This is a genomic window from Limnoglobus sp. (assembly GCF_059499385.1).
In genome coordinates, this window is record NZ_JCABYM010000051.1 from 1 (window position 1) to 57,671 (window position 57,671).

Below are 57,671 nucleotides of genomic sequence, written 5' to 3' on the forward strand. Positions count from 1 at the left end.
GTTGCACCCGCCGACCCCCCTCCCCGGCCCTCCCCCCCAAGGGGGGAGGGAGAAAGAGTTGAACCCCCGCGACCTCCGGTCCACTCCCGCAGCTTCCCCATCACCCGCTTCGCCGTGCCCCAGTCGAGCCGCGGCGGGCGGGTTCCAATCGTGTTCACCCAAACCACCTCGCGGCGGCCGAGCAGCTTCCGCACGAGGTGCTGGCAGCTCGACGGGTGACGGCCCCAATCGTCGGCGAACACGACCAGCGGGCGGGCGGCGGTTTGTGACATAGAGTCATTATGGAACACGAACCCGCCGCGAGGCCGCTTCATGCCGTTGTCCTGCCCGCTGTTCTTCCACACGCTCGAACCGTGCGCCCGCCGCGGCGAGCCAGTGACCGTCGGCCTGCCGTGGCCCCGCGGGGCGGTCGCGGACGACCGGCTGTTCCAACTGATCGGCCCGGACGGGTCGCCGCAGGTGCTGCAAACGCGGGTGCTCGACCGCTGGCCGGACGGCAGCGTGCGGTGGTGCCTGTTCGACTTCCTCGCGACGTGGGACGGCGTGACCCGCGAGAGCGGGTATCGGGTGGAAATGACGGATCGACCGCGGGCGTCCGAGACCTTTCCGGTGGTCGGGCCGCCGCCATTCGTATTGTCTGCCAAGTTCGACCTCAATCGTAACGACTGGCCGGTCGCGGCGACTGAAGTAGTGGAGGAAGGTTCCATCCGCCGCCGGTGGGAGTTGACCGAAACCCGCGTCGGTCCGTGCCGGGTGTTCGGTCATGCGGACACGTTTCCCAACAGCAAGACGGTGAGACTACAACTCACGATTCAGAACCCGCAGCCGGCGGCCCACCCTGGAGGGAATTGGGACCTCGGCAACGACGGTTCCTTTCTGTTCACATGGCTCTACTGCTCCTTCGTCATCGCCCCATCCTCGTCAGCAGTCGCCCGGTTGTCGGCCGAGGCCAACACCGAGTTCATCGAATACGAGAACCACGTGGAGATCCATCAGGAATCGAGCGGAGGACCGAACTGGCAATCCACAAACCACGTCACTCGCGACCGTGTCGTCCCGCTGCGGTATTCCGGGTACGAGATCGAGGCCAACAAGGGCCATCGAACCAGGGGCGGCCGCGCAACGCCCATCCTTACCGTTCAGAATGAGTCGCATTTCCTCGGCGTGGCTGTGCCCCGGTTCTGGGAAAACTTTCCCAAGCGTATCTCCGCTTTCGACGAGGTTGTCTTCGTTGAGTTGTTCCCGAACAAAGTCCACTGGGACGATCTCAAGGAGAATGGTTCCCCTTACGAAACCCCCAAGCACGAACTCCAGGGCGGCGAGCAGAAGACGCACGCGTTCTACGTCGCGTTCGGCAAGGACGCGATCACCGACGACCCGATGGTCTGGTGCCGCTCGCCGATCGTCTGCCACGCGGCCCCGACGTGGTACGCGGACAGCGGCGCGATACCGTACCTGACGCCGAAGGCCGGCGACCCGCACGCGAAGTACCTCGCACTCGTCGATCAGGCGCTCGACGGGCCGGACACGTTCGTTCACAAGCGGGAGAAGATCGACGAGTACGGCTGGCGGAACTTCGGCGACGTGTACGGCGACCACGAGGCCGTCTACCACAAGGTCGAGACGCCGCTCGTCTCGCATTACAACAACCAGTACGACTGCGTCGCCGGGTTCCTGTGGCAATTCCTCCGCAGCGGCGACGTGCGGTGGCTCGCGCACGGGCTGGAGTGCGCCGACCACACCTGCGACATCGACATCTACCACACCGACGGCGACAAGGCGGCGTACAACCGCGGGCTGTTCTGGCACACGTACCACTACGCCGACGCCGACACCGGCACGCACCGCAGCTACCCGAAGGCCATCACCCGCGGGCCGGTCGAGAGCCTGACGACGAAGATGGACGCCCTCGGCGCGACGGCCGCGTCGTTGAAGAAGACGTACCAGGTCGGCGGCGGCCCGGCGTCCTCGAACAACTACAACCACGGACTAATGCTCGCGTACTTCCTGACCGGCAACCCACTCTACCGGGACGGCGCGCTCGACCTGGCCGGGTACGTGCTGGGCATCGAGGACCCGTCGAAGACGCCGTTCCGGTTCCTGTCCCGCGAGTTCACCGGCCTCGCGTCCGAGAGCAACCCCGGCTACCACGGCCCCGGCCGCGGGTCCGCGAACTCCATCAACGCCACGCTCGTCGGCCACCAGCTGACCGGCGACGCGAAGTACCTGGCGAAGGCCGAACAAATCATCCGCCGCGTCGTCCACCCCAGGCAGAACCTCGAACGGCTGGACCTGCTGAACGCCGAGCTGCGGTGGTACTACACGATGACGCTGCAAGCCGTCGGCCGCTACCTCGACTACAAGGCCGACCTCGGCCAGCTCGACGAGACCTACGCCTACGCGCGGTTGGCGATGTTGCACTACGCCCGGTGGATGGCGGCGAACGAGCGGCCGATCCTCGACACGCCGGAAAAATTGCAGTACCCGACGGAGACGTGGGCCGCGCAAGACATGCGGAAGGTCGAAGTCTTCCAGTACGCCGCGAAGCACGCGGCCGGCGACGAGCGGGCGAAGTTCCTCGAACGGGCCGCGTGGTTCTTCGACTACGTGCAGAACAAGTTAAGCGAGTTCGAGACGAAGTCGCTGTGCCGGCCGGTGATCCTGATGCTAACGAACGGCTGGTCCCGCAACTGGTGGCGACTGAACCCGGACGCAACCGCGCCGGAACCGGCGGTGACGAAGTCGCCGGACGACTTCGGCGAGTGGCGGATGTTCGTGCCGCAGAAGGCGAAGGCGATCAAGCGGGCGAAGATGATCGTCGCCGTCGGCGGGATACTTGCCGGGGGGATGTTCGTCGTGCTCCTTGTCTATCTTTTCAAGTGACCCCGACCCGTCGGGGTCCAGGAGAACGCCCGTCATGGTCAAAAATGATGTCCATGAGTAATCACGGCGATTTCCAGCCGCGAGGAGCTTGCGGGCCGCGGAGCGGGTGTCCGAATCGGGGTGGATTTAGTGGACGGGCGTTTACAGAAATGGGGCGATTCGCCGGCCGGCGCGGACCTTCGACGCGGCCGGTCGCAGACGGCCAGGAACGACTTGGCTTGCTCTTGCGGCGGTCAGGCCGCGGCGCGGTGGTAGTGCCGGAGCAGCCCGCCCAACCGCTTCTTGCACCGCACGCGGCCGGCCGAGAACTTGAGGATCGCTTGCGGCTCGCCGCCGAGTGGGGCGTTCCCGATCCCTTGGTGGGGACGCTCGCCGCTGTAGTGGGTCAAAAACTCCGCCAGCAAGTGCCGCAGGTGCTTCTCGCCGAAGATCACGAAATGGTCGAGCAGCTTCTGTCGCAGGGTCTGCGCGAACAGCTCGGCGTGGGCGTTCAGGTTCGGGGCGTTCGGGCCCACCCGCTGAACGGTCGCCCCCTCGGCCGCGAACACCGCGTCGAACGCCTTCGTGTACTTCCCGTCGTGCTCGATGATGAGATACCGCGGCGGTAGCCCCATCTCCTCCACCCGCATCGTCGCGTTCCGCGCCTGCTGCTTCACCCACTCCGGGGTCGAGCTGGCACTGACGCCCGCGACGAACGCCTTCCGTGATCCCGGGTGCAGGAAGAACAGCACGAACACGTCCACGATCCCTCGCGTGGTCCGCGTCTTGACCGTGAGGAAGTCGCTGGCCCACAGCGTGGCCGCGTGGCGGGAGAGGAAGGCCGTCCACGTGCCGACGCCCCGTTTCGGCCCGGGGTCCAGACCGGCCTCGCGAAGGATGTTGATGACCGTGGACCGGCTCACCGCCCGGACGCCGAGCATCCTCAGCTCGCCGAGGATGCGGGAGTAGCCCCACACGGTCTCGCGGGCCAAGCGAAGGACCAGGTCCCGCAGTCGGCGTCCGTCCGCGGGCGGGGCATCCTCCGCGTCGGCTTCTCGCCCTTGCCCACCGGGCGAACGTCCGCGGGGACACGATCGTGATGACGCCCGCGATCGCCGTCCCGAGCCGCCGCCCGTACTTGACCAGCCGGGCCCGCTCCCGCGGCGTCACCGTGATCCGGTCGGGGAGTTTGTCCCGCAGAATCCCGTTCTCCTCCCGGAGGTACTCGACGGTTTGCGCGAGCTTCCGCTCGCGGAGGGTGACGAGGATGAGCCACAATGGCTCCAACAGGCGGGGCATCGGGAACCCGTCGATTCGTTGGAGAATTGCAGGGATGGACATGGTTTTTGTACACCGCCGAAGGGCCGAGGAATCGTCGGCCCGATGCCGCCGCCGGCCATACCCCGCAACCGAGGGCGCGATCCTGCCGGTCGTGCCGCCGGAGGCGCGAAGGCCGCAGGGAGGAGAAACTGGCGCGCGGCTGTTAACCCGCCGGTCGTTGAATTTTGGCCTGAACCCATTTCGACCCGCCGGTTAACATAAGTCGAGAGTTTGAAGTTCGAAACTGTTCCACTCGGACACCGAGTAGGATTCGGAATGGAATAGCTTTTCAGACGTATTTCATCCGTCGCCTCGATTAAATCACCTGCAAAATCAATGAACACCGCATCTGTCGGGGGCGATCTCGCGCCGACGGTCGCGCGAGGAGTTTGAAATCTGTTCTCCTCGGGACGGCCCCGATCGAGGCTCACGACGAGAGGTTCAAGGCCGCGTTGTGCGTCATCTCCGTCCGCGAGACGTGGCGGACCTTCGCGATGTTCGCGTCGGCCGTGTGGGTCGCGTTGTCCACGTCCCACGAGACCCGCAGGGTCCACGCCCCCGGCTCGACGCCGTGCAGCAGCTGGACCGGCAAGCCTGGCGGGGCGGACGGGAAAAGCGCCCCATACCCGTCCGGGTCGGCGGCGACGGCGAGGGCCACGGACGCGTCGAGGTAGTGCCTCGGGTCGTCGGCCAGGACGTTGCGGTACACGGCAGCTCCTCCGGTAGGGCCACTACTCGGGAGCAACGAGGGGCCGGACCCGGAGGCGCGAAGGGGAATGGGGATTGCCCCGACAGCCGGCGGTCAGTGCGAGACGGGGATGCGGACGAACACGGCCGTGCCGCCGCCGGGCCGGGACTCGATCTCCAGCGTGCCGCCGACGAGCGACACCCGCTCCCGCATGCCGACGATGCCGAGCCGCTCGGTCGCCGCGTCCGGGTCGAACCCGCCGCCGTCGTCCTCGACGACGGCCAGGACGTGCCCCTCGTGCCGGGTAAGGGTCACCGTCGCCCGGCCGGCCCGCGCGTGGCGGGCCACGTTCGTCAGCGCCTCCTGAACGACACGGTACAGGGTCGTTTCCACCTCCGGCGGCAGCCGGGCCGCGGACAGGTCCGGGACCGCCGACTCGACGCGGACGCCGGTGCGGGCCGACCAGTCGGCGAGCAGTTGCCCCACGGCCGCGTACAGGCCGATGTCGTCCAGGGCCGTCGGCCGCAGGCGGACGGCGAGGTCGTGCAGCTGGCGGCCGAGGTCGTCGGTCAGTTTCTGCACGCCGGCCAGCCGGTCGGTGGCGGCCGGGGGCAGCGGCCCGGCCGCCCGGACGGCCCCCAGGCCCAGGGCGATCGCGGTGAGCGTCTGCCCGACCTGGTCGTGCAGGTCGCGGGCCAGCCGCTGCCGCTCGTCCTCCTGGACGGTCGCCAGCCGCCGGCTCAGCTCCTGCCGCTGGGTCATTTCTTCCTGCAGGTCGGCGGTGCGGGTGGCGACCCGCTCCTCCAACTCGTCCCGCACCCGCCGCAGGGCTTCCTCCGTCTCCTTCAAGCCGGTGATGTCCATGCACGCCCCGGACAGCCGCGGCGACCCGGCGGTGTGGAACACGTCCCCCTGGTCCCGCAGCCACCGGACCGCGCCGTCCGGCCAGACGACGCGGAACTCGACGTTCAACGGCCGGGCGTGCTTCACCGACCGGTCGAACGCGGCCGCCACCGCGGGGCGGTCGTCCGGGTGGACGTGCGCCAGGAAGTCGGCGAACGGCCGCCGCGTCCGCTCCGGCGGCAACCCGAGCAGCCGGTTCAGGTTCTCGTCGCGGGCGTGCTCGTCGGCCATCACGTCCCACTGCCAAATCCCCATCCGCGCGGCCGTCAGCGCCAGCCGGAGTTGTTCCTCGGCCCGCGCCTGGGCGGCCTCGGCGCGCTTCCGGTCGGTGATGTCGTAGGACACGGCCAGCGCCGCCGTCACCCGCCCGTCGGCGTCCCGCAGCGGGACGCCGTGGGTGACGTAGTGCCGGCCGTGGGCGGCGTGTTCCGCCTGGAACGCCTCCCCGGCCAGCACCCGCCGGTAGTTGGCGGCGTACTCCCGCTCCAGGTCCGGGGGCAGAACCTCCGCGAGCGCCTTCCCCTCCAGGTCGGCCGGCGTCAGCCCGGCCGGGGCGAGCGCCTCGCCGGCGGCCAGCTCGTACCGCAGGTCGTGGCCGAGGACGAACACCGCCCCGTTCGGCAGGTTGGCCGCCACCGCCCGCAGCCGGTCCGCGCTCGTCCGCGCGGCGTCCCGCGCCTGAAGGGCGTCCTCCATGACGTTCAGCGCGGCCCGCCGGCCGGCCGCGAGTTCGGCGTTGGCCCGGCGGAGGACGGCCAGCGGGTCAGCCATCGCCCGCCTCGTTCTCGAAGTCGAGCGGGTACGGCTCGGCCTCGCCCAGCCGCCGGCACAGCGCGTTGATCTCCTTCTTCAACTCGACCATCCGGGACTCGCGGGCGACCATCGCCCGGTTGAACCGGGTCAGCTCGTCCAGGCTCGCCCGCAGGTCCCCCTCGGCCGCCTTCCGGTCGGTCACGTCGGCGGCCACGCCGGCCACCCGGACGGCCCGCCGCGGGTCGCCGGCGAACTCCGTCCGGGCGGTGACGGTCAGCCACCGCTCCGCCCCGTCCGGGTGGACGACGCGGACGTCCTGCCGCAGCGCGCCGTCCCCGGCCGGGTCGGTCGCCCGCGCGAGGGCGGCGGCGTACCGGTCGCGGTCGTCCGGGTGAATTAGCGGCGCGAGGCCGGCCACCAGGCTGAGGTTGCCGCCGACCGGCAGGCCGAACAGGGCGACCGTGGCCGCGTCCGGGTCGCCCCGGTCCTCCGCCGGGTACCACACGAACGACCCCATCGCGGCCGCGTCCAGGGCCAGCCGCTCCCGCCCCTCGGACGCCAGCAGGGCGGCGTCCGCCTTCCGCTGGTCCGTCACGTCCACGAACGTCACCACCACGCCGTCGATCCGGTTGTCCGCCGTCCGGTACGGCAGCACCCGCCGCAGGTACGCCCGGCCGCTCTCGCTCTTGACCTCGCGGACGACCGGGACGAGCTTGTCCAGCACGGCCTGCGCGTCCGGGATGAGGTTCAGGTCGGCGAACTTCCGCCGCAGGTCGGACAGCGGCCGGCCGGCGTCCGACGGGATCAGGTCGAACAGGTCCTTCGTCGCCGGGGTGAACCGGCGGATGCGGAACCGCTGGTCGAGGAACAGCACGGCGATGTCCGTGCTCGTCAGCAGGCTGGACAGGTCGTTGGTGGTGCTCTCCAGCTCGGCCATCTTGGCCTCCAGCTGGGCGTTCACCGTCGTCAGCTCCTCGTTGAGGCTCTGCAGCTCCTCCTTGCTGGTCTCCAGCTCCTCGTTCGTGCTCTGCAGCTCCTCGTTGATGCTCGTCACCTCCTCGTGGGAGGCCTTCATCTCCTCGCTGGACGTCTGCATCTCCTCCAGGGCGCTCTGCAGCTCGTCGCGGGTCCGCTGGAGTTCCTCGACGAGCCGGGCCTCGGCCGTCGGGTCGCCGGGCGGGAGTTGGGGCGGGGGCGGCAGCTCCGGGTAGTTGCGGAACGTGACGAGCCAGTACGCGTCCCCGGCCCGGCGGTCGAGCGGGGAGACGCCGACCTCGACCCGGCGGCGGCCGGCCGGCGTGTCGATCAGCCCGTCCCGGACGGCGACCGCCTGCCGCTGCTCGCCCGCCCGGTGCAGGGCGGTCCGGACGGCCCCGCGGACCTGGTCGTTGGCCAGGGTCAGCAGGTCCCGGCTCGGCTCCCCCCGCGGCTGGTTCAGGTACGGGCCGGTCTCCCCGTGGAAGTAGACGATCTGCCCCTGGGCGTCCACGACCACGGCCGGCGGGGTGTGGGCGTCGAGCAGCATCCGGGCCGCCGTCTGGGCGACCGACGCCCGCGGCACCTTGGCCGCCGGGATCGTTCGCCCCTCGTTTTCCGTCGCGACCATCGTGGGGAAGTCGAGCGTCCCGTGCCGGGTCGGGCCGACCCGGCGGAACAGCCGGTGCTTCTTGTCGATCGGCTGGAAGTCGTCCTCCAGCCCGCCGACGGACTCGCTGTTGCCGAGCATCAGCGCCCCGCCCTCCCGCAGCCCGAAGTGCAGCAGGTTCAGCACCCGCCGCTGGACCTCCGGCTCCAGGTAGATGAGCAGGTTGCGGCAGGTGACGATGTCCAGCCGGCTGAACGGCGGGTCCTGGAGGACGTTCTGCGGGGCGAAAATGACCAGCTCCCGCAGCCCCCGCTTGACCCGGTAGTTGCTGTCGTCCTTGTCGAAGAACCGCTCCAGCCGCTCCGGGGTGACCTCGCTCTCGATCCCGCCGGGGAACACGCCGGCGCGGGCGTGGCCGAGCGCCCGCTCGGCCATGTCGGTGGCGAACACCTTGATGTCCAGCGCCTTGCCGCGGGCCTCCGCCTCCTCGACCAGAAGGATGGCGAGCGAGTACGCCTCCTCGCCGGTGGCGCACGCCGCCACCCACGCCCGGACCGGGGACCCGTCCGGCCGGTCCTCGACGAGCGGGGCGATGACCTTCTCCCGGAGCACGTCCCACGCCTCCGGGTCGCGGAAGAACCCGGTGACGTGGATAAGCAGGTCGTCGGCCAGGGCGGTGACCTCGCTGGCGCTCTGCCGGAGGCCCTTGACGTACTCGCTGAGGGAGGCGACCTGTCCCAACCCCATCCGCCGCTGGACGCGGCGGAGGATGGTCGGCTTGCGGTACCCGGTGAAGTCGTGCCGGGTGCGGGCGCGGAGGACGCTGAGGACTTCGGCCAGCGCCTGCTCCTCCCGCCGGGGGACGACCTCGGCCGGGCCGGCGGCGACGTACGGGTGGCCGGCGTACCGGACCACGACCTCCGGCATCTCGGTCGGCCGGAGGATGAAGTCCGCGAGGCCGGCGTCGATCAGGCTGCGGGGCATCGGCGGGTACTTGGCCGACTCCGGGTCCTGGGCGAGGACGAGGCCGCCGACGGCCTCGACGGCTTCGGCCCCGGCCGTCCCGTTCGACCCCATGCCGGACAGGACGACGGCGATGGCCCGCTGCTGCTGCTCCTCGGCCAGCGACCGGAAGAAGTCGTCGATCGGCCGGCCGTGCCCGCGGGCGGCGAGCGGCTCGCCGAGCCGGAGGCGGCCGTCGTGCAGCGTGAGCGTGTGGCCGGGGCGGATGACGTAGACGTGGTCCGGCTCGACGGGCAGGTCGTCCGTGACCTCGACGACCGGCATCCGGGTGTGCTTGCCGAGGATTTCGGCGAGCAGGCTCTCGCGGTCCGGCGGCAGGTGCTGGACGAGGACGAACGCCAGCCCGGTGTCGGCCGGGCACGCCTTGAGGAGCTCCGTGTACGCCTCCAGCCCGCCGGCGCTGGCCCCGACGCCGACGACCGGGAACGGCAGCCGCGGCCGCCGCGACGCGTCGGCCGGGGAGGTCAGCCGGTCCGCCCCGCTGGCCCCGGCCGCGCCGTCGAGCGCGCCCTTGTCGTCGGTCGATTCGTCGCTCATGTGCGTGGTCCCGATGGGCCGCGGTGTGCCGCGTCCGAAAGTATCCCGACGCCGGAAGGGGACGCGCCCGAGTGTGGCGCAATTCTACGGACCGCGGCCCACACTCCCGTGGATTGAACACCCACCCGCCGCGCTCTCGGGCCTGGATTTGAAGGCCGGTCGCCGTCGGCGGGGGGTTCGGCTTGTCCTGGATACTCCCGACAGACGCGCGCTTCCTTCTCACAAATTTCGAGATTACCATGAGGTTCACTCGCGGCGGGCGAAATTGATTACCACATCGACACTCGCGATTGGATAGTTCATGAAAACTCTTCGCATCATGTTGGCCGACGACCACGCGGTCGTCCGCGAGGGCCTGCGAGCCCTCATCAACGCGCAACCGGGCATGGAAGTCGTCGGCGAGGCGGCGGACGGCGTGGCCGCCGTCGAGGCGGTGGCGGCGCTCGACCCGGATGTGGTCGTGCTGGACGTGTCCCTGCCCGGCCTGAACGGGGCGCAGGTGGCGAAGCGGTTGCGGGCGGCGTCGCCGAACCGGGTCATTCTCGCGCTAACCGTCCACGAGGACGCGGCCTACTTCCGGCTGCTGGTGGACGCCGGGGTCGCCGGGTACGTGCTGAAGCGGTCCGCGGCCGACGAACTGATCCGCGCGATCCGCGTGGTCGCGGCCGGCGGGACGTACTTCGACACGGCGCTAACCGGGTGGCGGGCGGACGCCGGCGGCGACCCGGAGTCGCGGCCGCCGGTGCTGCCGGAACTCAGCGAGCGGGAGGTCGAGGTGATGAAGCTCATCGCCCAGGGGTACAGCAACAAGGAGATCGCGGCCCGGCTGGTGCTGAGCGTGAAGACGGTCGAGACGTACAAGACGCGGTCGCTGGAGAAGCTCGGCCTCCGCAGCCGGGTGGACATCGTCCGGTACGCCGCCCGCCAGGGGTGGCTCTTGAACATCGGCGAGGGCCACGGGTGAGGTTTTCACGGGTTCTCCCGACAACCCCGCCCGCAGAATTCGCACAAACTAACTCGGCACTCCGAAAACCAACACCAGGTAACGCGCCGTGACGCTCACGCCCCCGAGCTTGCACGTATTGGTTGTCGATGACTTCCGCGACGCGGCCGAGAGCATGGCCGACGTGCTGGCGCTCCACGGCCACCGCGTGGCCGTCGCGTTCACCGCCCGGAAGGCGCTGGAGGTCGTGGCGGCGGACGCGATCGACGTGGTGCTGCTCGACGTGGAGATGCCGGGCATGGACGGGTGCGAGATGGTCCGCGAGGTCTTCGCCCGTGCGGCCCGGAAGCGGCCGTTCCTGATCGCGGTGACGGCCTGCACGTCGGACGGGGACCGGGAGCGGTGCCTGGCGGCCGGGGTGGACGCGTACCTGACGAAGCCGGTCGAGCCGGCGGTGATCGTCGGGATGCTCGGCCGCATCCGCCGGTTCCTCCACCCGGCCGTCGCCGAGGCGAACGGCAAGCACGTCTGACCCGCCGTCTCTATACGAGCGCCGCCCGGACCGCGTCGCGGGCGAGCAGGTGCCGCTCGAACTGTTTCAACATCTTCATCAGCGCCGCCGTGTCGAGCGGCTGGGCGAGCTGCAGGTGGACGCGGTCGCCGGACAGGTACTCGCGGTCCCCGGCCCGCGGCCCGGTCGTGGCGATGACGATCGGGCGGGCCACGTTCAACCGGACGGCGAACGCCAACGCGAGGCCGCACACGTCGATCCCGGACGCCGTGTCCAACAGGATGACGTGCGGCGGGGCTTCCTCGACCATCTCGTGGGCGGCGTCGGCCGAGGTCGCGACGCGGACCCCGAACGCGTGGTCGGCGAGCGCGGGCAGGAGGGCGTCGAGCGACGCCTCGTTCTCGGTGACGATCAACACGTCCAGCGTGTGGCTCATGGTGAGGGTCTGGGTCATGGCGACCGCCTTGCGGGTCGAAAATCGAGGGGATGGGTGCGAGTGACTATTCTTTTGTCCCATCGCCCGGCGGACTGTCAGGACAACGGGCGGAAGTTTCGCCATTCGCACAACCCCGGCAACGGCCCGATGACGAAGAAGGCCCGGTGAGGAAGCTCACCGGGCCGCGGGGGTCAGGCTTTCGCCCCCTCGTTAATCCCGGCCTCGGCCAGCCGCGTCAACTTCTCGTCGGTCCGCTTCTCCTCGTCGAGCGTCTCGTGGAGCAACTTCGCCGCGTCGGCGTGGCCGAGCTTCTTCGCGAACGCGCACAGCGTCCCGTACAAGGCGATCTCGTAGTGCTCCGCCTTCTGCGCCGCCGCGATCAGCCCGGCGTCCTGCGCGTCCGGCTCGAGGCCGAGGCCCATCACCTCCTCGCCCTCGGCCACCAGCCCTTCCATCGCCTCGCACGTGCCGGACCCGGTCTTGCACCCGACCTGGTCGCACACCCGCTCCAGCCGCGCGAGCTGGTTCTTCGTCTCGCTCAGGTGCGTCTCGAACCCGGCCCGCTGTTCCGCCGAGGCCGCCGCCTTCGCCATCTTGGGCAGTGCCTTCGTCAGTTGCGTCTCGGCGCTGTACGCGTCCTGGAGTTGATCGAAGAACAGGTCCTTCAACGTCTTCGTCGCCATGTCGGTCGTCCTCCGCGGGCGAGTGGAAAGGGGTCCGCCAGACAAGGGCAGATCGGATGACGAGGGCGACGCGGCGGATTGGCCTCACACCGTCGCGGATCGGGCGGACGGTAGGAACGGCCGTGCGCGGCCGTGGAACACGGCCTGCTGTCGGGACCAGCCCGGACGCCGGAATCGAACGAGTCTGGCATCGGGAATGTATCTCCGTTCCCATCGCCCGTTCCGGAGGGACGCGATGCGCGATCAAACGAGCAAGGCCGGAAGGCCGACAACGCGAAACAAGGGACGACCCGCGAGCATGACCAGGAAAACCGGCCGCGACCCGAAGACCGCGGACCAAGACGCTGCGGGCCAGGCCGCGGTCGGCGGGCAGGTGACGCGGGACAAGGGCCGCGTGCCGGTGCGGACGACGACACGACCGAGGACCAGCCCGGCGAGAACCGGTGACGCCATTACCCCGAGAACTGCCCCGTTCGAGGTTTCGCTCGCCCTCGCCCGCATCCGCGAGGCCGTCCGCCCGTTCCCGAAGGCGGCACTGTTCCAGCTCGCTGCCGACGGGCACACGTCCGTCTTCGAGCAGCTCGTCGCGTGCGTCATCTCCGTCCGCACGTTCGACGAGGTGACGCTGCCGACGGCGAAGCGACTGTTCGCGGCCGCGCCGACGCCGGCTACGATGGCGACGTTGAGCGTGGAAGAGATCGACGAGTTGATCCGGCCGAGCACGTTCCACGAGGCGAAGGCCCCGCAACTTCACGCCCTCGCGGCGCGGACGGCGACGGAGTTCGGTGGGGCGTTACCGTGTGACCGCGACGTGCTGCTCTCGTTCCGCGGCGTCGGGCCGAAGTGCGCGAACCTGGTGTTAGGCATCGCGTGCGACCAGCCGTTCGTCAGCGTGGACGTCCACGTTCACCGCGTCGTCAACCGGTGGGGGTACGTCGCGACCGACGCCGGAGAGGACAATGCTCGCCCTGAACGAGCGGCTGCCGAAGAAATACTGGATCGAGTTGAACAGCCTGCTCGTGCCGTTCGGCAAGCACGTCTGTACCGGGCGGTCGCCGAAATGTTCGACGTGCCCGGTACGGGACCAGTGCCGGCGGGACGGGGTGACCGACCACCGCTGACTTACTTCTCGCGAACCCGGTCGCTGGCCTCGACCATATGCTTGAACCGGACGAGGGCGGCGCGGACTAGCTGGTTCGGCTCCTCGCCGAACAACCCCGCGACGGCCCTGCCGACCTTCCCGAGCGGCGGGACGTAATTCAGCGACACCCGCACCCTCCCCGGGTAGGACAGATTTCAAACTTTTCGTGCGAGACTCTCGGCGCGAGATTTCGCCCAATCGGTTGCGAATTGCCTTGTTTTGTAGGTGATTTCGTCGAAGCGGCAGATGGAATGCGTCTGAAAAACTACTTCATTCCGAATCCGACCCGGTGTCCGAGTAGAACGGATTTCGAACCTCGGACTCTCGACTGGTGTTAACCCGCGGGTCGAAACGGGTTCACGCCAAAGCTCAACGACCGGCGGGTAAACAGTCGGCGCGACATTTCCTCATTACTACGGCCGTCTCGCTCCCGGCGGCACGACCGGCAGGATCGCGCGTCCGTCGCGAGGAACCGCGGGGCAGGTCCGAAAGCCGGCCGTTCCCCGGCGTTCCGGCGGTGTACAAGAACCATGTCCATTCCCGCAAATCCCCCGCGAATTGATGGGTTCCCGATGCCCCGCCTGTTGGAGCCATTGTGGCTGATCCTGGTCACCCTCGACGAGCGGAAGCTCGCGCAAACCGTCGAGTACCTGCGGGAGGAGAACCGGATCCTCCGGAACAAACTCCCCGACCGGATCACCGTCACCCCGCGGGAGCGGGCCCGACTCGTCAAGTTCGGGCGGCCGCTCGGGACGGCGATCGCGGGCGTCATCACGATCGTCTCGCAGCGGACGTTCGCCCGGTGGGCAAGGGCGAGAGGTCGAGGCGGAGGACGGGCCGCCCGCCGGGCCGGCCGCGGACGGAGGAGGGGATCCGCGACCTGGTTCTGAGGCTGGCCCGCGAGACCGGGTGGGGCTACACCCGCATCCTCGGCGAGCTGAGGAAGCTCGGCCTGCGGGCGGTGAGCCGATCCACGGTCATCAACATCCTGCGGGAGCACGGCCTCGACCCGGGCCCGAAGCGCGGTGTCGGCACGTGGACCGACTTCCTGACCCGCCACGCGGCCACCCTGTGGGCGAGCGACTTCCTGACGGTCAAGGCGTGGACCACCCGAGGGATCGTGGACGTGTTCGTCTTGTTCTTCCTGCACCCCGGCTCCCGGAGGGCGTTCGTCGCCGGGGTGAGTGCCAGCCCGACCCCCGACTGGGTGAGGCAGCAGGCCCGGAACGCCACGATGCGGATGGAGGAACTCGGCCTGCCGCCGCGGTATCTCATCATCGACCACGACGGGAAGTACACCAAGGAGTTCGACACGGTCTTCGCGGCGGAAGGGGCGACCGTGCAACGGGTGGGCCCGAAGGCCCCGAACCTGAACGCCCACGCCGAGCGGTTCGCCCAGACGTTACGCCAAGAGTTGCTCGACCACTTCGTGGTCTTCGGCGAGAAGCACCTGCGGCACCTGCTGTCCGAGTTTTTGACCCACTACAGCGGCGAGCGGCCGCACCAGGGGATCGGCAACGTCCCGCTCGACGGCGAGTCGCCGGACGTGCTGCCATTCCCAGCCGGTCGGGAGCGATGCCGGAAACGGTTGGGCGGGCTGCTCCGGTACTACCACCGGACCGCGGCCTGAACACCGTGCCCCGAATGTCTCACCCCGTCGTCCTGCGACCGACCCCGTCAAAGGTCCGCAGCGGCAGGCGGATCGCCCCACTCCTGTAAACGTCCGTCCACTAAAACTACTCCGATTTCGGACCTCCGCTCCGCAGCCCGCAAGCTCCTCGCAGCCGGAAAACGCCGCCATCTGTCACGGACATAGTTTTTGACCATGACGGGGCATGTGCCCCGGTCAGCACGAGAGCGCGGGCAAGCGGATGAGCGGCCGCACCAACCCCGGCAACCGCTGGTTGCGGGTGATGCTCGTTCAAGCCGCGTGGGCGGCGAGTCGGACGAAGGATACCTACATGTCGGCCCAGTTCCGCCGCCTCGCCGGCCGTCGCGGACGCAAGCGGGCCTTGATGGCCGTCGGTCACACGCTACTGACGATCATCTACCACGTTCTCAAGGCCGGAACCATTTACCGAGAGCTAGGGGGCGGACTACTTGGATCGACTGGACGAACGCCGAACCACGCGCTTGCTGGTCAACCGATTGGAGCAGCTCGGGCACCGCGTGACACTCGAGCCGATCACCACGAACTAAGAGGGGTCCGTGGTTCGACGGTCTAGCCAAACCGACGGCATACGTCGGCCCGGGGAAGGAACAGACTTGCAACTCGCCCCACCTGAATGGGGCTCACTCTTGTTTTCAGAGCAGGACGGTCCTCCTCGACCGGCATACCGTGGGCCTCCTTGGCGGGATCAGTCGTCGTTCTGGATCGTGCCGCGGCCGCGGTTCTTGGTGAATAACGAGGTACCGCTGTTGTCGAACAGGTCCAGGTAGAAGTACTCGTCTGCCTCCTTCCGGCTGTCGCCCTTGACCTCGATGGTGATCGTCTTGGTCGTCTCGCCGGGGGCGAACGTCAGCGTGCCGCTCTTCGCCACGTAGTCACCGTCCCCTGTCGTCGCCGACCCGTTCACGGTCTGGTACGACACCGTAACCGCTTGGTCGTAGGCGGCCGACAACGTGACAGTGAACGTGAACAGCGTCGTCTTCTTGCCGTTGCCCTCTTTCTTCGTCACGTCGCCGATGCTGATCCGTGGCTCGTCGTCCGTGATGGTGCCGACCCCCTGGCCGTCGGCGACAGTCACGTTCGTCGGGCCGGTCAGATTCACGACGAACGTCTCGTGCGGCTCGGCCAGGCGGTCGCCGGTCACCTCGACCGTGATCGCCTTGTTCGTTTCACCTGGGGCGAAGGTCACCATACCGGAGGCGGCTTGGTAGTCGCCGCCGCCGGCAGTGCCGTCCGCCGTGGCGTAGCTCACGGTGACGGTCTGTCCGGAGGCGGCGGACAGGGTGACGGTGAACGCGGCCGTCCGGGTGCCGGTGTTCCCCTCCGTGACGGTCGCGTCGGAGAGCGTCAAAGACGGCGTGGGCAGGGGCGGGAAGCCCCACTCGCCGTCGTTCAGCAGCACCGACACGGTGCCACTCGTGGCGTCGGCGGACACCGCGTCCGCTTGGCCGTCGCCGTTGAAGTCACCCGCCGCCACGCCAACCGGCCCCGCCCCGACGGCGGCTTCGGCGGCCAGGGTGAACGCCCCGGCCCCGGTGCCCAGCAGCACACTGACGGTCCCGTCCGAACTGTTGGAAGCGATCAGGTCGAGGTTGCCGTCACTGTTGAAGTCGGCCACCGCCAGGTCGGAGAGGGATCCGGCACCGGCGGAGTAGGTCCGGGTCGTGCCGAAGTAGCCGTTCCCGTTGCCGAGCTGCACACTCACGCAGGAGTTACCGCCTGCCGCCAGATCGACCTTGCCGTCGGCGTTGAAATCCGCCGCCACGATGGACGAGCCGTTGTTGCTCGAGTCGTAGAAATATTGGGAGCCGAACATTCCGTTCCCGTCGCCCAAGGCGATTTCGATGTATCCGTTCACCGGAGCGGCCAGGTCGAGCTTGTCGTCGGCGTTGAAGTCCGCCGCGACCAGCTCGGAAGTCCAGTTCACAATTCCGCCCCCAAATTGGGAGGCACCGAACGTGCCGGCCCCCGTGCCCAGCAGAACGCCGAGGTAGCCACTGTCACTGCCGCTGCCCTCGTGGACGTACGATGTAGCGGCGATGTCGAGATGGCCGTCGCCGTTGAAGTCGCCGACGGCCACGGAAAGCACGCCATTGGGGCTCATGCTGTAGTAGCCACTGGTCGCCTCGTAGCCGGTCGGTGTGCCGAACGTGCCGTTCCCGTTGCCGAGCAGCACGGTCACGTCGACCGAGTCGATGTAGCCGCCGTAGTTGCCATCCGCGGAGACGAGGTCGAGGTTGCCGTCGCCGTTGAAGTCGCCCACCTCCATTGAGGAGGGTCGGTTCCCGGTGGGCGAGGTGATCGCGGCCTGGAACGTGCCGTCGGCGTTGCCCAGGAGCACGCTGACGCCACCGTCGATATACGCGACGTCAAGAACAGAGTCGTTGTTGAAGTCGGCCGAGACCACCTCCTGCGGGGAGGCCCCGACCGGGTAATTCACGGCCGGGCTGAAGCTGGGCAGGCAGCGGTCGTCCAGGGATTCGACGTGCAGGCGGGTCTTGCGGTTCATGGTCGGACTCCGGTAGGCGCTGGTTTGTTCTCCGATTCCCATGCGACGTGCGATGCCGGATCGCGCACGGATTCCTGCCGATGAATCGAATCGGTCTGGGCGGATGAATAATGTCGGGCCGGCGAGCAAACTCGCCGGCCCGGCTCGCGTTCACGCTGGATCTATCAGGACACGAGGTGGTTATCCCCGTCGCCTCCCTCCAGCAGGTCCACCCCTGGGCCGCCGAACAGCCAGTCGTCCCCTAGCCCGCCGAAGAGGGCGTCGTTCCCGCGCCCGCCGAACAGGTGGTCGTCGCCGTCCTCCCCGTACAGGCGGTCGTTCCCACCCCCGCCCCGGAGGTGGTCGTTCCCGGCCCCGCCGTAGAGTTCCGCGTCGGTATCGACCTTCGGCCCGAGCAGGACGTGGTCGTCGCCCCCGGCGGCGTCCACCACGATGCCGGTGACGGGCGCGGCGAACGTCCCGATGAGCACGTCGTTCGCCCACACCATCAGCGACTCGCCGACCCGGCCGATCTGCAGGAAGTCGTCCCCGTCGGTGCCCAGCACGACCAGCTCGCCGTTGAAGATGCCCGCCGCGGCCACTTTCTCGGCGGGTTCGAGGTAGTTACCCAGGACGTGGTCGGCCACGTCCCGGCCGACCTGCTGCCCGGCGACGCAGTCGAACCGGAAGTGGATGCCGCCGTAGATGCGGCTGTTGGCCATCTCGTCGGCCGCCGCCCAGAAGCCCGCGTACGACCGGGTACCGCCCTGGGTCAGGGGCCAGTTGATCTGGAACGGGATGTCGTTCGTCCCGAGCACGCCGGCCAACACCGTGGCGCAGGCGGCCCCGATGGCCGACGCGTTGCTCGCGTAGGCCGCGTACGGCGGCGTGGTCGGGTGTTCGGTCGCCCAGGTCGGCTCGGCCGTCGTCGCCGGGTTGCCGTCCTCCGCGGCCCGCTGGATGGCGGTCACCGGCCGCCACAACTTGTAGTAGAACTTGCTCGCAAACGTCGTCTGAAGCCCGTCGTGCAAGGCCATGTTCATCAGGGCGAACAGCCGGGCCGCCTCGGCCAGGGTCAAATCCTGGGCCGCGGCGCGGTCCTGGGCGATCCGGTTCCAGACCGTGTGGTTGCCCAGCGGCACCCGCCACCGCTCGGCCACCAGGGTCTGTTCCGCCGTCCGGTCCGGGAGTCCGTTACCGTCCCGATCCACCCCGGCCTGGTCGGCGTCGGACGCCCCGATCACCCGCACCTCGTTCAGGTCGGCCGCGTACTCCGGGCTGTCCAGGGCGGGGTGGGGGCCGGGTCGAAACTGCTCGCTGCCGGTCACCGCGAACGGGGTGACGGCCCCGATGTGTGCGCCGGTGACCGCGGCGAAGTTCGGCGGGGTGAGCTGGTAGGTGCCCGGGTTCATGTCCGGCGGCACCCAGGGCACGGTCGTGGCCGACCCGTCGTCGGCGCGGAGCGCGAGAATTTGCCGGGCGACCTCCTGCCCGACGGCGATCCCCCGCGCGGCGCGATCCGCGGGGATGCCCGCTAGGTCCGCGGCTAGCTTGGTATCGAAGATGGCCTGACGGGACGGGTAGAGCGCGACCAGCGTGTCGCGGGCCGCCTGGGCCAGGGCCGCCTCCGCCGACGCCGCCCGCGGGGCGAGGACGCGGGCGTGGTAGGGCTCGTAGGACCGCTCGATGGAGTTGACGGCGTCGAACATGGCGGTGTGGACCAGCGCCAGGTTGCGGGCCAGTCGGACGGGCGGCTGGATGGGCAGCGAGTTGAGCAGTTGCTCGTTCCACTGAAGGACCAGGTCGGCCGACGGGACCAAACGATCCTCGAGGGGTTCCACGTGCAAGTGCGCACGGGGGCGGGACAGGGTCGCGGTCATAACGCGCTCCGTTTCGGGGTCGGCCTGCGGGGTGGTGGGGCGACCGTCCCCGTCGCGCAGACCAAGCACGGGAGGCGGTTGGGTCGAAAGTGATGGCACGGCGGTCGGCTGCCGGGTGTGGGTCAGCCCTTCTAGTTGACGAGCTCGCCGATGATGTAGCCCCAGCCCTCGCCGTAATACGTCATGAACACCTGGGCCGAGGGGTTACTGAGCCGGACGAAGAAGGACTCGTCGTACTCCAGCGCGGGGTCGGCGAGCGTCTGGACGGTGATCGTCTTGACCGTCTCCCCGGGCAGGAACGTCAACGTCCCGGACGTGGCCACGTAGTCCTCGCCGGCCACGGCGTCGCCGTCCGCGGTTGTGAAGTTGACCGTGAAAGGAGTGGCGAAGGCGGTAGACAGGGTGACGGTGAACGTCAGGGTGTCGCCTTCGTACCCGCCCGCGAATTCGGTGATGGAGAGCTTCGGCAGGCTGTCCGTGATGGCAACGGTCGCCTCGCCGTCGGCGATCCTGACCCCCTTGGTGGGGGCGAAGAGCCGGACGTAGAAGAATTCGTCGTACTCCCCCACCGTGTCGCCGACGATCGGGACGAGGATCGTCTTGGCGGTCTCGCCCTTGGCGAAGGTCAGTTGACCGCCCACGTAGGTGTAGTCGCCGCCGGCGGTTGCCGTGCCGTTGGCCGTGCCGTAGTTGACCGAGACCGGCTTCTTGAGCGGCTGTGACAGGGTGACGGTAACGGCCGCGTTCTGGACGCCGGAGACGCCTTCCGTGACGACGGCATCGCCGACCGAGAGCGTCGCGGGAACGCACCGGTCGTCGAGCGGTTCGACGGACAGCCGGGGGCGGTAGGCGGAAGTGGCTGGCATGGGAACGACTCCTGTACGGGTTCGGAAAGTGACATCCTGGGAAGCGACGACCACGAGTGTCGGGTGTCCGAGTCCCCATGCGACGCCCGCCTCGCGACTGCGCACGGATTCCGAAATGTCGCTCAATCAGGATTGGCGGAAATGTTTGAGGTGATCGAACGGGTGACGATGTAGATTTGTTCGCCCGCCGGACCGGTGGACTTGCTCGGCAGCAAGGCTCCCCACCGGCCCTCGACTTTCTCCGATCCGTGATCGCTCCGACGGCCGACGGCTCACGGCTCCAAGACGACTTCCCCGCCCGCCCGCGTCGCCAGTCGGGCGAACGTGCGCATGTCGAGGCTCTCCCGCAGGAACCGCACGGACCCGTCGGCGAAGGCGGCGGTCACGCCGCCGGGGTGAAAGCCGTAAGCCTCGTGCTCGTTTGTACAGTTGATGGCACACGGTCCCAGTTTGGTGGCCCCGTCGGGACTCGATCCCTGGCCGAAAATCAAGGTCCCCCCGACCCAGGCGGCGTTCCGGGCGTAGGCCCCCGCCACCGGCCGGCCCGCCCGCCACAGCGTCGGCCGCCCGGCGCTTTCGACGAGCAGGATCGTGTTCGCTGTGCCGTCCGTCACGTCGGTCACTCGCACCAAGAAGTGCGGCGTCACCTGACTCGAACTCAAGACGCCCAGGTAATTGTCGGCCGGGTCCGCGTGACCGAGCTGCACGAGCCGGGTGTCGATGTCCCGGATGCCCGTGTAGTCGGTGCAGCTGCCGTACCCGCCGTGGTTGTAGTTGAGCGGGTCGTGTTCTTGCGTGACCCGGCGGTCCGGTTCCGCCGACGGGCACTGGAAGACCTTCAACGGCTGGGTCGCCACCGGCTGGTTCTCCGGCCCCTGGCACCGCTTGTCCCACCGGTACGTCTGGGCGAGCGGGGCTTGCTCGATGAACGGCAGGAGGAACGGGCCGAACCCGTGCGTGCCCTGGACGATCCGCCCCTGGGGGACGACGGCCGGGGCCCAGACAATGCCCGGCGGGAACACGTCGTGATGGTCGTGGTGCAGGTGCATGGCCAACCCGAGTTGCTTCAGGTTGTTGGTACACTTCATGCGATTGGCCGCCTCCCGGACCTTCTGAACGGCCGGGAGGAGTAGGCCGATGAGGACTGCGATGATGGCGATCACCACCAGTAGCTCGATCAGCGTGAAGGCGGTGCGACGGGATCGGCCGGAAGCGGTGGCGATGCGTGTCATGGGTAAAGCCTCTCGAACGAGGTAACCAACTCATTTCCCCAGGGGCCCGACTTTTTGAACCGACGCCTTCGGCTCCGGAGGGGCGTTCCAGACCTTCACGGTCCCGTCCAGGCTGGCCGAGGCGATCCACTTGCCGTTCGGGCTGAACGCCACGGCCTGAACCCAACTGGTGTGGCCGCGGAGGACGACCGGGGCCGTGCCGGGGCCGTCCCAGACGGCGACGGTACCGTCGTTGCCGCCCCAGGCGAGGCGCGGGCCGTCCCGGTCGAGAGCCACGCACTGGACGCTGCTCGACTGAGGCAGGTCGTTTAGGAGTTTCCACGTGGAGGTGTCCCAGACCTTGACCGTTCGGTCGAGACTGGCGGAGGCCAGCCGCTTGCCGTCACGACTGTACGCCACACCGGTGACGCGGCCGGCGTGTTGGAGGCTCACGACGGACAATTCCCTCTGGGCCTTCCAGTCCCAGACGCGGACGGTGCGGTCCCCGCTGCCCGTGGCGATGTGCCGGCCGTCCGGGCTGAACGCGACGGAAAGGACCGGCCACTCGTGAACCTTGAAGGGGGACCGGACATCTACGCCCGTCGCCGCCTCACGGACCCGCATGAAGTACTCGTAACCGGCGGTCGCGACGTGCCGACCGTCGGGGCTGAACGCCAGGCAGAGGAACTGACCGACGCGTGCCCGATACTCGCCGATCTGCTTTCGAGAATCGACCTCCCACACCGCTAGGAGGTCATGTGCCCCCCCCCGACTGATCGCGGCCAGGCGGTGCCCGTCGGGGCTATAGGCCGCCCTCACGCGCTCGTTGGACGGGGGCAACGTCAGGGTGCCGAGCGATTCGCCACCCCGGATGTCCCACGTCCGCACCGTCCCGTCCGTACCGGCGGAAACGAGGGTGTGCTCATGTTTCGGGTGGAAGGCCACGTCGGTCACCCCGCCGGCGTGCCCGAGTAAGGTGCGGAACTCCGATCCCTGTTCCGACTCCGGGTCCGGGGAGGCGTCCCAGATTCGGACGGTCGAGTCCACGCTCGCCGAGGCCAATTGGTGGCCGTCCGCACTGAACGCCAGGCAACTGATGAGGTCGATGTGGCCGCGCAACGTAAGGACCTCGTCCCCGGTCTGTGCGTCCCAAATCTTGATGGTCTGGTCCAGGCCGGCGGACGCGAGCCGGCGGCCGTCGGGGCTGAAGGCCACGCATCGCAGCCCGCCCACGTGCCCGGGCAGGCTTCGGATCAAGTCCCCCGTGCGGGCGTCCCAGACCTGGACCTCCTCGTCGGGGTGGACGGAAAGATTCCCGCCGACCGACGCTAGGTAGCGGCCGTCGGGGCTGAACGCGACCCCCGTCCGCCGCGTGTCGGGACCGCGGAGGAACAGTTGCTCCTCTTGGCCGGTCTGCGCGTCCCAGAGTTGCACCAACCCTTGACAGGTGGTGGCGAGCCGCCGACCGTCGGGACTGAACGCCACGCAAGTCACCGTGTCGGTGAAATGGCTCCGCGTGAACACCTCACGGCGGGAACCCAAGTCCCACACCGTGAACGCCCCCTTCTGATCGGTCGTGATGCCGGAGCCGAAGGCCAGGTACTTGCCGTCAGGGCTGAAGGCGACACTCCACACCCGCCGGGTGGGGTCCAGTTGGAGCGAAGGCTTCTGCAACTCGTCCCGTTGGATTCTCTGCACGTCCCAAAGTTTGATCGTCCCGTCCCAGCCGCCCGAGGCGAGGTATCGTCCGTCGGGGCTGAACGAGAGTGTGTAGGCCGCGTTCTCGTGGGCCTGCCACTCCCGGAGGACGTGACCTCGTGCCTGCCAGAGTCGGACGACCCCCGCCTTCGTGCCGGTGGCCAGCAATTTGCCGTCGCAGCTGAACGCGACGCTGAAGGCTTCACTAGCGTGCGACAAGGGGGAACGGCTGTTGGTTCGCAACCCCTTCAGGTAGCGCCATTCCCAGCCGCGCTGCTCGGCCGGGCACAGTTCCAGCATTGCTTGCATTTGACTCAAATTGTTCGCGGACCACTCGCGTTCCGCCAGGGCGATGTGTTGGCGGTAAAGCTCGGTCTCGAGCCGCCGGCGAGCCTCCGCCTCCATCCGCGCTCGCTCGGTCGCCGCCCTCGTCTGTTCCTGTTGGAACAACACCGTGCCGACCACCAACCCTACAACGGCCAGCCCGACCACAGCGGCGGCCACCGACCCCATCACGACCGCCCGCCGGTGCCGACGGACGAGCTTGTGGAGCCGGTACCTGGCCGACGGCGGGACGGCCTGCACCGGCTCGCCGGCCAGGAACCGCTGCACGTCCATCCCGAACCCGTTGGCCGTCTCGTACCGGCGGCCGCGGTCCTTCTCCAGCGCCCGCATGACGATCCAGTCCAACTCGCCCCGGACCAACCCACTCAGTTTCCGCGGCTCGACCCCGCGGCGGGCGGCGATCGACGGCAACTCGTCGGTCGTGCTCAGCCGGGCGCTCGGCCGCGGCGGCTCCTCCTCCCGGACCAGCCGCAGCAGTTCCAAAAGTGCGGTACCCTTCACCCGCTGCCGCTGGAGCGGCGTCGTCCCAGTCAGCAGTTCGTACAGGAGCACGCCCAGGCTATACACGTCGCTGCGGGTGTCGATGTCGAGCTGGTTGAACTCGGCCTGCTCCGGCGACATGTACTCGGGTGTCCCGACGACCGCGCCGAGGCCGGTGACGAGCGTTTTCTCGGTCAGCGGCTGCCCGGCGGCCTTGGCTACGCCGAAGTCGATAACCTTCGGGACCGGGCGGCCGTCGTACAGGGCGACGAGTACATTTGACGGTTTGAGATCGCGGTGGATGACCCCCTTCTGGTGGGCGTGCTGGACGGCCTGGCAGACGGGGACGAACAGCTCCAGCCGCTCCCGCGGGGTCAGCCGCCGCTCGTCGCAGAATTTTGTGATCGACACGCCCTTGACGAGTTCCATGACGAAGTACGGCCGGCCGTCGGGGGTCGACCCGGCGTCGAGCACTCGCGCGATGTTCGGGTGGTCCATCAAGGCCAGCGCCTGCCGCTCGGCCTCGAACCGCGCCAACACGCTCTTCGAGTCCATCCCGGCCTTGACCACTTTCACGGCGACCAGCCGCTTGACCGGCTCCTGCTGCTGGGCCAGCCAGACCGTGCCCATGCCCCCCTCGCCGACCACCTCGACCAGCTTGTACGGGCCGATCAGGCCCCCGTCCGGGGGGGTGAGCGGGTCGTCGGCCGGCCGCCCGGCGGCGTACTCCTGCGTATCGGATAACTGGAGGAGGTCCGCCGGGCGGCCCAGGAAGTTGCCTCCCTGGGTGTGCCGGACCAGGAGCTTATCCAGACGGACGCGGAGCGCGGGGTCGCCGCCGCATGCCCGATCCAGGAACGCGGCCCGCTCGACCGGGCCGGCGATCTCTAGCGCCTCGATGAAGAGGGACTCTTCGGTCATGGCGTGGCTCTGCGAGGCTTCGGACCCATATCCCATGCGACGTGGGGTCCGGGATTGCGCACGAATTCCGGCGGCCGCCCCTCCGGCGGTCAGCCGGGGGGGGCGTTCAGCCGGTCGAGGAGCCAAGCCCGGGCGTACGCCCAAACCTGGTCCGCCTTCCGCGGCGAGATGTCAAGCATTCCAGCCGCCTCCCGTCCTGTCAGCCCGGCGAAGTACCGGAGTTTGACCAACTCGGCGGCGCGGGAGTTGACCGCTGCCAACCGGTCCAGGGCCTCGCTGAGGGCCAGCAGGTCGTCGTCTTCGGCGGCCTCGGCCGCCACGTCCAGGTCGTCCAGGGTGAGCCGCTTCCGCCCGCCCCCGTGCCGCTCCCGCTGCTTGCGACGGGCGGATTCGACCAGAATGCGGCGCATGGCCTCGGCGGCGGCCGCGAAAAAGTGCCCGCGGCCGTCCCAGTCCTGAGGTTGGGCCCCGCCGACCAGCCGGACGTAGGCCTCGTGGACGAGGGCGGTCGGCTGGAGCGTGTGACCGGCCTTCTCATGGGCCAACCGGGCGGCGGCTAGCTTCCGCAACTCTTCGTAGACGAGCGGGAGGAGGTCGGCGGCGGCCTGTCCGTCGCCGGCCTTGATAGCATTAAGGATTTGCGTGACGTCCGCCATGCCGCTCAGCATACGCAGGCTGCGGACGAGCCGCGACCAGAAACCGGCGGTGGAAGCGGGTCGAGGGGCAGTGTCGGCAGTACGGCCGGTGGCGAGACGAGCGCGGGCGGGGTCGGGATCCTAGGCAGGATCCGGCGTGTGGGGAGACTGATCGTGCGCTCGGGCGTCGAGGCCCCGACGATCGCTGCGAGTGACGGCGGACCGGGGGTAGAGTTCTTGAAGAGGGGGTTCGCTTACTACGCCCGGCGGCCATGTGGAATGCCAGGGGAGAGGGGCGGAGTGGTCAATCATCTGTTGGGCACGAACTTTAGGCCCGGCCGCCCCGAACACCCGCGAACGGGTCGCCCATCCCGGTGATGACGAGCGGGTTGCCTGGGAACGCCATCACGGGCTCCGGCCGGGCCGGGTCGTACACGACTTCGACCACACGGCCGTCGGCGCGGACCCACCGGCCCGGCACGTGCCCCGGCCCGGCCGCCACGACGAACACCACCCGCGGGGGAGCCTCCATAGGGGTCGCGGCCGTCGCCCGCTTCAGCCGCCCGACCCGCCGCGCCCGCGCCGTCATGCGTCACCCCCGTCGCCCCCGTTGTCACGGCCGCCGGCCCGGCGGGCGACCCGCGCCACCCGCTCGAACGCGTCCCAGACGGCGTCGAACCGCGGGTCCAGCCGCCAGGTGAACAGCACCGGCACCCGCCGCGGGTGGGTGGGCCGGAAGTCCCGGGGCGGGTCCACCTCCGGGGCGATCCGCTCGGCGGCCGCGACGGCGGCCCGGTATGCGGCGATGGCCGCGGGGAACTCCGGCTCGCGGGCGAAGAACCCCTCGGCCGCGGCCCGGTCGAACGCGGCCAGCCACTCCGGGTCGCTCAGCCCGACCAGTTCGACGGCGGGCGGCGGGCCGCCCCGGGCCTCCAGCCGCCGCACCCGCGCCACCGCGTTCATGGGATTGCCCCCGGCGTGTGTCGGTCGTCCCCTGTCGCCGGATCGCCCGCGGGGCCGAGGACGACCTCCTCGACCTCCACCGCGTGCCGCCCGCCGCCCGCCGGGCACCGGTCGGCCGGGCCCGGCGGCTCGCCCGCGTCCACCAGCCGGGTCGGCCGGCCCGCGCACCGCGGCCGCGCCGCCTCGACCGCCTTCAGCCGCCGGGCCAGTTTCATGCGTGATCCCGCTGGCGTCGACCTGCGCCTCGAGGGCGGCGATCCGGGCCTCCAAATCCACCGCCTCGCGGACCCGCAGCCCGAGCTCGAGGACGGCCCGGGCGGCCCCGAGCCGGGTGGCCGGCGGGACGGAAGGCTTCTGCAGGTCCAGCAGCGTCCGCACCGCCTCGGTCGCGGCGGCCGTCAGCGCCCCGGCCGCGCGGGCGAGGACGTCGGCCCGCACCGCCTGCAGGCGGCCGCGGTGCGCCGGGTCGGCCAGTCGGTTGTACACCGTCCGCTCGCTCACCCCCGCCTGCCGGGCGGCCGCCTCGGCCGTCGCCCCGCACGCCAAGGTCAGGAGCAGCTTGTCGTCGGCCGCCCGCCGGCCGGATGCCCGCCCCATCGCTCGGCCCTCCCCGGGTAGAACAGATTTCGAACTTCTCGCGCGCGACTCTCGGCGCGAGAGTGCGACTCGATGGTTGCGGATTGCCTTGTTTTGTAGGCGATTTCGTCGGATCGAAGGGGGGATGCGACCGAAAATCTACTCCATTCCGAATCCGACCCGGTGTCCGAGTGGAACGGATTTCGAACCTCGGACTCTCGGCTCGTGTTAACCGGCGGGTCGAAACGGGTTCACGCCAAAGCTCAACGACCGGCGGGTAAACAGTCGGCGCGACATTTCCTCATTACTACGGCCGTCTCGCTCCCGGCGGCACGACCGGCAGGATCGCGCGTCCGTCGCGAGGAACCGCGGGGCAGGTCCGAAAGCCGGCCGTTCCCCGGCGTTCCGGCGGTGTACAAGAACCATGTCCATTCCCGCAAATCCCCCGCGAATTGATGGGTTCCCGATGCCCCGCCTGTTGGAGCCATTGTGGCTGATCCTGGTCACCCTCGACGAGCGGAAGCTCGCGCAAACCGTCGAGTACCTGCGGGAGGAGAACGGGATTCTGCGGGACAAGCTCCCCGACCGGATCACGGTCACGCCCCGCGAGCGGGCCCGGCTGGTCAAGTTCGGCCAGCCGCTCGGGTCGGCCATCGCCGGGCTGATCTCGATCGTGTCCCCGCGGACGTTCGCCCGGTGGGTGAAGGGCGAGAAGCCAGCCCGACGGCCGGGCCGCACGCCGGGGCGGCCGCGAACGGACGCCGACGTGCGCGACCTCGTGCTGCGGCTGGCGCGGGAGACGGGGTGGGGCTACTCCCGCATCCTCGGGGAGCTGCGGAAGCTCGGCGTGGGGTCGGTGTCCCGCTCGACGGTCATCAACATCCTCCGCGACGCCGGTCTCGACCCCGGCCCGAAGCGTGGGGTCGGGACGTGGACGGACTTTCTCCGGCGGCACGCAGCCACGTTGTGGGCCAGCGACTTCCTGACGGTGAAGGCGTGGACCACCCGCGGGATCGTGGACGTGTTCGTGCTCTTCTTCCTGCACCCGGGCAGCCGCAAGGCGTTCGTCGCCGGCGTGAGTGCCAGCCCGAGCCCCACGTGGGTCAAGCAGCAGGCCCGCAACGCGACCATGCGGATGGAGGAGCTCGGCCGGCCGCCGCGGTACTTGCTGATCGACCACGACGGGAAGTACACGAAGGCGTTCGACGCGGTGTTCGGGGCCGAAGGGGCGACCGTGCAGCGGGTGGGCCCGAGGGCCCCGAACCTGAACGCCCACGCCGAGCGGTTCGCCCAGACGTTGCGTCAGGAGTGCCTAGACCACTTCGTGATCTTCGGCGAGAAGCACCTGCGGCACCTGCTGTCCGAGTTTTTGACCCACTACAACGCCGAGCGGCCCCACCAAGGGATCGGGAACGTCCCGCTCGACGGCGAGCCGCCCGCGATCCTCAAGTTCCCGTCCGGTTGGGTGCGGTGCCGGAAGCGGTTGGGCGGGCTGCTCCGGCACTACCACCGCGCCGCGGCCTGACCATCGCGAGGTCACGAACGTCTCATTTGGTCGTCCTCCGGTCGGCCGCGTCGAAGGTGCGTGGCGGCCGGTGAATTGTCTCACCCATGTAAACGTAAGTCCACTAAATCGACCCCGATTTCAGACATCCACTCCGCGACCCGCCAAGCACTGGCGGCCGGGAATCGCCGCCGTTCGCGGTGGACATGGTTTTTGACCATGACGCCTTGGGCCGTGCGCCTCGCCCCAGGCTCCAGTCCCGAGTAAACGCAACCTCTTGAGGGCGAATTACGACAGACCTATGGCAGGGCGAGAGGTCGGGGCCAACGGGCGTTACGAACGGATTTTCCGGCCCAGTTGCGAAATTCTGCATGCAGAATCAAGCCGGTGTCTGTCGATAGTTCCGACAGTTGGAACGGACCAACAAACCGCCCACGACGACCCCATTCGGACTTTCAGGCACGGCCTCGGGTCATCTCGCGGGAATTGATCAAGTTCCACGGTCGCGCCCCGGCGCGTCTCGGCCTCTAACCCAGTTTTAGGAGACAGGATGTCCATCCATCGAGTCGCGCGCGCGGCCTTGGCGGCCGTGGCGTGCGGGGCGGCGTTGGCCGGATGCCGGTCGGCGGTCAGCACCCACGTCACCCCGAACCCGATCGAGGGCGGGTGGGACACGAAGAAGGTCCGCGGCATCCCCGTGACCGTCAAGGTGCCGACCGGGTTCGAGATCAAGGTGATGGAGCGGCGGTTCTACCAGCCGGACTTCACAGAGGTCGAGGGGGCCGTGTCCCGGTTCGTCGTGACCCGCGTCATCGACAAGGACCAGGTGTTCATGGTGGACTCCGTACGCCCGGGCGCGGGCACGTTGAACCAGGCGGCGGGCTTCAACAACACGGAGAACAAGCAATTCTTCTCGACGTACGACACGAAGATCGAGGACAAGACGATCAACACGATCGCGGCCATCATCCCCAACCTGCCGGACGTGCTCTCCAACCTGAAGAAGGCCCGGGCGGTGGCGGACACGAAGGAAGTGACGACGCCCGCGGACGGCTCGCTGGCCATGGTCTACACCGACCACCTGGTGGCGGTCAAGCTGTTCGACGTCAACGCCCCGGACCTCACCGACTGCGTCCGTCAGTTCATGGCCGACTACGTGAACTGCACGCCCCCGTGCAAGCCGGTCGACCTGAAACACGAAGCCTGCGAGAAGCGCTTCCCCGGCCAATAACCCGTCCGCACCCAACACCACACACAATAGGTACCAACCATGAACCGGTCACGCGTCTTCGGCGGCCTCGCGACGGCGGGCGGCTGCCTGCTGCTCAGCGCCTGCAGCACCATCAAGAGCAAGATTTACGACTACGACAACTACTCCGACGGCCGCCAGGTGAAGTGCCTCAAGGGCATCCCCGAGACGCTCGACGTGCCCACCCACGTCCAGGTCACGGTCACGGAAACGCGATACTTCAAGGGACCAAAAGGCAAGGCCGTCACCCCTGACCTGCAGCCGGCCCCCGTGTCGCCCTTGCCGACCCCGGCCCCGGCCCCGGCACCCATGCCGATGACCGGGGGATCCGCGCGGGCCGGCGGGACAGAACTGATCCAAGCTCAGGCGACCGCCACCGAGCAGCCCATGACCGTCGACCAGATGAAGGCCCGGCTGGCGAAACTCCAGGCCGAGCTCGAGGCCCTGGTGAATGACGCCAAACGCAGCTCGGATTTCCTCGACCTGCCGGAGCGGGTCAAGGCGCTGAAGGACGAGATCGAAAAATTGAAGGCCAGGATCACCGCGGCCGCCCCGCCCGCCCTGTCGGACGCGGGAAAGTTCTCGAGGGTCGACAAGGTGTGTGCCACCCGGGCGGTCTTGTACGAGGTCATCACGCGGAAGGAGCTGTACACCGTCGACTTCAAGCGGCCGCTGTCGGGCACCAACGACGTGAAAATCGCGTACGGCACGCAGTCGAGCGGCCAGTTCTTCAAGTCCGTCAAGCAGGACTTGACCGACACCTCGATCCAGGACGTCGCCAACCTGGTTTCCCAGGTCTCGGCCGTGCTGCCGAAGCTCAAGGCCATCAGCGACACGGCGAAGGCGGAGGAGGCGGGCGTCCAGAAGCTCGGGCTCCACGCGATCACCACCGTCGTCGCCGTCGAGTACTTCGACGTCCGGGAGCCCCACCTCGAGGCCCGCATCCAGGAGTTCCTCGAGCGGCACGTCAACGCGTGTAGCGACCGATGCGAGCCCGGCGGCTCGTGCCCCGTGGGGGTGCCGGCGACGGCGGTCCCCGCGGTACGCGTTCCCGCACCGGTCACAGACCCGCGGGCCCACGTGATGAAGTAAAAGCGGCGCGGGCCCCAAAGCCCGCGCCCATCCCACACCGGAGAAGGACATGGCGAAGAGGAAGCAGGAAACCAAGCCGGCATCGAAAACCCCGAGAGCCACGAAGCCCAAGGCCGAACGGCCGGCACCTAGGAAGCCGGCGGCCGTGGACTTGAATGTGACCGGGGATACTCAGGCGGAAGTACCCGTCCGCGCGACGCTTGCGGACGGGAGGGCGGTCGACGTCGTGCTACGGGTAGAGGTCCGGGTCTCCGTCGTCGGCCCCGCGACTCTTGTGCCGACCGCCGGACCGGCGCTGGAATTCCGCCTGCCGGCGGGGGGCGTGCTGGGGCTCGACGCCACCGCCCCGATGGCGCTCGTCGCCACCAGCCCCGCGGGCGGGGATTTTGTGAAAGGCGACGGTGGGAAGGGCACGATCACGATCGCCTGCACGGACATCGAGGGCAAGGCCGCGATCTTGACCGCGCAGCACGTCTCGGGCGGGATCGGTTCGGAGGTCTTCGCGGACACCCAGGCGTCACTCGGCGTGGTGACCCAAGCGGGCAAGTCGAACCCTGGGCTCTCCCCCATGGACGTCGCCGTCGTCCGACTGGCGAACGGGGTCACGCCAGACCCCGACGTCCGGGTTGACGGCCAGACGTTGCAAATCGACTCCTTCCGGGCCCTCCCGGCCGTCGGCGACGTCGTGATTCACGGGGGCAAGAAAACGGGCGGGCGGGAAGGCAAGGTCGTGGACACAGACACGAGCGCGACGATCGAGACGAACAACGAACTCGACGGCGGCACGCTGTTCAAGTCGTTCGGCCTCTTCAAGATTGCGTCCAGTACGGCCGAACCGTTCGGCGTCCCCGGGGACAGCGGCGCGCCCGTCCTCCGGGAGACGGCCGCGGGGATGTTCGACTTCCTCGGGGTGCTGGTCGCGGTGGACGCCGCGGGGAACGGGTACGCGTACCCGACCCAGGACCCGAACGGCAATGACGTCGTCACGGCGTTCGGGATCGATTCCTTGTAATGCGGCTCCGGCCGGCGGGAGGGGCGGGGATGGCGCGGTTACTGTTACTCCAGTCGGTGGTCGTGATCGCTGTCGCGGCGGTCGCGGCGGGTTGTCGGACGCCGCACGCCGACAGGCCTCGCGAACCGAACGCGAAGCACCCCGTTCTCGAGGTGTGCCGGGACGGCGAGAGCCGCCGGGTCGTCCTCCGACCGGAACGGATGAAACTTCGGGACGTGGCGGCCGCGGCCGGGACGGACGCCCCCGCCGTCGACGCCGGGGGCTACCCGGTCCCGACGCTCCTCCGCCTGACGCGCCCCGACGGCCAGCATTTCGTCGAGACCTGGCTCATCGAGGAAACCGCCGTCGGGGACATCCTGCTCGGGCCGCTGGACCGGTTGGATGTGGTTCCCGCGCACCGCACGGACCTGGCCCGCGGGGTGGACGAGGTCGCCCCCCGCCCGATCCCCCCACCCCCGACTTACGTCGGCAGCCTCGACCCATTTCTCGAATGGTACCTTTCGCTCCCCCGGACAAACTGGACGCCAGCCCGGCAACGGGCGCTTCGAGATCGGTACACCAGAGCGATGGACGAGGTTGCGCGGGCCGCGGCGCTTGCGAATGAATTCAAGCGATCATTGGATCCCCTGCCGACCCGCCCCGAAGACATCGGCCTGTGGACGAATCGATTGACAAGGTTTTTGAGCGATCGGGTCAACAACGCCGAACGCCCCGACCTCGTGTTCACGGCCAACCAAGCGTACCTCCGGTCGGTCTACGGAGAGCGGCTGCGGCAGTCGGGGTCCGTCACGCTAGACGTATCCGTCGCGACCGTGTTCGGGACCGTTCGGCAAAGTGAGCCGCCGGCTGTGAAGTCGATTTCGGGTATTATTACCCCTGTGGAACTGAAGGACTTGGTAGCTACTACGTCCGGCAAAGCATCAGCAGATCCGGACGACACCGTCGTGCTTCTCAAGCGTGATGTGGAAGGATTGGAAACGACGTTCCTGCTTCGCCAGAAACACGTTTCAACCAAGGAGTCCAGAAGCGCGTTTTACCTGAACGTGCTCGCGTTCGACGGTGACGAGATCACCGTGATTCAGCCCGAGGACGTCCCGGTCGTCCGGGCCAGCCAGCTCGTCGAGGAGCACGTGGTGAGGCCGGCGCTCGCGTGTCGGTCAAAGGATGAGAACTCACCCTTGATGCGACACAAGCCCGGTATGAAAGCAACTCCGAATCGGATCGGACCGTTCCGTAGTTTCTGGCCGGGTAGATGATCAAGGCTCACCCCAGCGAGCACTGGCAGTGGGGGTGTGCCGGCGGGGTGAAGATAGCGCCGCCGGCCTTCGTCACGCCGAACTCTCGGCCGATGGGAACCTCTCCCGCGTCCGCGAGGTTCTGGCACGTCCCGCAGCTCCCCGGGTAGAACAGTTTTCGAACTTTTCGCGCGCGACTCTCGGCGCGAGAGTTCGCCCCGTCGGTTGCGGATTGCCTTGTTTCGTAGGTGATTTCGTCGAAGCGGCAGACGAAAATGCGTCTGAAAAACGACTCCGTTCCGAATCCTACCCGGTGTCCGAGTGGAACGGATTTCGAACTTGGAAGTCGCGCCGCCTGTTAACCGACGGGTCGAAACGGGTTCGCGCCAAAACTCAACGACAGGCGGGTAAACAGTCGGCGCGACTTTCTCTTATCACTTGAGCCGTCTGACCCCGGCGGCACGACCGGCAGGATCGCGCCCCGGCGGCCGCGAATCGCGCGGGGCGGGATGGGTCCGAGGATTCCCCGGCATTCCGCCGGTGTACAAAAACCATGTCCGATCCCGCAAATCCCCGCGAAACCCTGGGGAACAGATGCCCCGCCTGTTGGAGCCATTGTGGCTCATCCTGGTCACGTTGAGCGAGCGGAAACTCGCCCAGACGGTCGAGTACTTGCGGGAGGAGAACCGGATCCTTCGGGATAAGCTCCCCGACCGGATCACGGTCACGCCCCGGGAGCGGGCGAGGCTGGTCAAGTTCGGCCGGCCGCTCGGGTCGGCCGTCGCCGGACTGATCTCGATCGTCTCGCCGCGGACGTTCGCCCGGTGGGCGAAGGGCGAGAGACCCGCGCGGCGGCCGCGCCGCCCGCCGGGCCGGCCGCGCACCGAAGCCGACGTGCGGAAGGTGGTCCTCCGGCTGGCGGGGGAGACCGGCTGGGGGTACAGCCGCATCCTCGGCGAGCTGAGGAAGCTCGGCGTACAGTCGGTCAGCCGGTCGACGGTCATCAACATCCTGCGGGACGCCGGCCTCGACCCCGGCCCGAAGCGCGGGGTCGGGACGTGGACCGATTTCCTGCAACGCCACGCGGCGACCTTGTGGGCCAGCGACTTCCTGACGGTCAAGACGTGGACGACGCGGGGCATCGTGGACGTGTTCGTCCTGTTCTTCCTGCACCCGGGCAGCCGCCGGGCATTCGTCGCCGGCGTGACGGCCAGCCCGAGCCCGGACTGGGTGAAACAGCAAGCGCGGAACGCGACCATGCGCATGGAGGAGATGGGCCTGCCCCCGCGGTACCTGTTGATCGACCACGACGGGAAGTACACGAAGGACTTCGACGCGGTGTTCGCGGCCGAGGGGGGCGTCGTGCAGCGGGTCGGGCCGAAGGCCCCGAACCTGAACGCCCACGCCGAGCGGTTCGCGCAGACCCTGCGGCAGGAGCTGCTCGATCACTTCGTGGTGTTCGGGGAGAAGCACCTGCGGCACCTGCTGACGGAGTTTTTAACCCACTACAATTCCGAGCGGCCGCACCAGGGGATCGGCAACGTCCCTCTAACCGAAGACCCGCCGGGCGTGCTGCCGTTCCCGCGCGGCCGGGTGCAGTGCCGGAAGCGGCTGGGCGGGTTGCTGCGGCACTACCACCGCGCCGCGGCCTGACCGCCGAGAGACCGTGAACGTCTCACCCCGTCGGCCTGCGACCGGCCGCGTCGAAGGTCTGCACCGCCCGACGAAATGCCTCACCTCTGTAAACGCCCGTCTGGTGATCGGCGTTCAATTCTGGTCCACCTCGGCACCCAATCCAGGTCCACCGGTAGCACAACCCCCGTGGGCAGTTTCCCTGCCGTCATCGGGGGGCCAGGATGCGTACCGTGGACGACTTTGCCCGGATCCGCCAACTCCACCGGGACGGGCTGAGCGCCCGCCGGATCGCCAAGCAACTCGGGGTCGGCCGGGATACCATCCGCAAGGCGTTGGCCGACCCGGAGCCGAAGCCGTACACCCTCGCCCAGCCGCGGGCCGCCCCGGTGTTCGGCCCGTTCCGGGCGATCGTCGATGCCATCGTAGCGGCCGACGCCTCCGCCCCGCCGAAGCAGCGGCACACGGCGTCGCAGATCTACCGCCGGCTGGTGGCCGAACACGGCTACCGCGGGCAGTACGACCAGGTCCGCCGGCACCTGCGGGACCGCCGGCGGGAGCGACGGGCGACGTTCATCCCCCTCGACCACCCGCCGGGGCACCGGTGCGAGGCCGACTTCGGCCACATCCACGTCGATTTCCCGGACGGCCGCCGGCTGGTGCCGGTGCTGATCGTGACGTGGAGTTACTCGAACGCCCCGTTCGCCCTCGCCCTGCCGACGGAGCGGGCCGAGGCGGTGCTGCACGGGCTGTGCGAGGCGTTCCACTTCTTCGGGGCGGTGCCCAAGGAGTTGTGGTGGGACAACCCGACGACGGTGGCCGTTCACATCCGCCGGGGCCGCGACCGCACCCTGCACCCGCGGTACGCCGCGCTCGCGTCCCACTTCCTATTCGCGCCGAAGTTCTGCCTGCCCGCCACCCCCCAGGAGAAGCCGCGGGTGGAGAACCGGGTCAAGGACCTGGAGCGGATGTGGGCGACGCCGGTGCCGCGGGTGAACGACCTGGCCGGGCTGAACGACCACCTGCGGCGGTGCTGCGTGCAGGCCCGCGACCGGACGTGCGGGGCGAACGCCGAGACGGTCGGCACCCGGTTCGAGCGGGACCGGGCGGCGGCGTTGCCGGTAACGGCGCGACCGTTCGAGGCGTGCGTGATCGGCCCCGGCAGCGTGGACAAGTACCAGACCGTCGGGTTCGACGGGAACCGGTACAGCGTGCCCCGGCGGTACGCCTTCCGCGGCGTCACGGTGAAGGGGTTCGTCGATCGGGTCGACGTCGTGGCCGACAACCACGTCATCGCCACCCACCCCCGCAGCTACGCGAGGCACCAGCGGGTCCTCGACCCGCTCCACTTCCTGGTCGTCCTGGGGGCGAAGCCGGCGGCCCTGGATCACGCCCCGGTCTACCGCGACTGGCACCTGCCGCCGGCGTTCCCGGCTCTGCGTCAACGGCTCGAGGCGGACCGCGGCCTGCGGGCCGGGGCGAGACACTACATCCGCGTGCTGCAACTCTTGGCCCGGTTCCCGCTGGCGACGGTCGAGCAGGCGATCCTCCTCGCCCTGGCTCGCGGTGACCCGACCCCGGCCGCCATCACCGGGACCGCCGAGCGACTCGCCGTCGGGGTCACGCGGCCGCCGCCGGGCGTCGCCGCGTTCGGCGTGCCGACGCCCGACCTCGCCCGCTTCAACCGACTCCTCACCCCCACCCCCGACGGAGGCGACGATGACCGAGACGACCCCGCTGTTGCTCAAAGCGAACCTGAAGCAGTTGAAGTTGCCGACCATGCTGGCCGAGCACGAGAAACTGGCCCGTGAGGCGGCCGACCGCGACGAGCCGTACGACAGCTACCTGCTCCGACTGACCGAGTTGGAGGTCACCGCCCGCACCGCGAATGCGATTGCCGCCCGCATCCGGGCGGCCGGCTTCCCGGTGACGAAGGAGTTCGACACCTTCGACTTCACGGCCCTGCCGGGCGTGCCGAAGCAGAAACTGCTCGAACTCACCCGCCGGGACTGGATCGACCAGCGGTACAACGCCTGCCTGATCGGCGGCAGCGGGACCGGCAAGACGCACGCGGCCACCGGCATCGGCCTGGCCCTCTGCCGGCTCGGCCCGCGGGTCCGGTTCGCCACCGCGGCCAACCTCGTCACCGAACTCGAAGCCGCCCAGCAGCAGCACCGCCTGGACCGGTTGCTGGCCGCCCTCGACCGGCTCGACCTGCTGATCGTCGACGAACTCGGCTACCTGTCGTTCAGCCGGTCGGGGGCCGAGCTCCTGTTCCAGGTGTTCGCCGACCGGTACGAGCGGAAGAGTCTGCTGATCACCAGCAACCTGCCGTTCGGCGAGTGGGGAACGATCTTCCAGGGCGAACGCATGACGGCCGCCCTGCTCGACCGGTTGACCCACCGGTGCCACATCTTCGAGATGAACGGCGAAAGTTACCGGTTCCGGGAGTCGATGAAAGCGAAGACCGAGAAGACGATCAAGCCGAAGAAGTGACCCCTCTCACCCACCCGCACCGTGGACCTGGATTGGGTGCCGAGGTGGACCTGCTTTCGACGCCGATCACCAAGCTACGCCCGAAATCAGTGGCCGACGCTCGTGCGGTATCTCGACGACCACCGACTCTCCATCGACAACGGCCCGGCCGAGCGGGCCATCCGGCCGCTAGCCGTCGGTCGCCGCAACTGGCTGTTCGTCGGCGGTGACGCCGGCCTCACCTCGGCGGCCGTGCTGCTGAGTGTGGTGGCGAGCGCCAAGCGGCTCAGGTTGAATGCCTGGGACTACGTCCGCGACCTGCTCGCCCACCTCCCGGCCCGACCGCCCGACGCCGACGTGTCCGACCTGTTGCCCGATCGCTGGCGGCCGTCGTAACCCGACCAGGGCCGATCCCGCACGCACTTCGACAGACCAACTCGCCGGACGCTTTCGCTGCTCTGATACTAAAGTATACTAAGCGTAGCTTTATAGTTAAAATTGCTCAAATTGACACCTCTTTATCTGACGCACATTCCTCGACCTCAGATAGAATTCTTTGAAACGAGCTGGCATAAGGCATTTCCGCTGTCATTTTTTGTCGAAGCCCTAGAACCAAATCGGATTCCAACCAACGACGCGCGCACTCAGGCGCGAGAACATCCGGATCATAGAGATGGGTGCAGGAGGTGATTTCCACTAGTTGTGCGCATATGACTTTCCAGTTATTCTTTAGAGATGGCAACTCCTTGGTTTCGTAACACGAGTAGAAGGCGGCGCGTAACCAGCATATTGACCAATAACATCTATATAAGTATTGGGCAATAAGCGGGGCGAGTGTGGCCTTAGCATGTGCAAAAGTGCCAAAATCAATTGATATGACGGTATTTGATTCCAAGGCTATCGACAAATACAGCTTGACATTCTCCTCTGTATAAAAATTCTGACCTGAAACAGCTCGAATGTCGTCGACTGTTGATAATAACTCATTCTCAAGATATTCAAACGCCGTCGTCGCAGAGATCAGTTTAATGATTGATACTGCCTTAGATCGCATTTGCTCCAATTGGCTCGATATCAAGCCATCAAGAGGGAAATCGTATCTATTGATCCGAAGTAGTGACACTAGCAGCCACAATGATCGCACTCTGGCAATTAAGTCTTTTGCGTCAGTATTGTGTATATCTTTCATAACTTATCCTTACCCCATCCCGTATAGCCACTCCTTGAGCGCTTGGGCTGTGGATTTTACTTGTAAGTGTCGATTCAGTGCCTCAATATGCGCTTGCGTTCTAGCCACATATTCAATGTTTCCGTACATGTCCGTTTGCTTCATGGCCTGCGCGAGTTCATCAGGAATGACAGCCCGGCCAACCTCTCCTTTCGGTGTCGCATATTGCTGAGCCGCTCTCTTAAGGTCATCGGTGAGGTACACTGCTGGATCGGCAGATGTTAAGTGAGTGGGTCGTTTTGCGACATCCTCGAGACTAAACTGTTTCCCGGCAATCCCGTCGCGGGATCCATGATATAAAACACATTCGGCATTGTGCGCCCATACCGCCCAACCCCAATCCTTACTGCCGACGAAATACGTGTGGTGATCCGAGACGCGGAGGTTGTAGACCGTATCCCACTCGCCGGTGTCGAGCAGGTCTTCGATTACTATTGCGTGCCCGTCGGCCGTCACGAGGCGATCACCTACCTGCAACCTGTTCGCCGGCGTCCATCCGCGAACCTCGACGAAGAACGGGTGCTCAGCCGTCGTCCGGATCACTTGACCGCCGACGTGGACGTGCCAAACTAATCCCTCGCGGACGAACACCTCCTCGACGGTTTTCGACTCGACCGGACCGGCCGCGTCGTGCTCGTCCCGCGATACCACCATGTCCCCGGCGCGGAAGTCCTCAATCATCTTACTACCATCGGGCGTCAGAAGGGGCGTCCCGGCCGCGAAACAGATGTTAACGCCCAACCGCTTCGCCGCGTTCGTGACGGCGGCGTGCGTCTTCGGGAACGGGGCGAGCGCCTTGTGCACGGCCTTGCCCAACCCGCGGCCCACGGCCCCGCCTACCGCTCGCACGCCGGCCGCCACCCCGCGGCCCGCCCACCCGAACGCCACGCCTCCGACCGCCCCGTACGCCGCCGCCTCCCCGACCTTGTTCCAATCCACGTGCCCGGTCCGCGAGTACTGTCCGTACGCGCTCGCGGCTCCCTCCCCGACCGCCCCGGACACGGCCATGTGCGCCGTCTGTGCCCGCGCCCCCGACCCGAACCCCGGCACGGCCATCATTGCCGCCCCCTCGACCGCCGCCACGTCCCAGTTGTAAAAGAATTCCCGGCCGCAATACAGGTTGATCAGACCGTTCACCCCGACCCCAACGGCCGCCCCGGCCGCCACCCGGCCGACGTAACCAAGGGCCGCCGCCACCACGGGGGCGATGTGGCCGCTGGGGTCGGTGGCGTTGCTCGGGCCGTTGCCGACGTACCGGTACAGGTTCACGTCGCCGGCCGCGTACCCCCACGAGTCGGCGGTCGTGAACCGCATGAGCGTCGGCGAGTACCACCGGGCCCGGTTGTCGTACTGCCCGACCACGCCCACGTACCGCAGCCCCTGGTGCAGGTACGCCCACCCGACGTCGCTCCCGCCCGGCTTCGCCACCCACGCCGGCGTCCACACGTCGAACCGGCCGAACGGGTCGTACGTGAACCGCTCCAGCACGACCCCCGCCGTATCGACCAACGCGGTGACGTTGAAGTTCGCGTCCGTGACGGCATAGATCCGCTCCTCCAGGCTGCCGTTCGCGTCCGCGTCCCGGTCCCGGGCCACCAGCGCGTCCACGTACACGGCGCTCCAGACGTAGCTCGCCCGCGCCGCCCCGCCGACCCGCTCCTCGATCACCTGGTAGTCCGCCGAGTAGTACAGGTCGGTCGTCGTGCCGCCGATCACGTCAAGGACCCGCTGCCCGTCCGCGTCGTAGGCGAACGTCGCCACCGTCGCCCCGCCCGCGGTCTTCACCGCGACCAGCCGGTCCCACCCGTCGTACACGAACCGCCGGTCCGCCTCGTCGGTCGTCAGGTTGCCGTTCGCGTCGAACGCCGGGGCCGTCAGCCCGCCGACGGCCGTGACCTCGTTCTGCCGGTTGTGCGTCCGGGCCTGGGTCACGGCGTCCGTCGTCACCCCCTCCACGTTCCCGGCCGCGTCGTAGTCCCAGGACTGCGTGCGCGGGGCCACCCCCGACCGGCCGAAGACGGAGAGTTGGTACAGCCCGTCGTACGTGTACGTCTCCTCGAACGCGGGGTTGACGAGGCTCTCCATCTCGACGCGGCTGCCGACCCGGTCGTACGTGTACGCGAACCGGTCGGCGTGCGACCCGTCGCTCGTCCGCCGCCACCGCTGGTCCACCACCCGGCCGAAACGGTTGAGGCCGGAATACTGGTCCCCGGCGTCGCCGGTCGACTCCGCCCCCTGCTTGAGGAAGGTCAGGTCGAGGCCCGGCTGCGGGTGGCTTCGGACGATCACGGTGTCCAGGCCGAGGTACTGATACCCCTCCAGCGTCGTCCCGCCGTCCTGGATCGCCTCCAGGCGGCCAATGCGATCGTTCAGCCCGCCGGCCGTACCGTAGGAGTAGGCGATCGTCCGCCCGTTCGGGTAGACGACCGAGGTGAGCCGCGAGTGGTTCCCCCCGACGCCGGGGTCGAACGTGTAGGCGTACTGGACCTTCGGGGTCGTGCCGGTGTCCACGGCCCCGGCGTGCGCCTGCCACTCGGTGACGAGTTGGCCGAGGCCGTTGAACGCCCGCTGGACCTGGTTCACGACGCTCCCGCCGGCCGCGGCGTCGTAGCTCGTCCGCAGGTACGCGTTGCCCTGCTCGTCGTACTTGGTCGAAACCCGCCGGACCGCGCCGTCCACGTTCGCCCCGAGCAGCGTCACCGCGTCGTCCGTCAGCCGCCCGACGATGTCGTAGGTGTAGGCGTGCTGGTTGCCGTTCCGGTCCGTCCGCGTGACGACCTCGCCGAGGGCGTTGACGGTTACCACGTCCTGCTCGCCGGTGCTGGCCGCCCCGGTCGTGGGGTCCGGCCACCGGGTGGCCGACACCACGTCGTTCGACGTGACCCCGCTCCCGGTACCGGGGCTCACCCCGTACACCCACTCGGTCGTCTGCCCGCCGCCGCCCGTCAGCTTGACGGTGAGCGTCTTCCGCCCGGCCGGGCCGTAGGCGTACTCGGTCGTCTTGTCGTCGGTATCGCTGACCGTGCCGTTTACGAAGTTCTCGACCGACTTGGTCACACGGCCGAGGGCGTCGTACTCGAAGCGGGTCATCACCCCGTGGGGGTCGGTCGTCAGGGTGGCACGCCCCGCGTCGTCGTAGTCCGTCGTCGATACGAGCACGGTGTCCGACCGGACCGGCACGCCCGTCGGCCGCGTCCATGCCGTGCCGCCGTTCGTGCCCACATCGGCGACGGATCGCAGTCGGTCCACCAGGTCGTACCAGTACCCCGTGTTGCTGACGCGGGCCGGGACGCCGGTCGTCGGCGTGCCCAGTTCGCCCGTGCCGGCCGCGTCGTGGAACCGCTCCCGGACGACGGCCGACAGCAGGTTGCCGTTGCCGTCATAGGCGAACTCCGCCTGGGCCAGCACCACGTCCCCGGTCACCGTCAGGGCGTCCGCGTACCCGGCGTCCCCGCCCCCGTCGGTCGTGTACGCTTTCGCCACCCGCCCCGCTCCGTCGTACACCGTCTTCTCGACCAGCACGCCCGGCGCGGCCGTCTTGGCGACCAGGCCCCGGGCGTCGAACCAGGTGTTCGTCTGAAGCGTGTTCGTGCTGACCGCGCCGCTCGTTGGCTCAACGCTGTACACGTCCGTCCGCCAGGCCCGGCCGAGGGCGTCGAACGAAGTGATGACCCGCGCCCGCCGCCGGGCGCTCGGCAGCCCGTTGAACACCCCGTTCGTGGCCGCCGGGGTGACCGTGTCCCCGTCGTACGTCTCGACCAGCCACAGCTCGCCCAGGTTGTTGTACTCGAACGTCGTGATCGGCCGGTTCACGTCCTCCGCCTCGGTCGCCTCGACGCCGGCCTTCGTCGCCACCACCCGGTCCCGCCAGTCGTAGACGTTGGCCGTCACCCGGTCCGGTTGCCCGCCGCCCGGCTTGAGAGTCGCCTTCGTCAGGTTGCCGTTGCCGGCCCCGCCGCCGTCGTACTCGTAGGCCCCGGTCTGGGTCATGTTCCCGCCGACCCCGTCCGTCGTCCCGACCCAGGTGGCGACCGGCCGCCCCAGCACGTCGAAGTCGGTGCGGGTGAGCGTCCCGGCCGGCGTGGTCACCCGGTTCTGCCGCCCGCGGTTGTCGTACCCGATGACCGTCCGGTCGAAGTTCGTCCCCGACGCCCCGAGCGCGAACGCCGGCAGCCCGCCCGCGTAGTACGTCAGCCCGGACACGGCGTGGTAGGCGTCGCTCCAGACCGTTTGGCCGGACTGGTTCTGGTACTGCCGGGACAGGGACTGGACGTTGGAGACCGCCTCCGTGCCGGTCGGCCGGCCGAGGCCGTCCATGTCGATCCACGTCGGGGACATGGTGAGCTGCTCGGCGTACGAGTACGCGAACGTGTCCGCCCCGACCGTGACCGTCCCGCCCCGGCGGTCGATGCGGGAGACGATCACCGGGCCGGTGGTCATGACCCCCGCCCATCCGGGGTACGTCCGGACCTCCTGGGTCACGTCGTTGTACCGCTGGTAGTCCACCCGCCCGTTCGGGGCGACCGCGGTGACCGCCCGGCCGAACCGGTCCACCTCGTAGGTGGACTTGAGGTGCAGCCCGCCGCCCGCCGGCGTGGCCCACCCGGCCGGGAGGTCGGCGAAATCGGCCGTGAGCGCCGTGTTCACGTCCTCGATGTACTTGACCACGGCCCCGGTCGCGAGGTCGTAGGCGGTGTGCGTCAGGAACCCGGCCGCGTCCTTCTCCCAGACGACCCGACCGAGGGTGTCGAACACCGTGACGGCGGAAGTCGCGACCCCCGACCCGTTCTGGGCGGTGGCGACGACCGGGAGGGTGACCGTGACCGCCTGGGGGAACAGCCCGCTCGCCCCGGTGAACCACTGGTAGCCGAAGGTGGTCGTCCGCCGCGAGGCGTCGTTGACGTTCGTGGTGTCGTCGACCGGGTAGGCCGACGTGGAGGCGACCTCGTACACGGTCGCCCCGTTCGCCGTCCGCGCGATGTAGGTCTGGTGGGACAGGAGGCCCGCCGTCGGGTCGAGCTCGCCGTGCTTGAGGGCCGTGGTCTTCGTGTACCCGAGGACGTCGCCGGGCGTGGTCGTGGTGGCCGTCGTCGCCGTGCCGTAGGCGTAGACGAGGACCTTGCCGGCCGTGTCCGAGACGTACTGGGCGTTGTTGCTGACGAGGTTGACCAGGTCGCCCTTCGTCTCGTCGTACCCGGTGACGGCGACCGCGTCGGCCGTCCAGAGCAGCCGCCCCTGGGCGTCGTACCGGTTGTACGTCCGCCAGTTCCGGCCGGTCGGGCTGCCGGCGGCGTACTCCCGGACCTCGTGGAGCATCGCCTGCCCGCGGGCGTTGCTCCAGGTGACCTCCTTGTTCCCGTCCGGCTTCGTCACCGTCGTCCGCCGGAACCACGAGTTGGCGTCCCACTGGTCGCCGTTGATCGTCCCGTACTGGTTGCCGCGGGTCAGGTACTCGAACGTGTACGTGCCCTTGCCCTGCGCCCCGCCGCAGGTCGAGCACCCGGCCCCCTGGACGACCTCCTTGGCCACCTTCGGGACGTTGTCGAACTCGTTCGCGAGCGGCCGGTACTCGAGGTAGTTGTTGGCGTAGACGGCGAGCTGGGCGTCCGTGAGGGTGTGGGCGGTGTCGATCGTCACCCCGTACGCGGTCGCGGCCCGGTTGAACCCGTCGTCGAGCAGGACGTACTTCAACCCGCCGGCGTACCCGTTCGCCTCCCCCGGCTTGTAGTATCGGTAGTAGCTCGTGCGGATGATCGGCGACGCCAGGTCGCCGTCGTGGACGATCGCCGCCTTCAAGTCGTGGGCGTTCCCGTACGCCTCGCCCGCGGCGTAGTACCGGTACTCGACCGACCGGACGGCGGAACTCGTCACGCCCCCGTCCGTCGACCGCCGCTGGGTGACGCTCGCGAGCTGCGGGGCGGCGGCGTGGACGACGCCCGCGTAGGCGTACTCCCAGACGTCCACCGTCGCGCCGGACTGGATGCGGACCTCGGCGATGTCCCCGGCCCCGGTGTACGCGGTCACCGTGACGACCTGCCCGTTCCGGCCGGTGTACTGCTTGAGCCGGCCGACCCGGCCGAGCGGGGTCGTTACCGAGTCGTCGTAGAACGTGAATGTGTTGCCGGTCTCGTCGGTCAGCGTCCACTCCCCGCCGGCCTTGGCGAGCTTGTGCTGGTCGGAGTTGGTGGCCTTCCAGGCCCCGGAGATGTACCGGAACGTGGTCGCCCGGAGCCCGTCCTTCGTCACGCTCACCGTGCTCGCGTCGGTCTGCCGCAGGGTCGGGGTGTGCGCGTTCGTCCACCCCTGGCCGTTCTTGTGCCCGGCGGCGTTGGCCCCGCCCAGGGTGTTCGCCCAGGCCCGGAACTGGCCCCACGGCAGGCCCACGCCACTCGACTCGATGTCCCGCTCCCGGTGGACGGCCCGCCCGTCGTACCGGCGGACGCCCTCCTCGCCCGCCGCCACGGGCAGTTCCGGGGCGTTCCCGTCGGCCGACACCAGGAGCTCGGGATAGCAATCGGGGTTGGGGGCCTCGGCGTTCGGCCGGACGACGACCGTGAGCGTCTGGGCGTCCGTGATCGGGTCGCCGGCGTTCCCGGTCCACCGCGCGCCGCCGGGGTTGTTGGGGTTATACAGCTTCCACCCGTTGGGCAGGACGACCTCGGCGGTCCAGGCGTAGTACCCGCCGATGATCCAGACCGGCTCGGGCGGCTGGAACGTGGCGACCGCGTTCCCGTTCCCGTCCAGGGCGGTCGCCACCCCGGTCGCCGTCGCCCCGTTCAGCCCGATGAGCGTCACCACCGACCCGAGGGCGTTGTTGTTGACGAGGTAGTCCACCATCGGCGGCGTGACCGGCACCAGGCGGTCCTCGAGGGGCTCGACCCCCATGCGGACGCCGCGGCGGGCCGTCGGCCGGCCGAACAGGTTGGCCCAGAACTGGTCCGTCTTCGAGAGCCACCGAGACAGGGCGGGGCGGGGCATGGCGGATTCCTTTGGTGCCGGCGGCCGGGCGGTCGCCCCCGCCGTTCGTGGCGGGTGCCGTGGTGACGATCAAGCTCCCGATTGCCGGTCCGGTCGTATTGGCGGGTGGGTGTAAACACCCAATACGCGTCGGCGTGGCAAATCGGTCCAGAGAGAGTAGAGCCTCAGACACGCCCGCACAAGCGTAGGATCGCGCGCAGTTTGAAAAATTCTTCAAGTCGTCACAAACGATCAACAGGGGCCAAGAGTTCTCGGAACCACCCCGAACAAAGTAGTGTGCCCTGCTCTGTATCGTTCAGCGTGGCCGCAGTGTCGAATTGCTTGCCGCGGAGGTCGCATTGAACGGCACGAAACGCAGCCCCGGCCGCCTCGGCGAACGGGTCGCCCATCCCGGCGATGACCTGGGGGTTGTTCGGGACCGCGATCACACTCCGGCCCAGGGGTCGTAAACGACGCTAACTAGCGGGAAGTGGGACAGTGATTTGGCCCCACGACCGCGAGTATCGGGTAATCTGTACCCACCGTCGGAGGTCGCCGCCCGTGTGGATCGTGTTCCTCGCCGTCGTGGTCGTACCGCTGGCGTACGCCTTGGGGGTGGCGGTCCACTACTACCGGAAGTTCCGCCGGACCGAGGCGTACCGCTGGCGGAACGATGTTCTCGGCCGCGAGGCCGCCCTCCGCCGGGCGTACCGCGCGGCGAAGGACGGGGGGCGGCGGACGGACCTCGACGCGCTCCGCGAGAAGTATTTCGCCGAACACCTGCGGACGGTCGGGGTCGATGCCGTGGCGCAGTTCACCGGCATCGGCCCCGGCACGGTGGACCGGCTGCGGCAGGCCGGGCTGCGGACGCTCGCCGACCTGATCGACTACCCGTTCCACCGGTTGCCCGGCATCGGGCCGTCGAAGAGCGCCGACCTCCGCGCGGCCGTCCGGGAACTCGTGGCGGACGCCCGGCGGCGGTTCGAGGGCGGCGACTGCGCGAAGGGCCTCGAGTTCCGCGACCACCGCGACCGGGTCCGGCGGCGGGAGCGGGAGGAGGACGAGGACCGCGAGCGGCGGCTGAAGGAACTGACGGCCGACCTCCGCGAGTTGGGGCCGCAAGTCGCCGTCGCGAAGCGGATCACGCTCTGGAACTTCTTCTGGCACGACGGCCGCTACCCCGGGTACGCCGACGTCGCCCCGCCGGTCGCCCGCCGCGACCCGGAAGAACGCGCTGGCCCGGCCGCGACGGACGTGGATAATGACGTTCGCGTCGTGCTGCTGCCGCCCCACTCCAACCCCGCGAAGATGTCGCCCGAGTCCCCGACCGCGCTGAACGTGACGGTGCAGTGCGCGGCCTGCGACGCGCGGCTGCAGGTCACGTCGTCCCGGCCGCGGCCGCAGTACCGGGTGACGTGCCCGCGGTGCGGGGCCGTGAGCACGATCACCCCGCCGGCGAAGCCGGCCCCGTTGCCGGTCGTCAAGCCGCTGCCCGTCGCGACGCCGGTCCCGCCGCCCGTACCCGTGCCAGCGAACGCCCCCGTTGCCGTTCGGCCGTCGACAGCCGCGCCCGTGCCCCCGCCGCGGATGTCGGCCAAGCCGCCCGGCCGTGCACTGCCGTCGTCGGGTCAACCGACCGACCTCTTCGCCGACGCGTTGAAGTCGTCGGCCCCCGCGCCGGCCCCGGCGGCCGAGCACCCGGAGTTGCCGAAGCTGCGGGCGCTGGCCGGGTTCGGCCTGATGGTCGCGAAGGCGGACGGCCGGATCGCGAAGGCCGAGCGGGCCGCCGTCCGCGAGTTCCTCGCCACGCTGTTCGGCCACGACCCGGTGCTGGCCCGCCACCTCGACCCGGTGATCGAGACCGTCGAGAAGGCGATCCCGGCGGAACCGGTGGCCGTCGCCGAAGTCGTCCGACGCACGTCGCCGAACGAGCGGCGGCGCATCTATCTCGCGGCCGAGAGGATTGCGGACGCATGCGGGAAGCGGAACCGACAGGAAGAAGATTTGTTGGAGCGGGTCGCGGTCGCGTTAGATGTTCAACCCTCGCCCAAGATCGTCTCGGCTGCGGCACCGCCCCCGCGGGTGCAATCGTCCGCCGCGTACACGCCCGCAGCCGCCTCCGCGCCGGCCGCTCCAAAGCCCCCGGTGGAACCGCCGCAACTTCGACCGCCGGACCCGCGGAAGCTGTTGGAGATCGAGCCCGGCGTCGAACTGTCGGTCGAGTTGATCCGCCGCCGGTTCACGCTGCTGTTCGAGAAGGTCGACCCCGCGAAGGCGAGGGACTTCGGCCCGGAGTTCGTCGCGATGGTCGAGAAGAAGCGGGCCGACCTGCGCGCCGCCGCGGAATCGCTGATAGCGCCCTTCGGCGTGCCGCTCGACCCGCCCGCCGCCCCTCCTCCCTCGGCCGACATCCGGCCGAACGAACTCCTCGACGACATTTTCGGCTGACCGACGCACACCCGCTGAGTACCGGCCATGACGGACGAGAATCCATCACCCGAACCCGCCGCCGTTCCGCCACCGTCGCGGCCGTCCTTCTCCGCTGGGGCGGGGTTGCCGTCGTTGCCGGACTACGAGCTGCTAGAGAAGATCGGGCAGGGCGGCATGGGGGCCGTCTACAAGGCCCGGCACAAGCGGTTGGGCCGGACCGTTGCGATCAAAGTCATCCCCGCCGAACACCTCGACAAGCAGAGCAGCCTGGATCGGTTCTTCGCGGAAGCTCGAACGGTCGCAAACGTCCGCCACCCGAACATCGTGGAGGTCTTCGACTATCAGGAAGTCAATGGCATGCCGTGCCTGGTGATGGAGTACCTGGGCAACGGGTCGTTGGCGGTACGGTTGAAGGCCGCGGCCGTGGTGGACCTCGGCGAGACGCTGCGGGTGTTGAGGCAGGTCGCGGCGGCGATGGCGGCGGTTCACGCGAAGGGCGTCGTCCACCGCGACTTGAAGCCAGACAACATCCTCTTCTCCGACGGCGGCGACGCGAAGGTGACGGACTTCGGCCTTGCCAAGCGGGACGATGTGGACCTCACCCAGACGAACATCGCCCTGGGCACGCCGTACTACATGTCGCCCGAGCAGGCGAACGGCCAGGCGAAGCACGCCGGCCCGCAGTCGGATGTGTGGTCGTTCGGCGTCATCATGTACGAATGCCTGACCCGGCAACACCCGTTCGAGTCGGATTCCCGCCAGGAACTCTTCAAGAAAATCTTCTTCGACGAACCCACGCCCCTTAAGGTGTTGAACGAGGAAGTGCCCGCGGACCTCGCGACCGTCGTTGCGAAGTGCTTGCAGAAGAAACCCGAAGACCGCTACCCGAGTGCGGCCGAGCTGTCGCAAGACTTGCAGCGGGTGCGCGTCGAGCCGAAGCCGGACCCGAAGCCCGCGGCGAAGTCCGAGTACAAGACGCCGTCCGCGTTGTTCGCCGACCACCCGCTGACGGACCTCGATCGGAAGGCGCACGCCCTGCTCGGCGAGAAGGTCGTCATCAAGTCGCTCGCCGCGTCGTCCGCGTTCCACCGGCTGCCGCGGTACGTGTCCGAGTACCTCATCGCCAAGTACGTCAAGCCGGACACCTGGAAGGCCGACCTCGCCAACATCCAGACCAAGATCAAGGACCTCCTCCCGGACCTCGAACACCGCGAGCTGCTCAAGGAGAAGCTCCTCTCCCGCGGCGAGGTCGCGCTCATCGACAACGTGGAGGTCCGCATCGACCTCCGCGGCGGCCAGCGGTGGGCGCGGGTTCCGGCGCTCGCGGACAACAACGTCCGCGTCCCGGCGACGATCACGGAACAGCACCCCGGCCTCCTGCTCGGCGGGCTGTGGGGCACGGTGAAGGTGAAGTACTCGCCGGAGACGGACGCGGCCGCCCCGAACGAGCTGGCCGCGTTCACCCCGTTCCAGGTCGGCCCGCCGGACGTGGCCGCGTTCAAGGCGGCGCGGGGGCGGTTCACCACCGACGAGTGGTGCGGCCTCGTGCTCCAGTCGGCCGGGTACGCGGCCAACGCCTTCCCGAACCGGCGGACCCGGCTGCTGCTGTTCGCCCGCATGGTCCCGCTCGTCGAGCGGAACGTGAACCTGATCGAACTCGGCCCGCGGCAGACCGGCAAGACGTTCCTGCTGCGGAACCTGTCCCCCCGCGTGTTCACCGTGTCCGGCGGCAAGACGACGCCGGCGAACCTGTTCGTCAACCTGTCCACGCGGCAGATCGGCATCCTCGGCACGCGGAAGGTCGTCGTGTTCGACGAGATCGCGCACACGACGTTCGGCCAGGGGGACGACACGCTCTCGACGCTCAAGGACTACATGGAGAGCGGGCACTTCAGCCGCGGGTCGCTCGGGTTCGCGTCCGACGCCGGCCTCGTGTTCGCCGGGAACTTGGACGTAGAAGGGGACCGGCCGCACCCGAAGTACGCGCACCTGCTCGAACCGCTGCCGGAGGCGATCATCGACAGCGCGTTCCACGACCGGATGCACGGCTACGTCCCCGGCTGGGAGGTGCCGAAGATCGCGCCGGGGTCGGTGGCCACCGGCGTCGGGTTCGTGACCGACTATTTCGGCGAAGTGCTCGTCCGACTCCGGGAGGAGACGTTCGGCGACGCCGTGCGGGCCGTGCCGATGCACGCCGGGCTGACCCGCCGCGACCAGACGGCCGTGGAGCGGCTGGCGTCCGGGCTGCTGAAGCTCGTCCACCCGGACGGGAACTGGACGCCGGACGAGTTGCTCGAGATCGTCACGTTCGCCAGCGAGCTCCGGCAGCGGGTTCACCAACAGTTGTGCGCCCTCGCGCCGGGCGAGTTCAAGTCGAAGCTGATCGCGCCGTCCGCCGTGGCCGCGCACGAGGCCGAGGACTTGCGGCCGCGGACCGGCGCGCGGGCGGCCGACCGGTTGAACACGGACGCCGTCGTCGGGGCGGTGACCGGCTTGGCCGTCCTGACGAGCGGCGACCGGGAGTACGGCGGGGACACGATCCTGATCCAGGTGTCCGCGATCAACGGCGGCAGCGGCGTCACCGTCACCGGTCTGCACGGGCGGGTTCTCAAGGACTCGATCCAGGCCGTCTACAACCTGATCCGGGCGAACTGCCGCGAGCTGAACATCCCGGAACAACGGCTGAAGACGCAGGCGCTGGCCGTCCACCTGGTGAAGATCGCGGAGCCGAAGGACGGCCCGTCGGCCGGGCTGGCGTTCCTGGTCGGGATGGTGTCGGCGCTGACGAACCGGCCGATCCGGCCGGGGATGGCGTTCAGCGTGGAGGTGGCGTTGCACGGCGAGGTCGGGCCCGTCGGCGGGCTGCCGCACAAGGTCGCGGCCGCGGCGAAAGCCGGCCGCACGGTCGTGGTGATCCCGGCCGCGAACGCGGGCGTGATCGACCAGCTCCCGGAGGACCTGCGGGCGGCCGTCGAAGTACGGCCGGTGGCCACCGCCAGCGAGGCCCTGGCCCTGGCGCTCACGTAGGCCGCGGCCCGGGTGCCAAACGGCCGTGATCACCGGCCGATCGGCACCCGACCTCCGCCCGCACGCGGCCGGGACGAGTTGCGTCCGGTATGAACCGTAGGCCCGGCCGCCCCGACGCCTCTGCGAACGGGTCGCCCATCCCGGAGATGACTAGCGGGCGGCCCGGGAAATCGATCTCGGGCTCCGGCCCGGCCGGGTCGTACACGACTTCCACGACCGCCCCGTCGGCGCGGACCCACCGGCCCGGCACGTCCCCCGGCCCGGCCGCCACGACGAACACCACCCGTGGGGGATCGTCCGCGGGGTGGGCCTGCGCCGCCGCCGCCCGCTCCAGCCGCCCGACCCGTTGTGCCCGCGCCGTCATGCGTCGCCCCCGTCGTCGCGGCCGCCGGCCCGGCGGGCGATCCGGGCGACCCGCTCGAACGCGTCCCACACGGCGTCGAACCGCGGGTCCAGCCGCCACGTGAATAGCACCGGCACCCGCCGCGGGTTGTTCGGGGCGTAATCCCGCGGCGGGTCCACGTCCGGCGCGATCCGCTCGGCGGCCGCCACGGCGGCCCGGTACGCGGCGATGGCCGCGGGGAACTCCGGCTCGCGGGCGAAGAACCCCTCGGCCGCGGCCCGTGCGAACGCGGCCAGCCACTCCGGGTCGCTCAGCCCGGCCAGCTCGACGGCGGGCGGCGGGCCGACCCGGGCCTCCAGCCGCCGCACCCGCGCGACCGCGCTCATGGCATCGCCCCCGGCGTGCGTCGGTCGTCCACGTTCGCCGGATCGGCCGCGGGGCCAACGACGACCTCCTCGACCTCCAGCACGTGCCGCCCGCCGCACCCCGGGCACCGATCATCCGGCTCGGGCGGCGCGCCCGCGTCCACCAGCCGGGTCGGGCCCCCCGCGCACCGTGGCCGGGCCGCCTCCACCGCCTTGAGCCGGCGGGCCAGCGTCACGGGCGTCCCCCGTCCGCGTCCACCTGCGCCTCCAGGGCGGCGATCCGGGCCTCCAGGTCGACGGCCTCCCGGACCCGCAGCCCGAGCTCGAGCACGGCCCGGGCGGCCCCGAGCCGGGTGGCCGGCGGGACGGAAGGCTTCTGCAGGTCCAGGAGCGTCCGCACCGCCTCGGTGGCGGCCGCCGCCATCGCCCCGGCGGCCCGCCCGAGCATGTCCGCCTGCGTTTGCCGGAGCCGGCGGACGAACGCCGGGTCGGCCAGCCGGCGGCGGACGGTGGTCACCCCGACCCCGGCCCGGGCGGCGGCCGCGTCGTGGGTGGCCCCGCACGCGAGGGCGAGCAGCAGGGCGTCGTTGGCCGTCGTCCGGCCGGCGTGGGCCGCCATCGTCGGGCCTCCGGGGGCAAGGTGGGCGCTCGTGGGCGCTCGTGGCGGGTTTTTCCGGCCTCGGCGGTCAGGCCGCGGCGGCGTCCGGGGCCGGGACCCGCTCGCCCGCCTTCCCGGTGAGGTGCTCGTACCGGGCGGCGATGGCGTCGCAGTACCGCGGGTCGAGCTCGACCAGGCACGCCGCCCGCCCGGCCTGCTCGGCGGCGGCGAGGGTCGTGCCGCTGCCGGCGAACGGGTCGAGGACGACCCCGCCGGCCGGGCACGAGTTGCCGACCAGGTACGCGAACAGCCCGACCGGCTTCATCGTCGGGTGGACGTCGTTGGACGTGGGCCGGTCGAACTCCAGCACGGTGGACTGGCTCCGGTCGGACAGCCAGGTGTGCGCGGCCCCCTCGACCCAGCCGTAGAGGCACGGCTCGTGCCGCCAGTGGTAGTCGAAGTGCCCCAGCGCGAACGCCGACTTGACCCACACCAGGCACTGCCGGACCCGCAGCCCGGCGTCCTGGCAGGCGGCGCGGACCGCGAGCCCCTCGAGGTCGGCGTGCCACAGGTAGAACGCCGCCCCCGGTAGGAGCGCCCCCTTCGCTGCGGCGAGGGCGGCGGCGAGGAACCGGCGGTAGTCGGCCGTGGGCATGGCGTCGTTGGCGATCGTCAGCCGGTCGGCCGTCTTCCCCGCGTAGGCGACGTTGTACGGCGGGTCGGTGAGCAGGAGGTCGGCCGGGCGGCCGGCCAGGGCGAGGGCGAGGTGGTCCGGGCGGGTGGCGTCGCCGCACACGAGGCGGTGGCGGCCGAGGACCCACACGTCGCCGGGGCGGGTGACCGGGTCGGTGGGCGGGTCGGGCACGGCGTCGGGGTCGCCGACCACGGCCGGGGCGTCCGATTTCAGGAGGTCGGCGAGCTCGTCGGCGGAGAACCCGGTGAGGGCCAGGTCGACGTCGAGGCCCTGGAGCGCGAGCAGCTCGGCGGTCAGCTTGTCGTCGTCCCAGGTGGCCAGGGCGGCCGTCTGGTTGTCCGCCAGCCGGTACGCCTTCGCCTGGGCCGGGGTGAGGTCGGCGGCGACGTGGACGGGAACCTCGGCCAAGCCGAGCTTCACCGCCGCCTTGTACCGGGTGTGGCCGCAGACGATGACGTTGTCGCGGTCCACGACGATCGGGACGCGCCAGCCGAACGCGTGGATCGACCGCGCGACCGCCTCGACGGCGGGGGCGTTGTCGCGGGGGTTGTCGGGGTAGGGGGTGACCAACGAGAGGGGTCGGAGTTCGACGCGCACGGGCGGGGACCTCGGAGGGAGCAGGGTGCTGTCCGTCCGCCCGGCCGGCGATGCCGGGACGTTCTCCGCCCGCCGCACGGCCACGCCGAAGGCGTACCGCGGGCTGCTACCAGTAATACTTCGCGGCCGCCGGCCGTCGTGTCGCGGAAATTTCGGGAAATTGTCGGGTTCACGCCCGTCAGCCGTCCGAAGACGCCGGCGTGGGGCGATCGGGATCGGCCTCGATGGCCACGCCGACCGCCCCGCCGCATACCTTTGCAGACCTTTGCATACCTCGGGCGAAAGGTATGCGGCGACCAAGTCGTTATCCCTCAACGGCTTCGGGCCCGGACCGCATACCTTGCAGACCTTTGGCTCAGCCTTATTTCACCCGCACGCACGCGCACACGCGCCCGCACGCGGGAGCGGGGACCGCCCGAAGGTCTGCAAGGTATGCGGTCCGGGCATGAAAAGCCTTGAATCCAAGGGATTTCGCCCCGCATACCTCGTCCCCGAGGTCTGCGGAAGGTCTGCGAAAGGTCTGCAATGGGGGGCGGCCCGGGTGAGACGTGAGGGCCGGGCCGGTCAGGGTCGGGCCGGCTACACGCCGATCGCCGCCGCCGCCGGCTCGGCGGTCGCGGCCGGCTCCGCCGGCTCGAGGCGGAACAGCTGCCGCCCGCTGTGGTCGCGGCCGGCGGCCCGGACGCGGACCCCGCCCTGGACGCGGTCCGCCCACTTCTTGAGGGCCGCCCCGAGCCGGGTCCGCTGGCTCCGCTCCCCGCCGTCGCCGAGGACGGCGTCGAGCAGCGCCTTGCCGGCCGCCAGCCGGTACAGGTCGGCGACGCCGACGGCCCGGTCGCCGTGCGCGGCCCGCCACGCGTGCAGGAACGCCGGCCAGTCGTCGGCCGCCGCCTGGGCCTCGCGGAAGGCCGCCCGGTTGCCGAGCAGCCCGTGGACGCCGGCCACGCCCAAGATGCCGCCCACGACCTCGGCCCACGCCTCGTACATGCCCATCGCCTGGGTGCCCGCCGGCCGGCCGCGGGCGAGCCACGCCCGGACCAGCGTCAGCACGGCCCCGACGAGGCGGCCGCGGTTGCCCTTCACCCACGCGAGGAGGCGGGGGTGGCGGAACCCGGCCCGCTCGGCCGGCCGCTCGACCCCGGCGTCGAGCCGGCACAGGAGGGTGCGGCGGGCGAGCTCCCGGGACAGGGCGACGTTGTTCCCGGTCCCGACCCACACCGCCCGGTTCCGCACCCGGACCATCTTCGACAGCCCGAGCAGCCGATCCGACCACGTCTCGGTCGTCAACGCCGCCGCGAGGCTGCCGGCGTCGAGCGGGCGGTTGAGGTTGTCGAGGAACAGGACCGGGCCGCCCTCGACGAGCTCGGCCGTGATTCGCTTCCGCCACTCGGCGTCGCTCTCGGCCTCCGGGACGGGCGGGGCGTCCCGGCCGAGGGCGACCCACAGGACGGCCTTGGCCAGGAGCGTCTTGCCGGTCCCCTCCGTCGGGGCGTCGATCAGGTGCAGCGGGGTGGGGCCGTCGACCAGGGCCCGGGCGAACGGGAGGACGAGGCAGGCGACGGCGTGGGCCCGGCTCGCTTGGTCGGCGAACGGGAAGTCGCCGAGCAGGTCGTCGACGATGAGGCCGCGGGCGGCGGCGACGTCCGCGTCGGTCGGCTCGGCCGGGACCGGGGGGACGTCGAGGCCCGGGGCCGGCGCGAGCCACAGGCCGGACGGCGGGTCGTACCCGGGGGCGGCGACGAGCCGGCCGGCGGCGTCGAACGCCGGGGCCGCGACGACGCCGCGGAGGGGCGGGACGTTCGGCCACGCCGGGAGGGCGGCGACGTCCCGGACGACGTCCAGCGGCGGGGCGACGTCGAGGTCCTCCGGCCCGGCGGCGGTGGCGTGGACCTCGACCCAGCAGGCCGAGCGGGCGAGGACGCCGCGGAGGGCGTCCCGGGCGAGCGGCTCGGCCCGGGCCGGGCCGTCGTCGTCCGCGGGGCGGACGCGGGCGAGGGCCCCGCCGAACCGGAACAGGGCGGGCGGGTCGTTGACGTCCGCGAGGGCGGCGAGGGCGGCGGCCGTGACGTCGGGGAGCTGGCGGCCGTTGACGACGATCCGGCGGGGCCCCCCGTCAGGCGAGGTCCCGTCCAGGCCGGCGTCCGGCGGGGGCGGGGCGGGGGGTTCCGCGGGGTGGAAGTGGCCGGCGTCCGGCGGGCCGATGGCGGCCTTGAACGCCTGCCACGTGCGGTGGACGCAGGACGCGTGGAAGCAGTGGGCGGACATCTTCCCGTCCGGGGCCTGCATGACGCACGCGTCCGGGTCGGCGTGGGCCGGGTCGAACGGGCAGCGGGCGAGAACGTACACCGTGCGGCCGCCGGCCGCGGCACCGTCCTTGACCCGGAACCCGACGCCGCGGGCGGCCAGCCACGCGGCCACGTCCAGCCGCCCCGCCGTGCGGCCGCGGCCGCCCCGGCCGGTCCCGCGCGACCGCCCGGCGGGCCGCGCGACCGCCGCCGGGGCCGCGACCGGGGTGGCCTCCGCGGCGAGAACCTCGATCAATTCCCGCGGGACGACCTCCAGGTGGTCCGGGACGGCCAGGAGGCGGGCCCGGCGGTGCGGCCGATCGGCCGTGTGGTCCCCCTTGCGAGCCAACGTCCCCGGGACCTTCCCCAGCCGCCCGGGGTTGAACACCGCCGGGTCGACCGCGGCCGCCGGCGTGTCGAACCGGCGGGCGAGGGCGGCGAGGGCCCGGCGGACGAGGCCGCCGTCGTCGGCCGGCAGGTCGACCCGGTACAGCAGGTGGTAGCCGTTCCCGCTGTCCGCCACCACCGGCTCGGGCCACCCCCGGGCGTGCAGGTCCTCCCGGGCGGCGAGCGCCACGTCCCCGGCGGCCGCCTTCTCGGCGTCGGTGGCGGACACCTTGCCCGGCCGCCGGGGGTCGACGTCGACCAGCAGCCACCGGCGGGCGAGGACGTCCGCGTCGGTGGAGGCGTCCCCCTTGCCGGCCCGCTGCAGCCGGTCGCGGCGGCGGGCGTGGAGGGCCGGGGCGAGCGGGTTCAGGGTGGCGTACACCCCGGTCGCCCCCGCCGGGGCGTCGAGGGCGGCCTTCGCGAGGCCGGCCCCGTCTCCGGCCATGAAGAACCCGGTGTGGGCGGCCGGCGGGTAGTTGCCGTTCGGGACGTCGAGGGCCCGGACCTCGACCACCTGGTCGGGGGCGAACAGGGCCCGGCACCACCCGGCCACGAGGGCGACGGCGGCCGCCTCGTCGAGGGTGCGGGCGGGCGGGGCGAGGTCGATCGCGGGCAAGGGCAGTCGGGGGTCGGCCACGGGGGCACCTCGGGGTGATGGTCCGGGGCGGCCCGCGCCGCCGGTTCGCCACCACGCCCTCGCCCGCGGCGCCGGCACGTGATCGTCCACCTAACTACTTCGCAGTCGGCCCGCGTTCTGGCGGGAAAAGGGTCACGAATTGTGGATCTTGTGCCGCTCGAACGCGGCGCGGAGGGCGCGGACGTCGCGGGCGAGGGCGGCCCGGGGGACGCCCCGGGACCGCGCCGCGGCGGCGAGCGTCCCTTGCGAGAGGTCGGCGGCCAGGGCCCGGAGGGCGGCCGGCAGCCCGGCGAGCACGGCCGCCACGTCCAGCGCGAGGTGCAGCCGGGCGATCGGGTCGCGCGGGTCGCGCGGGTCGGCGGCGTCCGGCCCGAGCCCGTCGCGGCCGGACGCTTGCGGCCCGGCCCGGGCCTTTCGGGTGCCCCGCCGCCGCCGGGCGTCGACGACGCCCCGCGCGACGACGGCCGTGACGAACGCCTCGGCCGGGCCGACCCGGGGGTCGAACCGCCGCCCGGCCCGGACGAGCCGGAGGTACAGGTCCTGGGCCAGGTCGTCGCGGTCGGCGGGCTGGATGCGGGCCCGCGCGACCGCCCCGCGGACGCGGGCGTGGGCGAACGTGGAGGCGGACAGGGGATGGCCGGGCACGGCGGCCGGCGGGACCCGGCCGGGGGAAGTGGGAACCGACTGGAACGAACGAACCACGTCAACGCCTCCGCTTCGCGGCCAGTCTCTCTTACCAGAGGGTGAATGAATCGACGTCGAAGACTTCCGCCCCGGCCTACGCCCGGGCCTCGACCAGCGTCATGA

At 69.8% G+C, this 57,671-nt stretch carries 40 protein-coding genes and 2 pseudogenes (1 of these 42 running past the window's edge); 18 read left to right on the forward strand and 24 right to left on the reverse strand.

Annotation, left to right across the window (positions count from 1 at the left end; translation table 11 throughout):
• Nucleotides 1-272: pseudogene (locus AC5JJ2_RS09855) on the reverse strand (hypothetical protein); the annotation flags it as partial.
• Between the two features lie 40 nt (nt 273-312).
• On the opposite strand from AC5JJ2_RS09855, the gene AC5JJ2_RS09860 reads away from it, so the two are divergent.
• Nucleotides 313-2,883 carry an RIFT barrel domain-containing protein gene (locus AC5JJ2_RS09860; protein WP_495857812.1) on the forward strand — a complete coding sequence of 857 codons (2,571 nt, stop codon included), beginning with the start codon at nt 313-315 and terminating at the stop codon, nt 2,881-2,883.
• A 233-nt stretch (nt 2,884-3,116) separates the two neighbouring features.
• On the opposite strand, the gene AC5JJ2_RS09865 is transcribed toward AC5JJ2_RS09860, so the two are convergent.
• The 4 genes from AC5JJ2_RS09865 to AC5JJ2_RS09880 all read right to left on the reverse strand — a co-directional run bounded on the left by AC5JJ2_RS09865 (nt 3,117) and on the right by AC5JJ2_RS09880 (nt 9,671).
• Nucleotides 3,117-3,854: an integrase core domain-containing protein gene (locus AC5JJ2_RS09865; RefSeq protein WP_495857813.1), complete on the reverse strand. Its 738-nt coding sequence runs from the start codon at nt 3,852-3,854 to the stop codon at nt 3,117-3,119.
• A 755-nt stretch (nt 3,855-4,609) separates the two neighbouring features.
• Nucleotides 4,610-4,891, reverse strand: a complete 282-nt coding sequence (locus tag AC5JJ2_RS09870) for a hypothetical protein (RefSeq protein ID WP_495857814.1) — start codon at nt 4,889-4,891, stop codon at nt 4,610-4,612.
• A 93-nt stretch (nt 4,892-4,984) separates the two neighbouring features.
• Nucleotides 4,985-6,544 (reverse strand): PAS domain-containing sensor histidine kinase, encoded by a 1,560-nt coding sequence (locus AC5JJ2_RS09875; RefSeq protein WP_495857815.1) that lies wholly within the window; start codon nt 6,542-6,544, stop codon nt 4,985-4,987.
• Entirely contained in the window at nt 6,537-9,671 is a 3,135-nt protein-coding gene (locus tag AC5JJ2_RS09880) for a chemotaxis protein CheB (RefSeq protein WP_495857816.1), read from the reverse strand. The genes AC5JJ2_RS09875 and AC5JJ2_RS09880 overlap by 8 nt, the downstream gene beginning before the upstream one ends.
• Nucleotides 9,672-9,972: 301 nt before the next feature.
• Between AC5JJ2_RS09880 and AC5JJ2_RS09885 the strand changes: the two genes are divergently transcribed.
• Nucleotides 9,973-10,635 (forward strand): response regulator, encoded by a 663-nt coding sequence (locus AC5JJ2_RS09885; protein WP_495857817.1) that lies wholly within the window; start codon nt 9,973-9,975, stop codon nt 10,633-10,635.
• Between the two features lie 88 nt (nt 10,636-10,723).
• Nucleotides 10,724-11,146 (forward strand): response regulator, encoded by a 423-nt coding sequence (locus AC5JJ2_RS09890; protein WP_495857818.1) that lies wholly within the window; start codon nt 10,724-10,726, stop codon nt 11,144-11,146.
• 10 nt (nt 11,147-11,156) lie between these two features.
• On the opposite strand, the gene AC5JJ2_RS09895 is transcribed toward AC5JJ2_RS09890, so the two are convergent.
• Nucleotides 11,157-11,579, reverse strand: coding sequence for a response regulator (locus AC5JJ2_RS09895; protein ID WP_495857819.1), 423 nt, complete (start codon nt 11,577-11,579; stop codon nt 11,157-11,159).
• A 173-nt stretch (nt 11,580-11,752) separates the two neighbouring features.
• Nucleotides 11,753-12,244 carry a YciE/YciF ferroxidase family protein gene (locus tag AC5JJ2_RS09900; RefSeq protein WP_495857820.1) on the reverse strand — a complete coding sequence of 164 codons (492 nt, stop codon included), beginning with the start codon at nt 12,242-12,244 and terminating at the stop codon, nt 11,753-11,755.
• 451 nt (nt 12,245-12,695) lie between these two features.
• Between AC5JJ2_RS09900 and AC5JJ2_RS09905 the strand changes: the two are divergent.
• Nucleotides 12,696-13,365, forward strand: a pseudogene (locus tag AC5JJ2_RS09905) (endonuclease III domain-containing protein).
• 1 nt (nt 13,366) lies between these two features.
• On the opposite strand, the gene AC5JJ2_RS09910 reads toward AC5JJ2_RS09905, so the two are convergent.
• Nucleotides 13,367-13,513: a hypothetical protein gene (locus AC5JJ2_RS09910; protein ID WP_495857821.1), complete on the reverse strand. Its 147-nt coding sequence runs from the start codon at nt 13,511-13,513 to the stop codon at nt 13,367-13,369.
• A 444-nt stretch (nt 13,514-13,957) separates the two neighbouring features.
• Between AC5JJ2_RS09910 and AC5JJ2_RS09915 the strand changes: the two genes are divergently transcribed.
• The 3 genes from AC5JJ2_RS09915 to AC5JJ2_RS09925 all read left to right on the forward strand — a co-directional run bounded on the left by AC5JJ2_RS09915 (nt 13,958) and on the right by AC5JJ2_RS09925 (nt 15,610).
• Nucleotides 13,958-14,275 (forward strand): hypothetical protein, encoded by a 318-nt coding sequence (locus AC5JJ2_RS09915; RefSeq protein ID WP_495857822.1) that lies wholly within the window; start codon nt 13,958-13,960, stop codon nt 14,273-14,275.
• On the forward strand, nt 14,188-15,015 hold the full coding sequence (locus tag AC5JJ2_RS09920) for an integrase core domain-containing protein (protein WP_495857823.1): 828 nt from the start codon (nt 14,188-14,190) through the stop codon (nt 15,013-15,015). Before AC5JJ2_RS09915 ends, AC5JJ2_RS09920 begins: the two co-directional genes overlap by 88 nt.
• Before the next feature lie 205 nt (nt 15,016-15,220).
• The gene (locus AC5JJ2_RS09925; RefSeq protein WP_495857824.1) at nt 15,221-15,610 is read left to right on the forward strand and encodes a transposase; all 390 of its coding nucleotides are present in this window, start codon (nt 15,221-15,223) and stop codon (nt 15,608-15,610) included.
• A 132-nt stretch (nt 15,611-15,742) separates the two neighbouring features.
• Here AC5JJ2_RS09925 and AC5JJ2_RS09930 read toward each other — a convergent pair whose 3' ends face one another.
• The 8 genes from AC5JJ2_RS09930 to AC5JJ2_RS09965 all read right to left on the reverse strand — a co-directional run bounded on the left by AC5JJ2_RS09930 (nt 15,743) and on the right by AC5JJ2_RS09965 (nt 27,138).
• The gene (locus AC5JJ2_RS09930; RefSeq protein WP_495857825.1) at nt 15,743-17,563 is read right to left on the reverse strand and encodes an FG-GAP repeat domain-containing protein; all 1,821 of its coding nucleotides are present in this window, start codon (nt 17,561-17,563) and stop codon (nt 15,743-15,745) included.
• Nucleotides 17,564-17,727: 164 nt separating this feature from the next.
• The gene (locus tag AC5JJ2_RS09935; protein WP_495857826.1) at nt 17,728-19,422 is read right to left on the reverse strand and encodes a phosphatase PAP2 family protein; all 1,695 of its coding nucleotides are present in this window, start codon (nt 19,420-19,422) and stop codon (nt 17,728-17,730) included.
• Between the two features lie 131 nt (nt 19,423-19,553).
• Nucleotides 19,554-20,288 (reverse strand): Calx-beta domain-containing protein, encoded by a 735-nt coding sequence (locus tag AC5JJ2_RS09940; protein ID WP_495857827.1) that lies wholly within the window; start codon nt 20,286-20,288, stop codon nt 19,554-19,556.
• Between the two features lie 272 nt (nt 20,289-20,560).
• On the reverse strand, nt 20,561-21,520 hold the full coding sequence (locus AC5JJ2_RS09945; RefSeq protein ID WP_495857828.1) for a DUF1559 family PulG-like putative transporter: 960 nt from the start codon (nt 21,518-21,520) through the stop codon (nt 20,561-20,563).
• A 30-nt stretch (nt 21,521-21,550) separates the two neighbouring features.
• Nucleotides 21,551-24,943, reverse strand: a complete 3,393-nt coding sequence (locus AC5JJ2_RS09950) for a protein kinase domain-containing protein (protein ID WP_495857829.1) — start codon at nt 24,941-24,943, stop codon at nt 21,551-21,553.
• A gap of 89 nt (nt 24,944-25,032) precedes the next feature.
• The gene (locus AC5JJ2_RS09955; RefSeq protein WP_495857830.1) at nt 25,033-25,599 is read right to left on the reverse strand and encodes an ECF-type sigma factor; all 567 of its coding nucleotides are present in this window, start codon (nt 25,597-25,599) and stop codon (nt 25,033-25,035) included.
• A 307-nt stretch (nt 25,600-25,906) separates the two neighbouring features.
• Entirely contained in the window at nt 25,907-26,167 is a 261-nt protein-coding gene (locus AC5JJ2_RS09960; RefSeq protein ID WP_495857831.1) for a hypothetical protein, read from the reverse strand.
• The gene (locus AC5JJ2_RS09965; RefSeq protein ID WP_495857832.1) at nt 26,164-27,138 is read right to left on the reverse strand and encodes a hypothetical protein; all 975 of its coding nucleotides are present in this window, start codon (nt 27,136-27,138) and stop codon (nt 26,164-26,166) included. Before AC5JJ2_RS09965 ends, AC5JJ2_RS09960 begins: the two co-directional genes overlap by 4 nt.
• Nucleotides 27,139-27,583: 445 nt before the next feature.
• Between AC5JJ2_RS09965 and AC5JJ2_RS09970 the strand changes: the two genes are divergently transcribed.
• From AC5JJ2_RS09970 to AC5JJ2_RS10010, 9 genes are all read left to right on the forward strand, one after another.
• Nucleotides 27,584-28,642: an integrase core domain-containing protein gene (locus AC5JJ2_RS09970; protein ID WP_495857833.1), complete on the forward strand. Its 1,059-nt coding sequence runs from the start codon at nt 27,584-27,586 to the stop codon at nt 28,640-28,642.
• A gap of 529 nt (nt 28,643-29,171) precedes the next feature.
• On the forward strand, nt 29,172-29,852 hold the full coding sequence (locus tag AC5JJ2_RS09975) for a hypothetical protein (RefSeq protein WP_495857834.1): 681 nt from the start codon (nt 29,172-29,174) through the stop codon (nt 29,850-29,852).
• Between the two features lie 39 nt (nt 29,853-29,891).
• On the forward strand, nt 29,892-30,962 hold the full coding sequence (locus AC5JJ2_RS09980; protein WP_495857835.1) for a hypothetical protein: 1,071 nt from the start codon (nt 29,892-29,894) through the stop codon (nt 30,960-30,962).
• A gap of 49 nt (nt 30,963-31,011) precedes the next feature.
• A complete protein-coding gene (locus AC5JJ2_RS09985; RefSeq protein ID WP_495857836.1) occupies nt 31,012-31,974 on the forward strand; it encodes a chymotrypsin family serine protease in 963 nt (320 codons plus the stop codon).
• Nucleotides 31,975-32,003: 29 nt separating this feature from the next.
• On the forward strand, nt 32,004-33,230 hold the full coding sequence (locus AC5JJ2_RS09990) for a hypothetical protein (protein WP_495857837.1): 1,227 nt from the start codon (nt 32,004-32,006) through the stop codon (nt 33,228-33,230).
• A 573-nt stretch (nt 33,231-33,803) separates the two neighbouring features.
• Nucleotides 33,804-34,862: an integrase core domain-containing protein gene (locus AC5JJ2_RS09995; RefSeq protein WP_495857838.1), complete on the forward strand. Its 1,059-nt coding sequence runs from the start codon at nt 33,804-33,806 to the stop codon at nt 34,860-34,862.
• Between the two features lie 203 nt (nt 34,863-35,065).
• On the forward strand, nt 35,066-36,652 hold the full coding sequence (istA, locus tag AC5JJ2_RS10000) for an IS21 family transposase (protein WP_495857839.1): 1,587 nt from the start codon (nt 35,066-35,068) through the stop codon (nt 36,650-36,652).
• Entirely contained in the window at nt 36,561-37,337 is a 777-nt protein-coding gene (istB, locus tag AC5JJ2_RS10005; protein WP_495857840.1) for an IS21-like element helper ATPase IstB, read from the forward strand. Before istA ends, istB begins: the two co-directional genes overlap by 92 nt.
• A 36-nt stretch (nt 37,338-37,373) precedes the next feature.
• Nucleotides 37,374-37,712, forward strand: a complete 339-nt coding sequence (locus AC5JJ2_RS10010; protein WP_495857841.1) for an IS66 family transposase — start codon at nt 37,374-37,376, stop codon at nt 37,710-37,712.
• Nucleotides 37,713-37,818: 106 nt separating this feature from the next.
• Here AC5JJ2_RS10010 and AC5JJ2_RS10015 read toward each other — a convergent pair whose 3' ends face one another.
• Nucleotides 37,819-38,370 (reverse strand): hypothetical protein, encoded by a 552-nt coding sequence (locus AC5JJ2_RS10015; protein ID WP_495857842.1) that lies wholly within the window; start codon nt 38,368-38,370, stop codon nt 37,819-37,821.
• Nucleotides 38,371-38,514: 144 nt separating this feature from the next.
• Nucleotides 38,515-45,522 carry a polymorphic toxin-type HINT domain-containing protein gene (locus tag AC5JJ2_RS10020; RefSeq protein ID WP_495857843.1) on the reverse strand — a complete coding sequence of 2,336 codons (7,008 nt, stop codon included), beginning with the start codon at nt 45,520-45,522 and terminating at the stop codon, nt 38,515-38,517.
• A gap of 540 nt (nt 45,523-46,062) precedes the next feature.
• On the opposite strand from AC5JJ2_RS10020, the gene AC5JJ2_RS10025 reads away from it, so the two are divergent.
• Together AC5JJ2_RS10025 and brxL are read left to right on the forward strand one after the other, a co-directional pair.
• Nucleotides 46,063-47,949 carry a tellurite resistance TerB family protein gene (locus AC5JJ2_RS10025; protein WP_495857844.1) on the forward strand — a complete coding sequence of 629 codons (1,887 nt, stop codon included), beginning with the start codon at nt 46,063-46,065 and terminating at the stop codon, nt 47,947-47,949.
• Nucleotides 47,950-48,054: 105 nt separating this feature from the next.
• On the forward strand, nt 48,055-50,958 hold the full coding sequence (gene brxL, locus AC5JJ2_RS10030) for a BREX system Lon protease-like protein BrxL (protein WP_495857845.1): 2,904 nt from the start codon (nt 48,055-48,057) through the stop codon (nt 50,956-50,958).
• Nucleotides 50,959-51,318: 360 nt separating this feature from the next.
• Here the strand turns inward: brxL and AC5JJ2_RS10035 are convergent, their stop codons facing one another.
• The 6 genes from AC5JJ2_RS10035 to AC5JJ2_RS10060 all read right to left on the reverse strand — a co-directional run.
• Entirely contained in the window at nt 51,319-51,687 is a 369-nt protein-coding gene (locus tag AC5JJ2_RS10035; protein ID WP_495857846.1) for a hypothetical protein, read from the reverse strand.
• A 211-nt stretch (nt 51,688-51,898) separates the two neighbouring features.
• Nucleotides 51,899-52,285, reverse strand: a complete 387-nt coding sequence (locus AC5JJ2_RS10040) for a hypothetical protein (protein WP_495857847.1) — start codon at nt 52,283-52,285, stop codon at nt 51,899-51,901.
• Between the two features lie 67 nt (nt 52,286-52,352).
• Nucleotides 52,353-53,555 (reverse strand): DNA modification methylase, encoded by a 1,203-nt coding sequence (locus tag AC5JJ2_RS10045; protein WP_495857848.1) that lies wholly within the window; start codon nt 53,553-53,555, stop codon nt 52,353-52,355.
• A gap of 579 nt (nt 53,556-54,134) precedes the next feature.
• Nucleotides 54,135-56,864 (reverse strand): hypothetical protein, encoded by a 2,730-nt coding sequence (locus AC5JJ2_RS10050; protein ID WP_495857849.1) that lies wholly within the window; start codon nt 56,862-56,864, stop codon nt 54,135-54,137.
• A 132-nt stretch (nt 56,865-56,996) separates the two neighbouring features.
• A complete protein-coding gene (locus AC5JJ2_RS10055; protein ID WP_495857850.1) occupies nt 56,997-57,566 on the reverse strand; it encodes a sigma factor in 570 nt (189 codons plus the stop codon).
• 76 nt (nt 57,567-57,642) lie between these two features.
• Nucleotides 57,643-57,671: the 3' end of a hypothetical protein gene (locus tag AC5JJ2_RS10060; protein WP_495857851.1), read on the reverse strand. The gene runs 298 nt beyond the window's last position; the window shows 29 of its 327 coding nt (coding positions 299-327); the start codon falls outside the window, past its right edge; the stop codon is at nt 57,643-57,645.

Bases quoted from the DNA above. Each gene is read 5' to 3' on its own strand.
- AC5JJ2_RS09860 (WP_495857812.1), top strand. From the start codon at position 313: ATGCCGTTGTCCTGCCCGCTGTTCTTCCACACGCTCGAACCGTGCGCC.
- AC5JJ2_RS09875 (WP_495857815.1), bottom strand. From the start codon at position 6,544: ATGGCTGACCCGCTGGCCGTCCTCCGCCGGGCCAACGCCGAACTCGCG.
- AC5JJ2_RS09880 (WP_495857816.1), bottom strand. From the start codon at position 9,671: ATGAGCGACGAATCGACCGACGACAAGGGCGCGCTCGACGGCGCGGCC.
- AC5JJ2_RS09885 (WP_495857817.1), top strand. From the start codon at position 9,973: ATGAAAACTCTTCGCATCATGTTGGCCGACGACCACGCGGTCGTCCGC.
- AC5JJ2_RS09895 (WP_495857819.1), bottom strand. From the start codon at position 11,579: ATGACCCAGACCCTCACCATGAGCCACACGCTGGACGTGTTGATCGTC.
- AC5JJ2_RS09900 (WP_495857820.1), bottom strand. From the start codon at position 12,244: ATGGCGACGAAGACGTTGAAGGACCTGTTCTTCGATCAACTCCAGGAC.
- AC5JJ2_RS09915 (WP_495857822.1), top strand. From the start codon at position 13,958: ATGCCCCGCCTGTTGGAGCCATTGTGGCTGATCCTGGTCACCCTCGAC.
- AC5JJ2_RS09925 (WP_495857824.1), top strand. From the start codon at position 15,221: ATGTGCCCCGGTCAGCACGAGAGCGCGGGCAAGCGGATGAGCGGCCGC.
- AC5JJ2_RS09930 (WP_495857825.1), bottom strand. From the start codon at position 17,563: ATGAACCGCAAGACCCGCCTGCACGTCGAATCCCTGGACGACCGCTGC.
- AC5JJ2_RS09935 (WP_495857826.1), bottom strand. From the start codon at position 19,422: ATGACCGCGACCCTGTCCCGCCCCCGTGCGCACTTGCACGTGGAACCC.
- AC5JJ2_RS09940 (WP_495857827.1), bottom strand. From the start codon at position 20,288: ATGCCAGCCACTTCCGCCTACCGCCCCCGGCTGTCCGTCGAACCGCTC.
- AC5JJ2_RS09945 (WP_495857828.1), bottom strand. From the start codon at position 21,520: ATGACACGCATCGCCACCGCTTCCGGCCGATCCCGTCGCACCGCCTTC.
- AC5JJ2_RS09950 (WP_495857829.1), bottom strand. From the start codon at position 24,943: ATGACCGAAGAGTCCCTCTTCATCGAGGCGCTAGAGATCGCCGGCCCG.
- AC5JJ2_RS09955 (WP_495857830.1), bottom strand. From the start codon at position 25,599: ATGGCGGACGTCACGCAAATCCTTAATGCTATCAAGGCCGGCGACGGA.
- AC5JJ2_RS09960 (WP_495857831.1), bottom strand. From the start codon at position 26,167: ATGACGGCGCGGGCGCGGCGGGTCGGGCGGCTGAAGCGGGCGACGGCC.
- AC5JJ2_RS09965 (WP_495857832.1), bottom strand. From the start codon at position 27,138: ATGGGGCGGGCATCCGGCCGGCGGGCGGCCGACGACAAGCTGCTCCTG.
- AC5JJ2_RS09970 (WP_495857833.1), top strand. From the start codon at position 27,584: ATGCCCCGCCTGTTGGAGCCATTGTGGCTGATCCTGGTCACCCTCGAC.
- AC5JJ2_RS09975 (WP_495857834.1), top strand. From the start codon at position 29,172: ATGTCCATCCATCGAGTCGCGCGCGCGGCCTTGGCGGCCGTGGCGTGC.
- AC5JJ2_RS09980 (WP_495857835.1), top strand. From the start codon at position 29,892: ATGAACCGGTCACGCGTCTTCGGCGGCCTCGCGACGGCGGGCGGCTGC.
- AC5JJ2_RS09985 (WP_495857836.1), top strand. From the start codon at position 31,012: ATGGCGAAGAGGAAGCAGGAAACCAAGCCGGCATCGAAAACCCCGAGA.
- AC5JJ2_RS09990 (WP_495857837.1), top strand. From the start codon at position 32,004: ATGGCGCGGTTACTGTTACTCCAGTCGGTGGTCGTGATCGCTGTCGCG.
- AC5JJ2_RS09995 (WP_495857838.1), top strand. From the start codon at position 33,804: ATGCCCCGCCTGTTGGAGCCATTGTGGCTCATCCTGGTCACGTTGAGC.
- istA (WP_495857839.1), top strand. From the start codon at position 35,066: ATGCGTACCGTGGACGACTTTGCCCGGATCCGCCAACTCCACCGGGAC.
- istB (WP_495857840.1), top strand. From the start codon at position 36,561: ATGACCGAGACGACCCCGCTGTTGCTCAAAGCGAACCTGAAGCAGTTG.
- AC5JJ2_RS10015 (WP_495857842.1), bottom strand. From the start codon at position 38,370: ATGCGATCTAAGGCAGTATCAATCATTAAACTGATCTCTGCGACGACG.
- AC5JJ2_RS10020 (WP_495857843.1), bottom strand. From the start codon at position 45,522: ATGCCCCGCCCCGCCCTGTCTCGGTGGCTCTCGAAGACGGACCAGTTC.
- AC5JJ2_RS10035 (WP_495857846.1), bottom strand. From the start codon at position 51,687: ATGAGCGCGGTCGCGCGGGTGCGGCGGCTGGAGGCCCGGGTCGGCCCG.
- AC5JJ2_RS10040 (WP_495857847.1), bottom strand. From the start codon at position 52,285: ATGGCGGCCCACGCCGGCCGGACGACGGCCAACGACGCCCTGCTGCTC.